This window comes from Agrococcus sp. Marseille-Q4369, assembly GCF_018308945.1.
GTDB lineage: Bacteria > Actinomycetota > Actinomycetes > Actinomycetales > Microbacteriaceae > Agrococcus.
Genome location: NZ_CP070501.1, coordinates 890,591 through 947,617 on the forward strand (window position 1 = coordinate 890,591; position 57,027 = coordinate 947,617).

Sequence of the window (57,027 nt, forward strand, 5' to 3'; positions counted from 1 at the left end):
GCCGTCGAAGGGCAGGCCCGAGAGCTGCGTCGACATGGACGCGGCATTGATGGCGAGCACGTCGTAGAGCTCGTCGGGCTCGATCGCGAGCACCGTGATGACGACCTGGACCTCGTTGCGGATGCCCTCGACGAACGAGGGGCGCAGCGGCCGGTCGATGAGACGGCACGTGAGGATCGCGTCGGTCGACGGACGGCCCTCGCGGCGGAAGAACGAGCCGGGGATGCGGCCCGCGGCGTACATGCGCTCCTCGACGTCCACCGTGAGCGGGAAGAAGTCGAACGAGTCCTTGGGGTGCTTCGAGACGCTCGTGGCGCTCAGCAGCATCGTCTCCTCGTCGATGTACGCGACGGCCGAGCCCTGCGCCTGCTGCGCGAGGCGGCCGGTCTCGAAGCGGACGGTGCGGGTGCCGAAGCGGCCGTTGTCGATGACGGCCTCGGCGAATGTGATCTCAGGACCTTCCATGAAGGGCCTCTCCTCTCCTGTGCCCTGCGGGGGCACGACATGTCAGTCGTGCGCTTCGCCTGCGCGGAGTGGTCATCAGTGGAGAGCGTCGAAGGATGCTTCGCCGCCCTCCACCAACGACCAGCTCAGAGCGGGTGCGAATGGGCGCACGACGACCGCGACTCGCGGTCTCGGCAAGGCTACCGCACGAATCCCCGAATCGGCAGGAAGCATGACGAAGGGCCGCCCCCTCGCGGGGACGGCCCAGTCGTGAAGCGCTCGAAGCCGGTCTAGCGGCGGAGCCCCAGTCGCTCGATCAGCGAGCGGTAGCGCTCGATGTCGACGTCCTGGAGGTAGCCGAGCAGGCGACGGCGCTGACCCACGAGCAGCAGCAGGCCACGACGCGAGTGGTGGTCGTGCTTGTGCGTCTTCAGGTGCTCGGTGAGGTCCTTGATGCGGCGCGACAGCATCGCGACCTGCACCTCGGGGCTCCCGGTGTCACCCTCGTGGGTGGCGAACTCCTCGATGATGGACTTCTTGATCTCTGCATTCAGGCCCATGCGGAACCCCTCTCTCCTCGCAGCGCGGTGCCCATGCCCGATGCATGAGCGCTCTGGATCCGCGGCCGGTCAACGGCAACCTCACGATGCTACCAGGTCAGGGGCGCGGCGGTCGAGGCGGCATGGCGCCGTACCGCTGCACCGGCCCCTGCCCGACAGGCATCCGCTCCCCCGCGGTGAGCGGCACCGGCTGGCCGATCGCGGCGCTCGCCATCGTGCGGCGATGGTGCATGAGGTCGGCGAGCAGCGTCGCCTCATCGGCGACGAGGCGGGAGCGGGCGCGCTCGCGGCCGAGCAGCGCGTGCTGCCGGTGGTTGGCGAGCCGCGTCGCCGTCTGGATGTAGTCGCGCATCGCCCTGCGGAGGCCGCGCGAGCGCGCCCACTCCATGAGCGCCGCGCGCCCCTCGCTCGAGGCGAGCCGATCGACCTCCTCGCTCGAGAACCAGCCGGCGCGCCCGTAGTCGTCGAGCCGCAGCCGCGTGAGCTTGATCTCCTGCCGCAGCAGCAGCCAGACCGCGACCGCCGCGAGCACGCACAGCGGCACCTGGACGACGAGGTAGTAGACGAAGAAGCCGACCGTGCCGCCCGGCACCCACCAGCTCGCGGAGTTCCAGAGCGCGTGGAGCGCCGCCGAGACGAACCAGCCGGCCGGGCCGGCGACGAGGATCCACCAGCGGGAGCGCAGCCGCGCGGCGAAGCCGAGCGCGAGCCCGATGCCGACCGCGGTGAAGATCGCGTGCGTGAGCGGGCTCATGATGCCGCGCAGGAAGAAGATGAACGAGCCGTCGCCGCTCTCGGCGAGCGAGGTGCCGAAGTAGAGGATGTTCTCGGTGAAGGCGAAGCCCGCCGCCGACAGCGCCGCGATCACGACGCCGTCGACGGGCCCGTCGAAGCTGCGCCGGAAGAACAGGAACATGATCGCGACCGGCACGCCCTTCCACAGCTCCTCGGTCACCGGCGCCTGGATGACGGTCGCGTAGAGCTCGAACTGCTCGGGCGACCGCAGGAAGGGCGCGACGAGCGGCTCGAGCACGAAGCCGTTGAGCACGAGGGTCAGCAGCACCGCCGCGATGGCGCCCCACAGCGCCGCGAACCACAGCGCGACGCGCGGCTCCGGCTCCCAGCGGTCGATCGCGAGCACCGCCCACAGCACGAAGCCGAGCGGCACGAGGGCCATGACCCCCGACGCCGCCACGAGCAGCGGGCTGCCGATCGCGCCGCCGAGGAACCAGATGACGACGAAGGAGGCGAGCGCGAGCACGCCGATGCCGACGAGGCCGAGCACGAGCCCGGCGCTCGGGCCCTCCTGGCGTCGCAGGGGCGAGAGCGACGACGTGGTGGCGTTCACCCCGCGAGCGTACCGAGCGGCGACCTGCGGATCAGCGCTGCTCGTCGGGCACGATCACCGGGATCGCCGCGGTCGCCGGGTGCAGGCCCGAGAGGCGCGCCGGCTCGAGCAGCTTCTCCACCCGCTCGCGCTCCATGAGGCCCGCCTCGACGACGAGGTCGGCGATCGACTTGCTGCCCGTGAGCGCCTCCTTCGCGAGCTGCGCGGAGGCCGCGTAGCCGAGGTAGGGCGTGAGCGCGGTCACGACGCCGACGGAGCTGCCGACCATGAGGTCGAGCCGCTCGTGGTTCGCCTCGATGCCGTCGACGCAGTTGACGCGCAGCGTGAGGCACGCCTGCGTCATCCAGTGCAGGCTCTGCAGGATCGAGTGGGCGATGACGGGCTCGAACGCGTTGAGCTGCAGCTGGCCGCCCTCGGATGCCGCGGTCACCGTCGCGTCGGAGCCGATGACGGCGAACGCCACCTGGTTGACGACCTCGGGGATGACCGGGTTGACCTTGCCGGGCATGATCGACGACCCGGCCTGCTTCGCGGGCAGGAAGATCTCGCCGAAACCGGCCTGCGGGCCCGATGAGAGCAGGCGCAGGTCGTTGCAGATCTTCGAGAGCTTCACGGCGGCGCGCTTGAGCGTGCCGGAGACGAGCATGAACACGCCCGTGTCGCTCGTCGCCTCGATGAGGTCGGCGGCGGGCACGATCGGCAGGCCCGTGAGCTCTGCGAGGTGGCGCGAGGCGGCTTCGGCGTAGCGCGGGTCGGCGGTGATGCCGGTGCCGATCGCGGTCGCGCCGAGGTTGACCTCGCCGAGCCACTTGATGGTCTCCTCGAGCCGGTCGTAGTCCTCGCGCAGCGTCACCGCGAAGCCGCGGAACTCCTGCCCGAGCGTCATCGGCACGGCGTCCTGCAGCTGCGTGCGGCCGACCTTGAGCACGTCCCGGAACTCGACCGCCTTGCGGTCGAACGCATCCGCGAGCCTCGCGAGCTCGTCGAGCAGGCGCCGGAGCGTGAAGGCCATCGCGACCTTGATCGACGTCGGGTACGTGTCGTTCGTCGACTGCGAGCGGTTGACGTCGTCGATCGGGTGGAAGTGCTCGTACTGCCCCTTCTGGTGCCCGAGCTCGACGAGGCACGCGTTGGCGATGACCTCGTTGGTGTTCATGTTGGTCGAGGTGCCCGCGCCGCCCTGGATGACGCCGACCTTGAACTGGTCGTGCAGCTCTCCTCCGCGGATGCGGATGCAGACGCGGTCGATGAGGTCGGCCTTGTCGGGGTCGAGCACGCCGATCTCGCGATTGGCGCGCGCGCACGCCTGCTTGACGACCGCGAGGGCGTTCACGAGGTCGGAGTAGACCGAGATGGAGCGGCCCGTGATGGGGAAGTTGATGAGGGCGCGCTCGGTGTGGATGCCCCAGTAGGCGTCGGCGGGCACCGGCAGCTCGCCGAGCGAGTCGCGCTCGAGGCGAGTGGGGCCGGCGTAGTGGCGCTCGCCCTGCGGGGCGGGGTCGAGCTTGTACTGGGGCGTGTCGGTCACGGTGGCTCCTTTGCCATGGGGGCGCGCCGATCGGGCGCGGTGGCGTGCGTGGGGGCGGGGTTCTCCCGGGCCCGAGCCTAGCCCGCGCGCATGGTCGGCGCGGGTATCGTGCTGGGGTGCATCGCCTGACCCTCCCCGTCGCCGCCCTCGCCGCGCTCGCGCTCGTCGGCTGCTCGTCGACCGCCCCGGAGCCGAGCGCGGAGCCGACGCCGGTGCCGACCGTGCTCGGGCCGCTGCCCGGTGCGGACGAGCCCGGCGCGGACGAGCCCGGTGCGGACGAGCCCGGCGCGAGCGAGTCGCCGGTGACGGCCGAGGGCGACCCGGACGCGCCCGAGGGCTACCCCATCGCGCCGCCGACCGAGTTCCCCGAGTGCGCCGACATCGAGGGCGCGGTCGCCGAGCTCACGAGCGGCCTCTCGTTCGACCAGGCGGCGAGCGACGCGCAGGACCAGGAGGACATCGCGGTCGAGCGGCAGTGCGCGTGGACCGCTGGCGACGACACGCTGCGCCTCACCCTCAGCGGCATCACCTTCGCGCCCGACGAGCTCGTCGCGCTCTCGAGCTCGCGCCTCATCGTTCCCGACGCGGGCGCGAACGAGCGCGGGCTGTTCGTGATGGGCGTCGGCGAGCCGCCGGTGCTGAGCGAGCGGTTCGCGGGCACCGTCAATCTCTTCGACCAGTTCGAGACGGTCTCGGTCGGCTGGGACGGCGGCGAGGCCGCGTTCACGGGCCAGCAGGCCGTCGACGCCGCCGTCGCGGTGCACGAGGTCATCCGCGACTAGCGCAGCGCGCGCCGCAGCTCCTCCCCGAGCGCGGCGACGCCGAGCTCGACCTCCGCGAACGTCGTCGACAGCGGGGAGAGCCCGATGCGGATGCCGTCAGGCGCGCGGAAGTCGCCGATCACGCCCCGCTCCCACAGCCTCGCGTTGACCTCCCGGAACGACGGATGCGTCACCGTCAGGTGGCTGCCGCGGTGCGGACCGGCGGGCGGGCTCGCGAGCCGCGCCCCGAGCGGCAGCACGTGCTCGGCGAGCGCCGCCTCCGCGAAGCCGGTGAGCGCGACGGACTTCGCCCGCACCGCGTCGATGCCGACGGCTTCGACGAGCTCGACCATCGCCTCGAGCGCGACCGTCGCGAGCACGGGCGGCGTGCCGCTCAGGAAGCGGCCGAGCCCCGTGGCGGGCTCGAAGCGCGGCCCCATCGCGAACACGTCGGCCGCGCCCATCCACCCCTGGATGGGCTGCGCGAGCCGCTCGTGGAGGTCGGCGCGCACGTAGCCGAACGCCGGCGCGCCCGGCCCGCCGTTCAGGTACTTGTACGAGCAGCCGACCGCGAGGTCGACGCCGTGCTCGTCGAGGCCGACGGGGATGACGCCTGCCGAGTGGCACAGGTCCCACAGCACGAGGGCTCCCGCATCGTGCGCGGCGCGCGTGATGCCCGCGACATCGGCGACGAAGCCCGAGCGGTAGGCGACGTGGCTCAGCAGCACGAGCGCCGTGCGCTCCCCCACCGCCTCCTCGACCTGCTCGACCGTCACGCCCGCCGCGGGATCGGCCTCGATCCACCGGATCGTGCAGCCGCGCTCGGCGGCGATGCCCTCGACGATGAAGCGGTCGCTCGGAAAGTTGTCGTCGTCGATGACGATCTCGGTGCGGCCGTGCTCGGCTTGCGCGTCGACCGCGGCGCGCGCGAGCTTGTAGAGCAGCACCGTCGTCGAGTCGCCGACGAACACCTGCCCCGGCGCGGCGCCCACGAGCGCGCCGATGCGGTCCCCGAGGTCGAACGGCCGACGCATCCACTGCTCATCCCATGCGCGGATGAGTCGCTCGCCCCAATCCCGCTCGATGAAGTCGCCGTAGCGCTCGCGGAGGGTCCGCAGCGGTCGGCCGAGCGAGTTGCCGTCGAGGTAGGCGACGACGTCGCCGCTGCGGACGAAGCGCTCCGCGTGCTCGGCGAGCGGGTCGGCGGCGTCGAGCTCGGCGGCGCGGCGGGCGAGGTCGGTCATGCGGAGCCTTTCAGGTCGAACCACGTGTAGGGCAGCGATCGCGCGCGGTGCAGGTTGGCCAGCAGCGACTCGTCATCGACGACGTCGGCCGCGACGATGCCGATCATCGGGCCGGGCGGGAGCAGCCGCTCGGCGAGCAGCGCGTCGACGAGCGCGGTGCCGTCGATGCCGGCCCGACGGAGCGCGGCGACCTCCATCGGATCGAGGTCGAAGCGGTCGAGCCCGTTGCCGAGATCGGTGCCGTAGGCGACCGATCCGCCCGCGGCGGCGAACCGGGCGAGGTTGTCGGTCGCGCGAGCGAGCGCGCCCTCGTCGCCGTCGCGCTCGTGCATCGCGAGCGTCGAGATCCAGGTCTGCCGGGCCGCGGCCTCGCGGATGACCGCGTCGTCGAGCCGCTCGGTCCACGGCGCGTGCGCGAGCACGGCGACGCCCGCCGAGATCGCGCGCTCGACCTGCCCCGCGCCGCGCGCGTGGGCGACGAGCGGCAGCCCGCACGCGCGCGCCTCGGTGACGATCGCGGAGAGCACGTCGTCGCTCGGCACGGGCCCGTCGTCGCTGCTGAGGGTGACCTTGATCGCGGCCGCACCGGCGTGCGCTTGCGCGCGCACCGAGCGCACGGCGTCGGCGGCGGTCGCGAGCTCGGCGACGGCACCCGGCGGCGCCCACGAGCGATCGGACGGGTAGCCGCCGACCGCCGCGTGGAACGGCCCGGCGAAGCGCGCCTCGACGCCGCGATGCGCGGTCTCGACCGCGTCGACGAGCGCGGGCAGCTCGCTCGGCGCCCAGCCGAGGTCGAGCACGCGGCCGAGCGCAGTGGGCTCGTCGCGCGTCGCCGCGCACAGCCCGAGGTGCACGTGCGCGTCGGTGAGGGGCGGCAGCAGCGCACCCTCGACGCGCTCGACTCGCCGCGGCGCCTCGCCGTCGGGCACGAGCCGCATGCCTGTCGCGCTCAGCTCGACCACCGCATCCGTCACCCACCGACCGCCGATGCGCGCGTGCGCGACGCGGGCGACGACCGGTGCGGTCACGTGCCGATCCGCGTGCGGACGGCGTAGAGCTCGGGGAAGAACGTCAGGTCGAGCGCGCGGGCGAGGAAGTCGACGCCGCTCGAGCCGCCCGTGCCGGTCTTGCGCCCGATCGTGCGGGTCACGGTGCGGAGGTGCCGGAAGCGCCAGAGCTGGAAGTTGTCCTCGAGGTCGACGAGCTCCTCGCACGTCTCGTAGGCGCGCCAGTCGGGCGCTCCCGGCTCGGCCGCGCCCTCGTAGATGCGCTGGAGGACGGGCACGAGCGACTCGGTGTAGACGTGCGCCTTCGTGACGTCGCGCTCGAGCACCTCGGCCGGCACGTCGTGGCCGTGGCGCGCGAGCAGCCGCAGGAACTCGTCGTAGAGGCTCGGCCGCTCGAGCTCGGCCGCGAGCGCCGCGTGCTCGTCGGGGCTCGGCTCGAAGACCCGCAGCATGCGCTCGTGCTTGTTGCCGAGCGCGAACTCGACCATGCGGTACTGCGCGCTCTGGAAGCCCGATGCGCCCTCGAGGGCGCCGCGGAACTGCGCGTACTCGGTGGGCGTGAGGGTCGCGAGCACCGACCACTGCTGCGTCAGCACCTCCTGGATGTGCTTGACGCGCGCGATGCGCTTGAGCGCCGCGCCGAGGTCGTCGGCGGCGAGCAGCCGCCGCGCGTCGTCGAGCTCGTGGATGACGAGCTTCAGCCACAGCTCGGTCGTCTGGTGCTGGACGATGAAGAGCATCTCGTCGTGGTGCTCGGGGCGGCTGCGCGGATGCTGCGACGCGAGCAGCGTGTCGAGGCCCAGGTAGGAGCCGTAGGTCATCTGCTCGCGCAGGTCGGTGACGACCCCGTCCTCGATCGCGCGAGTGTTGTGCTCGACGGACACTGCAGGCCTCCTTCGGCTCGGCCTCCACGGTAGTGGCAGGCGGGCGGTCAGCGCGTCGCGATGAGCACGGTCGCGCCGAGCTCATCGTCGCTGCGCACGCTCGAGGCGCGGAAGCCCGCCTCGGCGATGATCGCGGCGGCGGTCTCGACCTGGTGCGGCGCGAGCTCGACGAGCGCGATGCCGCCGGGCGCGAGGTGCCGCACCATCGCCGGCGCGTGCTCCGCGAGCGGGTCGAGGCCGTCGCCGCCGCCGTCGAGCGCGAGCAGCGGCTCGAACTCGGCCGCCTCGTGCGGGAGGTGCACGAGGTGGGCGGTCGGCACATAGGGCAGGTTCGCGGCGATGACGTCGAAGGCGGATGCGTCGAGGCCGTCGAGCACGTCGAGCGAGCGGGCCTGCACCACGAGCGCGCCCGGGAGGTTCTCGCGCGCGCACGCCACCGCATCCGCGTCGGCATCGATCGCGACGACCTCGACGCCCGGCACGCGGTGCCTCGCGAGCGCCGCGATCGCACCCGAGCCGCAGCCGAGGTCGAGCAGGCGCGGCGCTCCCCCGCCTCGAGCGGCGACCTCGCGCAGCCGCTCGGCCGCGAGCGTCGCGAGCAGCTCGGTGCGCCGGCGCGGCACGAAGACGCCCTGGTGGACGGCGATGCGCAGCTCGGCGAAGCGCGCGCTGCCGACGATGTGCTCGATCGGCTCGCCGAGCGTGCGCCGCTCGACCATCATCTCGATCGCCCACGGGTCGTCGATCCTCGCGGCGCCCTGCAGCTCGGCGAGCTCGCGCTCGGGGAAGACGCTCCCCGAGTCGCGCAGCGCCGCCACCAGCTCGTCGGGCTCCCGCAGCTCCATCGCTCGCGACGATAGCCTGCGCTCGTGCTGATCGCCGAAGACGCCGTCGACCACCTCGTCGCGCTCGTGCGCGTGCCGACCGAGCGGCCAGGGCAGCTGCCCGCGTTCCGGGCTGCGCTCGAGGAGCGGTTCCCGCGGCTGTTCGCCGCGCTCGAGGTCGAGCTCGTGGGCGACACACTCCTCGCGCGCTGGCCGGGCCGCGGCGATGGCCGCCCGGCGCTGCTCATGGCCCACCAGGACGTCGTGCCCGCCCCGGAAGCCGGCTGGACGCATCCGCCCTACTCCGGCCACCGCGACGGCACGCACGTGTGGGGGCGGGGCACGCTCGACGACAAGGGCTCGCTCGTCGCGATCTGCGCGGGCGTCGAGGCGCTGCTCGCGGCCGGCTTCGCGCCGGAGCGCGACGTGTGGCTCGTCTTCGGGCACGACGAGGAGACGATGGGCTCGGGCGCCGCCTCGGCGATTGCCGAGCTCGACGCGCGCGGCGTGCGGCCCGCGTGGGCGCTCGACGAGGGCGGCGCGATCATCGAGCCGCCGATCGCGGGGCTCTCGCGCGACGTCGCGGTCGTCGGGGTGGCCGAGAAGGGCTTCGCGAACGTCCGCTTGCGCGTGGCCCAGGTGGGCGGGCACGCGTCGACGCCGCCGCGGCTGCCGGCGACGTCGCGGCTCGCGCGGGCGATCCGGCGGCTCGACCGCTCCCCCTTCCCCCGCTCGCTGCCCGAGCCGGCGCTGCGCATGCTCGAGCTGCTCGGGGCGGATGCGCCGGGCGCGCAGGGAGCGGTGCTGCGGCGGGTGCGGCGGGCGCGACCGCTCGTCGAGCGGATCCTCGCGCGCGGCGACGAGACGCGGGCGATGCTCGCGACGACGGCGGTCGTGACGCAGCTGCAGGGCGCGGCGGCGCCCAACGCGCTCGCGGAGGAGGCGACCGCGGTCGTGAACGCGCGCATCGCGCTCGGCTCCACGGTCGACGAGACGCTCGAGCACATGCGGCGCGCGATCGCCGACCCGCGCGTCGAGCTCGAGATGCTGCACGGGCACGGGCCGAGCCCCGAGAGCCCCTCCGACGGGCCCGGTTGGGACGCGATCGAGGCGGCGATCGCGCGGGCGCGGCCCGACGTGCAGACCGTGCCCTACGTCATGCTCGGCGGCACCGACGGCCGCCACGCGCACCGCGTCACCGACCGCGTCTACCGCTTCGCGCCGTTCGAGATGACGCGCGAGGAGCGGCTGACGCTGCACGCGCGCGACGAGCGCATCCGGGTCGACACGTGGCTCGCCGGCTGCCGCTGGTACGCCGACCTCATCGAGTCGAGCTGCTGATGGCGCGCTTCGCGATCGACGCGCCGACCGCGCTGCGGATCGTGCGCGAGCGCGTCGACGTCGGCGAGCATCAGCTCGTCAGCACCGGGTCGCTGCGCTCGCAGGCGATGCAGGTGCTCTACGACGAGGTGCGCGCGGGCACGCTCGACGAGGCGGAGGGCCGCGCGCAGCTCGAGACGGTCGCGGCGCTCAAGGTGCCGCTGCTCGCCGATCGGGTCTCGCGATCGGTCGCGTGGCGCATCGCCGCGCGGCTCGACTGGGCCGAGATGGCACCGGCCGAGCTGCTCGCGGTCGCGTCGCTGCAGGCCGATGTGCTCGTGACCGATGATGAGCGGCTCGCGGCGGCGGCCGAGGGCATCGTCGAGCGGATGCCGTGGGTCGCGTTCGCGAGCGCGCTCGCCTGACGCTCAGGGCCGTGCGAGGCCACGGCGCTGCAGCAGCTGCAGCGCGCCGACGCCGAGCGTGGCACCGACGAGCAGCGCGGCTGCGACGACCATGACCATCGGATCGTCGGCGAGGATCGTCCACGCTGTGGCGATGAGGACCACCGCGAGCTGCGCGAGCGTGCCGACGTGCCAGGAGGACCACGGTGCGGGTCGCCACCACGAGCCGTGCGCGCCGGCGCTCAGCGGGAGCCCGACGAGCAGGTAGCCCGCCAGCCCCCACCACCACGGCCAGGCCTCCGCCTGCAGCACGGCGAGCGCGATCCAGACCGGCAGGACGATCGCGAACGCGTAGCGGCACAGCACCATGCGCGTCGTGACCGGCCGCTCGTCGTAGCCCGCGTCGATGCGACCCGACACGGGGTTGGCGACTCGCGCTACCTGCTCCACGGCACCTCCCTCGGGTGCAGTCTGCCTGGCGTCGGCACGGGGGCACCAGTCCCCCGTCGCGCGGAGGCGCCACTCAGGCGCGCGACGCGCCACTGACGCGCGGGAGGCGCCACTCATGCGCGGGAGGCGCCACTCACCTGCGGCCGGCGCCACTCAGGCGCGGGAGGCGCCACTCACCTGCGGCCGGCGCCACTCAGGCGCGGGAGGCGCCACTCGGCTCCGGCGGGCGGGTCAGGCGTGGAGGTGCGGCTCGTGGTCGGCGTGGCCCGGCGGCTCGAGCTGGAAGGTCGCGTGCTCGAGCGAGAGCGGGAAGTGCTCGGCCGCGCACTCCTGCAGCAGGTCGAGCACGCGCGGCGCGTGGCCGTCGGCGAAGCACGACTCCTCGACCACGACGTGCGCCGTGAGCTGGTGCAGGCCCGTGCCGAGCGTCGACGCGTGCAGGTCGTGCACCGAGATCACGTGCTCGACCTCCATGAGGTGCGCGCGCACGTCGTCGAGGTCGAGCTCCTGCGGCGTCGACTCGAGCAGGATCCGCCCGCTGTCGCGCAGCAGCGCGATCGAGCGCGGCACGATGAGCACGGCGACGAGCGCGCTCGCGATGAGGTCGGCCTGCTGGAAGCCCCACAGCCAGATGGCGACGGCCGCCGCGATCACCGCGACCGAGCCGATCGCGTCGTTCACGACCTCGAGGAACGCCGCCCGCAGGTTGAGGCTCGACCCGCGGCCGCCCGCGAGCACCGCGAGCGCGACGAGGTTGCCCGCGAGCCCGACCGCGCCGAACACGAGCAGCAGCGGCCCCGGCACCTCGGTCGGCTCGGCGATGCGGCGCAGGCCCTCGACGACCACGACGAGCGCGACGATGAGCAGCGCCGCCGCTTGCGCGGCCGCGGCGAGCACCTCGACGCGCACGAGCCCCCACGTGCGGCGCCCGCTCGGGGCGGCGCGCACGAGCCGCTGCGCCGCGAGCGCGATGCCGAGCCCCGCGACGTCGGTGAGCATGTGCACGGTGTCGACGAGCAGCGCGAGCGAGCCCGTGACGATCGAGCCGACGACCTGCGCCGCGAAGAGCGCAGCCGTGATGCCGAACGCGACCGCGAGCCGGCGCGAGCCGGCCGCAGCCGCGTGGCTGTGCCCGTGGGACCCCGACATGCCCGCCGCTACATGCGCGACTTGGTGTGCCAGACGGTCTTCGTCTCCGTCAGGGCGAGGATGCGCTGCGGCGTCTCGGGCGCGAGGCCCGGCTCGGGGCGGATGACGCGCTTGAGCGTGTCGGCCGCCGCGACCTCGAGCGCGACCCAGTCGAGATCGCCCGCGCCCGTGAGGTCGAGCGCGTTGACGTCGGCGTGGCTCGCGAGCCACGGCGCGAGCTCGGCCGGGTCGCCCGTGAGCACGTTGACGACGCCGCCTGGGAGGTCGCTCGTCGCGAGCACCTCGGCGAGCGAGATCGCCACGAGCGGCGACGACGCGGCGGGGACGACGACGACCGCGTTGCCCATCACGAGCGCGGGTGTGACGACCGATGTGAGGCCGAGCAGCCCTTGCGACTGCGGCGCGACGATCGCGACGACACCGGTCGGCTCAGGCACCGAGATGTTGAAGTAGGGGCCCGCGACGGGGTTCGCGGAGCCCGCGACCTGCGCGATCTTGTCGGTCCACCCGGCGTGCCACACCCACAGGTCGATCGCCTCCTCGACCTGCGCGCGAGCGCGCGCGGCCGAGAGGCTCTCGGTGCGCTGCAGCTCGTCGACGAACTGCGCCTTCCGGCCCTCGAGCACCTCGGCGACGCGGTAGAGCACCTGGCCGCGGTTGTACGCGGTCGCGCCCGCCCAGCCCGGCTGAGCCTTGCGGGCCGCGCGCACCGCCTCGCGCGCATCCTTCCGCGACGCCTTCGCGACGTTCGCGACGAAGCGGCCCTCGCCGTCGCGCACCTCGCTCACGCGCCCCGACTCGCTGCGCGGGAACGCGCCGCCGATGAAGAGCTTGTACGTCTTCGGCACGTCGAGGCGCGTGGTCGTCTTCGTGGTCGTGGTCATCGCTCGCCTGCCTTCAGGTACGCCTGCATGCCCTGGACGCCGCCCTCGCGGCCGTAGCCCGACTCCTTGTAGCCGCCGAACGGGCTCGCGGGGTCGAACTTGTTGAACGTGTTCGTCCACACGACACCCGCGCGGAGCTTGTCGGCGATCGCGAGCACGCGCGAGCCCTTGTCGCTCCAGATGCCGGCCGAGAGGCCGTAGGGGGTGTTGTTGGCCTTCGCGATCGCCTCGTCGGGCGTGCGGAAGGTGAGCACCGAGAGCACCGGCCCGAAGATCTCCTCGCGCGCGATCGTCGACGACGCCTCGACGCCGGTGATGACGGTCGGCGCGAACCAGTACCCCTCTTGCGGCAGCTCGCACGCGGGGCTCCACGCCTCGCCGCCCTCCGCGATGCCGCGGTCGACGAGGCGCGTGATGCGCTCGAGCTGCTCGCTCGAGTTGATCGCGCCGACGTCGGTGTTCTTGTCGAGCGGGTCGCCGACCCGGAGCGTCGCCATGCGCTCCTTGAGGCGATCCATCACGGCGTCGTGCACGTTCTCCTGCACGAGCAGCCGGCTCCCGGCGCAGCACACCTGCCCCTGGTTGAAGAAGATGCCGTCGACGATGCCCTCGATCGCCTGGTCGAGCGGGGCGTCGTCGAAGACGATGTTCGCGCCCTTGCCGCCGAGCTCGAGCGTGAGCTTCTTGTCGGTGCCCGCGAGCGCCTTCGCGATCTCGCGGCCGACGGCGGTCGAGCCGGTGAAGGCGACCTTGTCGACGTCGGGGTGGCGCACGAGCGCCGCGCCCGTCGCGCCGTCGCCCGTGACGAGGTTCACGACGCCGGCCGGCAGCCCGGCTTGCTCGCAGACCTCGGCGAAGAGCATCGCCGTGAGCGGCGTCGTCTCGGCGGGCTTCAGCACGACGGTGTTGCCCGCGGCGAGGGCCGGCGCGACCTTCCACGCGAGCATGAGCAGCGGGAAGTTCCACGGGATGACCTGCGCGGCGACGCCGTGCGGCCGCGGCGCGGCGCCGAGCCCGAGGTGGTCGAGCTTGTCGGCCCAGCCGGCGCAGTGGAAGAACCACTGGGCGACGAGCGGGATGTCGGCGTCGCGCGTCTCGCGGATGGGCTTGCCGTTGTCGAGCGACTCGGCGACCGCGAGCTCGCGGGCGCGCTCCTGCAGGATGCGCGCGATGCGGAAGAGGAACTTGCCGCGGTCGCGGCCCGACATCGGGCCCCACGTGTCACGGAACGCGGCGCGCGCGGCGCGCACCGCCGCATCGACGTCGCCCTCGTCGGCGTACGCGAAGGTCGCGATCTGCTGCTCGGTGCTCGGGGAGACGGAGGCGAACGGCTCGCCGCCGCCCGTCACCCACTCGCCGCCGATCCAGAGGCGGTAGTCCTCCCGCAAGGAGAGGATGGACGTCGACTCGGGAGCCGGCGCGTAGTCGAGGAATGCCATGGTGCCTTCAGTCGATCGTGACGTAGTCGGGGCCGGAGTAGCGGCCGGTGATGAGCTTCTGGCGCTGCAGCAGCACGTCGTTGAGCAGGCTCGAGGCGCCGAAGCGGTAGAGCTTCGGGTCGAGCCACGCCTCGCCGCACGTCTCGGCGACCGCGACGAGGTGCTTGATGGCGTCCTTCGCGGTCGAGATGCCGCCGGCGGGCTTCACGCCGATGCGCTCCCCCGTGAGCCGCTCCCAGTCGCGCACGACCTGCAGCATGAGCAGCGTGACGGGCAGCGTCGCCGCCGGCTGCACCTTGCCGGTCGAGGTCTTGATGAAGTCGCCGCCGGCGAGGATCGAGAGCCACGAGGCGCGGCGCACGTTGTCGTAGGTGACGAGCTCGCCGGTCTCGAGGATGACCTTGAGGTGCGCGTACGAGCCGTCGCCACGGCGGCACGCCTCCTTCGTCAGCACGATCTCGTCGAATACCTTGCCGTAGCTGCCCTCGAGGAACGCGCCGCGGTCGATGACCATGTCGATCTCGTCGGCGCCTGCGGCGACGGCATCGCGGGTGTCCTGCAGCTTGACCTCGATGCTCGCGCGGCCGGCGGGGAACGCGGTCGCGACGGCGGCGACGTTGATGCCGTCGTCCTTGCCGGCGCTCCACGCCGAGCCGAGCGCCTCGACGGCGTGGCCGACCATGTCGCCGTAGACGCACACCGCGGCGGGCCGCGGCGTCGAGGGGTCGTTCGCGTCGGGCACGAGCGCCTTCGCGACGAGCGAGCGCACCTTCCCGCGCGTGTCGGCGCCCTGCAGGGTCGTGAGGTCGATCATGCGGATCGCGAGGTCGAGCGCGGCCGCCTTCGACGAGGTCTTGATCGAGCGGGTGCCGAAGCGCGCCGCGCGGGCCTCGAGCCCGACCGCGTCGACGGCCGGCAGGCCCTCGAGGTGCTGGCGCAGCGCGACCTCGGAGAGGTCGCTGCCGAGCAGCTGGACGGCGCGCTCTGCGGGCGCGAGCGCTGCGCTGGTCGATGTCACGCTGTTCCTTCTTGCCCTGCCTGGCCACTCCCGCGGATCGGGGTGGGCGGATGGGTGCACGGCAGTCTACCGAGCGGCGCGCAGTCGCGCCCCGCATCGGGGGGCGCCGCCGCTCAGGTCGTCGCCGCGGCGACGAGCTCGCGCGTGCGGTCGACGTCGCGGCCCATCTGCGCGACGAGCTCGTCGAGGCTCTCGAAGCGGTGCATCGGGCGCACGAAGTCGATGAGCTCGAGCTCGATCGGGCGGTCGTAGAGGTCGAGGTCGACGTCGAGCAAGTAGGCCTCGACCGTCTTCGCCGCCACGCCGTCGAACGTGGGGTTGTCGCCGATCGAGACCGCCGCGGGGAAGGCGCCCGCGTCGACCCGCGCGATCGCGGCGTAGACGCCGTCGGCGGGCACGAAGCCCTCGACCGGCGTGCCGAGGTTGGCGGTCGGGTAGCCGAGCGCGCGGCCGCGCTGGAAGCCGCGCACGACGTCGCCGCGCAGCAGGTGCCGGCGGCCGAGCATCGCGTTCGCCTCCTGGATGCGCCCGAGGCCGAGCGCCTCGCGGATCCAGGTCGACGAGACGCGGCGGCCGTCGGCGAAGCAGATGTCGTCGATCGACTCGACGCGCGCGCCGCGCGGCTCGGCGTGCCTGCGCAGCATGGCCGCGTCGCCCGCCCCCCGGTGCCCGAAGCGGAAGTCGTCGCCGACGAGCAGCACGCGCGCACCGAGCCCGTCGAAGAGCACGCGCTCCGAGAACTCCTCCGCGGGCTGCGCGGCCGTCTCGGCGGTGAAGGGCACGACGATGACGCGGTCGGCGCCCGCGTCGTGCAGCAGCTCGACCTTGTGGCGCAGCGAGACGAGCGGCAGCGGCGCGCGGTCGGGTCGCACGACCTCGAGCGGGTTGCGGTCGAAGGTGACGACGGTCGTCACGAGCCCCTCGGCCTCGGCGATCGCGCGCAGCTGCTCGAGGATGCGCCGGTGGCCGATGTGCACGCCGTCGAACTTGCCGATCGTGATGGCGCTCGGCACCGCCTCGAGCTGCTCGACCCAGCCGAGCCCCCGCGCGGCGAGGTCGCTCACGCCGCCACCCGCTCGCTGCTCGCGCGCAGCCACCACAGGCCGAGGAACGGCAGCACCGCGGGGATGAAGAGGTAGCCCATGCCAAAGTAGCTCCACACCGAGTCGTGCGCGAAGAGCTCCGGGGCGACGAGCGAGAGCGTGCCGACCACGAGCACGCCGACGAGCTCGAAGCAGACGGCCGCGAGCGCGACGCGACGCCACGCATCCCTCGGGCTCGCGAGCGCGACGGTCGCGACGATGTAGACGACGGCGGCGACCGCGCTCAGCGAGTACGCGAGCGGGGCCTCGTCGAAGCGCTGCACGATCTGCACGAAGGAGCGGCCGGTCGCGGCCATCGCGAGCACCGCGTACACCGCGATGAGGACTCGGCCGATGCCGGCGTGCTTGCGCTCATTCACTCGGTCGAGTCTAGCGATCACGCGCCGCCGGCCCTGCCGCGGCGGGCGCTCACGCGATCTGCACGAACCAGATCTGGTGCATGCGGTAGACCATGACGGCGCACGCGAGGATGCCGATGCCGACGATGAGCGTCGACCACCGGCCCTGCTTGTCGACGAGCGCCCACAGCACCGCGCCGGGCGGGATGACGAGCGCGGTGAGCAGGTAGGTCCAGTACTCGAGCAGGTCGCCGGTCGGGCCGTTGCCCGTGAACGGCGCGATGAACGACACGACGGCCTGCACGACGAGCGTCAGCAGCGAGAGCGCGGCGGCGCCGAGCACGAAGTCGTTGAACGGGCGCTTCGTGAGCCCGATGACCGCGACGATCGCGCCGATGACGCCGAGCGCGATCGCCTGCGCGAGCATGAAGGCGCTGATCACGACGCACCGCCGGTCGGGAAGTTCGTGACGGGCAGCAGCCGTCGCCCCTCGGCGCGGGCGATGCCGACGAGCCGGTCGCCGTGGACGGCCGCGACGAGGCCCCGCTCCCCCTCGAGCGCGACCGTGCGGCGGCCGTGCGCGAGGTTCGCGGCCCGCTCGTCGTCGAGCTCGGCGACGGGCAGGATGCGAGAGGCGGCCATGGCGGGCGGCTCGAGCAGCGCTCGAGCGCCGTCGGGCAGCGCGTCGGCGATCGGCGCGCCGTCCACGACGAACGGCCCGATGCGCGTGCGGCGGAGCGCCGTCAGGTGCCCCCCGACGCCGAGCGCGGCGCCGAGGTCGCGGGCGAGCGCGCGGATGTAGGTGCCGCTCGAGCAGTCGACGACCACGTCGACCTCGGCGCGGGCGCCGGGCCGGAAGCCGAGCGCCTCGAACCGCGAGACCGTCACGGGCCGGGCCGAGAGCTCGACCTCCTCCCCGGCGCGGATGCGCGCGTAGGCACGCTCGCCGTCGACCTTGATCGCGCTCACCGACGACGGCACCTGCTCGATCTCGCCCGAGAGGGCCGCCATCGGGGCCGTGAGGTCGTCGCTCGAGAGGTGGGACGCATCCGCCGTCGTCGTCTCCTCGCCCTCGGCGTCGTCGGTCGTCGTCGCCGCGCCGAGCGCGATCGTGGCGGTGTAGCTCTTGTCGAGCCCGACGATGTGCGTCAGCAAGCGGGTCGAGGGGCCGACGCCGAGGATGAGCAGGCCCGTCGCCATCGGGTCGAGCGTGCCCGCGTGGCCGACCTTGCGGGTGCCGAGGGCGCGGCGCGCGCGGCTCACCGCGGTGTGGCTCGTGATCCCCCGGGGCTTGTCGACGAGCAGGATGCCGTCGGGAGCGTCGGGATCGGAGGGCATCGGATGAGTGTAGACGCTCGTCCGGGTCGGCTCCTGGGTGCTGGCGGTTGGCACGGCCGGCGGTGCGCGCGGCGATAGCCTCTCGGCATGGCGATCGACGAGGCCCCGACTGCGCGGCAGCGCGTCGCGGTGATCGGTGCGGGCGCGATCGGCGGCACGATGGCGGCACTGCTCGAGGCTGCGGGCCACGACGTCACCGTCACCGCGCGCGGCGCGAACCTCGAGGCGATGCGCGAGCACGGGCTGCGGCTGCGCGGCGGCTTCGGCGCGCGGACCGCCGCCGTGACGGCGCTCGAGCGGCTCGCTGAGGCGCCCGACGTCGCGATCCTCGCCGTGAAGGCGACCGGCACCGCCGAGGCGCTCGAGGCGAATCGCGAGCAGCTGGCCGACGTGCCGCTGCTCGTGGCGCAGAACGGGCTCTACGGCGAGCGCACGGCCGGGCGGCTGCTCGGGCACGAGCGCGTGGCCGGCGCGCTCTCGCTCATCGCCGCGAACTCGCTCGAGCCGGGCGCCGTCACGGTCACGGCCGCGAACCCCACGATCGTCGGCGGGCCGGAGGGCGAGCGCTTCGCCGCGCTGCTCGGCGAGGTGATGCCGATCGAGCGGACCGCCGATCTCGAGGGATCGCAGTGGACGAAGCTGCTCATCAACATGGTGAACGCGATCCCCGCGATCGTCGGCCACTCGGTGCAGGATGTCATCGGCGACCCGGGGCTGCGGCGCGTCATGGTCGCCTCGATGCGGGAGTGCGCGCGAGTCGGGCTCGCGAGCGGTGTGCGCTTCCAGCCGATGCAGGGACTCTCGCCGCTGCTCGTGCGGCTGCTGGCATGGGCGCCGCACCGCGTCGCCCAGCAGGTGCCGCTGCGCATCCGAGCGCGGCTCGGAGCAGTCCCCAATCTCGGCTCGACGCAGCAGTCGATCCGGCGGGGCCAGCCGACCGAGGTCGACATGATCAACGGCGCGGTCGTCGAGGCGGCGGCGCGCGCGGGGCGGCAGGCGCCGGTCAACGCTGCGCTCGTCGAGCTCGTGCACGAGGTCGAGCGATCCGGCCGCTTCCTGCCCGCGTCGGTCGTGCGGCAGCTCGCCTAGTCAGCAGGAGTCGGCGAACACCTGCACGGGGCGGCGCCAGTCGCTGTTCTCGACGATGAAGGCCGCCCTGCGACGAGGGTTCACCGCCCGCTCGTACAGGTCGTGCGCCTCGCTGTAGCGGCGGTGCGACTCGTGGCGGAGGTCGGGGTGCGCGCCGTCCCGAGCGCGCATCCGCTCGCCCCTCGTCCGCTCGTCGGCGTCGAGGTAGACGACCGCGTGCCACTTGCCGGCGAGCGCCGGCCGCTGCAGGAAGACACCGTCGACGATGAGCACGACGTCGGGGCCGGCGGTCTCCCACTCCGTCTCGACGCCGCGGTCGGCGTGGAGGTCGAAGGCGCGCGTCACGAAGCCGGTCGAGCCGCCCATCCGGAACGGGTGCAGCAGCACGCGGTCGAGCAGCTCGACGTCGAACGCATCCTCGTAGTAGCCCTTCGGCGAATCGCGCCCCTGCCGGTAGCGGAACACCTGCGGCCGGTGGAAGTCGTCGGCGCTCGCCCTAAACGCCTCGACGCCCGCTCGCGCGAACGCGACCTGGAGCGCATCCGCGAAGTGCGTCTTCCCGACCCCGTCGCGGCCCTCGACGGCGATGAGCCGGCGGCCGCGCGGGTTGCGGCGCAGCAGCTGGTCGACGAGGTCGGTGTAGAGCGCCTTCTGCTCGGGCGTCCAGGAGGCGGCCTTCATGAGCAGCGAGCGGTCGATCATGGCGTCAGCCTAAGCGCTCACGCGACGGGCGTCGGGGGCGCGACCGGCCGCGAGCCGTAGGCGAGGCGCCGCAGCAGCGCCTCGGCGGGGCCGCGCTTGCCGCGCACGTCGAGCACGAGGGCGATGGCGACGCTCACGAGCCACACGGCGACCGCGACGCCCGCGGCGGCGAGCGGCGACAGCGTCGCACCGAGCCCGAAGCCCCATGCCGCGAGCGTCGGCACGAGCAGCACCGACTGCAGCACGTAGCTCGAGAGCGAGCGCTTGCCGACCGCCGTGAGGGCTCGCACGACGACGCCGCGCCGCTCGCCGATCGCCGCGGCGAGGAGGGCGAAGAGCGCGGCGTAGCCGATGCCGCCCGCGACGCCCGCGAGGCTCGAGACGCCCATCGTGGCCCACGAGAGCGCCGGGTCGAGCAGGAGCCCGGCGAACTGCGCCGCCGCGAGCGCCCCGCCGGCCCAGCCCACCGCGATGCCGACGATCGCGATCGCCACGAGCGCGCGGCGGTGCTCGCGCGGGCGGTCGAGCAGGCCGCGGCGAGCCGCGAGCATGCCGAGCACGACCGCGAGCGGCACGGTGAGCGAGAGCAGCTGCCCGGGGGTCGCGAGCAGCCACAAGCCGATGCTCTGCAGCGCGAACCACGCGTAGCTCGGCTCTCCGGCAGGCGTCGGGAGGGCGCCACCGCCGAATGCGGAGACGTCGCCCGCGATGCCCGAGCCGAGCAGCAGCCCGCCGGCGAAGCTGAAGGCCGCGAAGACGGCGAGCAGGCCGACGAGCACCCACGCGACGATCCGCAGCACCCGGTCGGAGCGGCGCAGCAGCAGCGCGACGACGATGAGGCCCGTGAGCCCGTAGGCGCCGACGATGTCGCCGAACCACAGCAGCAGCGCGTGCGCGGCGCCGATCGCGAGCATCCACGCGTGCCGTCGCTGCAGGATGCGTCGCGCCTGCCGCCACGGCGTGCCCGCCGCGGACTGGCGGCTGTAGAGCTGCCAGATGCCGTAGCCGAACAGGAACGCGAACAGCGGGTAGGAGCGACCGTCGATCGCGACGAGCGAGAAGAGCTGGTAGGCGAGGTCGGCGCCCTCGTGGCCGGGCTGGTGCGCGTTCGTGAGCGCGTGCTCGCGGCCGTAGAGCAGCCACGGCACGTTCGCGAGCGCGATGAGCAGGAGCATGAGCCCGCGCGCGAGGTCGGGCGCGAGGCTGCGGCTCCGCGGCGCGGTCGCGGCGGCCGCGAGATCGACCGCGGGCTCCTGCCACGGCGGCGGCGCGGGCCACCCGGCCGTCAGCCGAGGCCCGCCGGCCGGTGACGGCTGCAGCGGATGCGGCTGGGACGGATGCGGCTGGGGCGGCTGGGCGGGCGGCGGCTCAGCGTGCGTCATGCCTCGACGGTATCGAGGCGGCAGCCGACCGGTGGCGAGGGGCCCGCGCGTCTACGCTGGCGGGATGCTCGGCGACCCCTCCTCGGCCGCGCTCGCGGACTGGTACCGCTCGAGCGCGCGCGACCTGCCGTGGCGGCGGCCCGACTTCGACGCGTGGGGCACGCTCGTGAGCGAGGTCATGCTGCAGCAGACGCAAGCCGCGCGCGTCGCGGTCGAGATCGACCGCTGGCTCGCGCGTTGGCCCACGCCCGCCGACCTCGCCGATGCGCCGACCCACGAGGTGCTGCGGCAGTGGGGCACGCTCGGCTACCCGCGACGGGCGCTGCGCCTGCAGGACACGGCGCGCGCGATCGTCGAGCGGCACGGCGGCGAGGTGCCGCGCGACGTCGCGTCGCTGCTCGCGCTGCCGGGGGTGGGCGACTACACGGCGCGCGCGGTCGCCGTCTTCCACTTCGGCGACCGGCACCCCGTCGTCGACACGAACGTGCGCCGCGTCGTCGCGCGCGCCGTGCACGGCCGGGGCGAGGCGGGCTCGGCCGCGAGGCGCGACCTCGCCGACGTCGACGCGCTGCTGCCCGAGGCCCCTGCCGACGCATCCGTCGTCTCCATCGCGCTCATGGAGCTCGGCGCGCTCGTCTGCACCGCCCGCGCACCGCGCTGCCCCGAGTGCCCGATCGCCGATGCGTGCGCGTGGCGAGCGGCGGGCTACCCGCCGTTCGAGGGGCGGCGGGCGCCGCGGCAGCCGAGGTTCGAGGGCAGCGACCGGCAGGCCCGCGGCACGGTGCTGCGCGCGCTCCGCGCCGTCGACGTGCCGCTCTCCCCCGCCGAGCTGCACGCGCGGTGGCACGACGCCGACCAGCTCGAGCGCGCGATCGCCTCGCTCGCCGCCGACGGCCTCGTCGTGCGCGAGGGCGACGCGGTGCGGCTCCCGGATTGACGCTCGGGCTCGCTCGGTAGGTTGAGCGGCATGCCGGCTCGACACCAGCGCGTCACAGCTCCGAGCGACGACCTCGCCGCCGCCCTCGAGGCGATCCGCGACGAGCTCAGCCTCGACGCGGCCTTCCCGCCCGCCGCGATCGCCGAGGCGGAGGCCTTCGCCGCTGACCCGCGGCTGCCGGATGCCGACCGCACCGGCATCCCGTTCATCACGATCGACCCCGAGGGCTCGACCGATCTCGACCAGGCGCTGCACCTCGAGCGCGACGGCGACGGCTTCCTCGTGCACTACGCGATCGCCGACGTGGCCGCCTTCGCCCTGCCCGGCGGCGCGATCGACCTCGAGGCGCGCCGCCGCGGGCAGACGATGTACGCGCCCGACGGCCGCGTGCCGCTCCACCCGGCGGTCGTGAGCGAAGGGGCCGCGAGCCTGCACGCCGGCGAGGTGCGCGGCGCGTACGTGTGGTCGTTCCGGCTGGATGCGTCGGGCCGGGCCCTGCGCGTCGGTCTCGAGCGCGCTCGGGTGCGTTCGCGCGCGCAGCGCAGCTACGCCGAGGCGCAGCGCTTGCTCGACGGCGGCGACGCCATGCTCGGGCTGCTGCGGGAGGTCGGCGAGCTGCGGATCGCGCTCGAGGCGGAGCGGGGCGGGGCGAGCCTCGACATGCCCGAGGAGGAGATCGAGCGCGACGGCGACGAGTACCGCTTGACGCGCCGCGAGCTGCTGCCCGTCGAGCGCTGGAACGCGCAGCTCTCGCTCATGACCGGCATGGAGGCCGCGACCCTCATGCTCGGCGCGGGCGCCGGCATCCTCCGCACGATGCCGCCGCCGCCCGAGCGCGACGTGCGCGCCTTCCGCGCGGAGGTCGCGGCGATCGGCGAGCCGTGGCGCGAGGACGAGCACTACGGCGACTTCCTGCGGCGCCTCGACCGCTCGGAGCCGTCGACGCTCGCGATCCTGCAGGCCGCGAGGCGGCTCTTCCGCGGCGCCGCGTACCGCGTGATCACCGAGGGGGCCGATGCCTCCGACTGGGTGCAGGCGGCGATCGGCGCCCCGTACGCGCACGCGACCGCGCCGCTGCGGCGGCTCGTCGACCGCTACGTGCTCGCGCACTGCGAGGCGATCGCCAACGGGCGCGAGGTCCCGCCGTGGGCCGCCGAGGGGCTCGAGGGGCTGCCGGAGATCATGCAGGAGTCGAGCCGCATCGCGGGCACGCTCGAACGGGCATCGGTCGACGCCGTCGAGATCGCGGTGCTGCGGCACCGCGTCGGCGAGGAGTTCGACGCGGTGGTCGTGGAATCGCGGAAGGAGGGCGCGACGATCCAGCTCATCGACCCGCCCACCGAGGCGATGTGCGACACGGCTGCGTCGCCGGGCGAGCGCATCCGAGCGCGGCTCGTGGAGGCCGACCTCGCCGAGCGGAGCCTCCGCTTCGCCGACGCCGCCCTCACCGGCTGAGCCGCCCTGGGACGGCTCAGCCGGCGGGAGGCGTCAGCTCGCGGCCGACTCGTCCTCGTCGGCGTCCTTCGGCTTGCGGTACGGGTCGGGCTCGCCCGCGTACTGAGCGCTCTCGGCCGCCCGCTGCGCCGCGAGGTCGCGCTGCCGCGCCTCGTCGAGCAAGTGGTCGATCGACGCCGCGCTGTCGGGCAGCGCGTCGAGGTGGAACTCGATCGTCGGGGTCAGTCGCAGCGAGAGGCCCTTGCCGATCTCGCGCCGCACGACGCCCTTCGCGCTCGAGAGCGCCTTCGCCGTCTCGTCGCGCTCCTCGTCGGTGCCGTAGACCGTGTAGAAGATCGACGCGTGCTGCAGGTCGCCCGTCACCCGCACATCCGTGATCGTGACGAAGCCGAGCCGCGGGTCGCGCACCTCGCGCTCGAGGGCGCGCACGGTGATCTCCTGGATGCGGTCGGCGATCTTCCTCGCCCGGGGGTTCTCTGCCATGGGTTCCTCCTGTTGAGACGAGTGTGGGGCGGCCAGCAGCCGCCCCACACCGTACTGCGCGTCAGACGCGCGGCTTCTCGACCATCTCGATCGTCTCGATCTCGTCGCCGAGCTGGATGTCGTTGAACCGGCCGAGCCCGATGCCGCACTCGAAGTCGGTGCGGACCTCGGTCACGTCGTCCTTGAAGCGGCGCAGCGACTCGATGGCGAGGCCATCGGCGAGCACGACGCCGTCGCGGATGATGCGAGCCTTGGCGTTGCGGGTGATCGTGCCGGAGCGGACGATGCAGCCCGCGATGTTGCCGAACTTCGAGGAGCGGAACACCTCGCGGATCTCGGCGACACCCGACTGGACCTCCTCGAACTCGGGCTTGAGCATGCCCTTGAGCGAGTTCTCGACATCCTCGATCGCCGCGTAGATCACGTTGTAGAACCGCACGTCGACGCCCTCTCGGGCGGCGCGCTCGCGGGCCTTCGTGTCCGGGCGGACGTTGAAGCCGATGATGACTGCCGAGTCGACGGTCGCGAGGTTGACGTCCGACTCGGTGATCGCGCCGACGCCGCGGTGGATGATCCGCAGGTCGACGGTGTCGTCGATCTCGATCTTCATGAGCGACTCCTCGAGCGCCTCCACGGCACCCGAGACGTCGCCCTTGATGATGAGGTTGAGCGTCTCGACCTTGCCCTGCTCCATCGCCAGCTTGAAGTCCTCGAGCGACATGCGCTTGCGAGCCTTGGCCAGCTGGGCGTTGCGCTCGACGGCCTCGCGCTTCTCGGCGATCTGCCGAGCCGTGCGGTCCTCCTCGGTGACGATGAAGGTGTCGCCGGCGCGCGGGACGCTCGAGAGGCCCTGCACCTGCACGGGCATCGACGGGTACGCCTCCTCGACGAGCTCGCCGCGGTCGTCGACCATCGCACGGACGCGGCCGTAGGCCGTGCCCGCGACGATCGCGTCGCCGACGCGCAGGGTGCCCGACTGGATGAGCACGGTCGCGACCGAGCCGCGGCCCTTGTCGAGCTTCGCCTCGATCGCGATGCCGCGCGCCTCCTTGTTCGGGTTGGCACGCAGGTCGAGACCGGCGTCCGCGGTCAGCAGCACCGCCTCGAGCAGCTCCTCGATGCCGGTGCGGGCGAGCGCGGAGACGTCGACGAACATCGTGTCGCCGCCGTACTCCTCGGTCACGAGGCCGTACTCGGTCAGCTGCTGGCGCACCTTCGCCGGGTTGGCGTCGGGCTTGTCGACCTTGTTGACCGCGACCACGACCGGCACGCCTGCGGCCTGCGCGTGGTTCAGCGCCTCGATCGTCTGCGGCATGATGCCGTCGTCCGCCGCGACCACGAGGATCGCGATGTCCGTCACCTGCGCACCACGGGCTCGCATGGCGGTGAACGCCTCGTGACCCGGGGTGTCGATGAAGGTGATCGCGCGGTCCTCGCCGTCGTGCTCCTTCCAGACCTGGTAGGCGCCGATGTGCTGCGTGATGCCGCCGGCCTCGCCCTCGATGACGTTCGCGCCGCGGATGGCGTCGAGCAGTCGCGTCTTGCCGTGGTCGACGTGACCCATGACCGTGACGACGGGGGCGCGGTACTCGAGGTCCTCGTCCGACTCGTCCTCGAGCTCCTGCTCGAGGTCGATGTCGAAGCCCTCCAGGAGCTCCTTGTCCTCGTCCTCGGGGCTGACGACCTGGATCTTGTAGCCCAGCTCGGCGCCCAGCAGCTCGAAGGTGGTCTCGTCGAGCGACTCCGTCGCCGTCGCCATCTCACCGAGGTGGAACAGCACGGTCACGAGGTCGCCGGGGCTCGCGTCGATCTTCTCGGCGAAGTCTGCGATCGATGCGCCGCGGCGCATCCGGATGACCGTCGTGCCGTCGCCGCGCCGGACCTTGACGCCGCCGATCGACGGCGCCTCGCGCATCTCGAACTCGAGCCGCTTCGTGCGCTTCGACTTGCGCGACTTGCCCTTGGCGCCGCCCTTGCCGAACGCGCCGGCCGTGCCGCCGCGACCGCGGCCGCCGCCGCCGGGACGACCCGCGAACGCGGGACCGCCGCGGCCCGGAGCACCGGGAGCGGGAGCGCCGGGGCGCTGGAAGCCGCCGGGGCGACCGGGACCGCCGGGACGACCGGCGCCGCCCGCGCGGGGCGCGCCGGGTCGCGGCGAGCCGGGACGCGGAGCGCCCGGGCGCGGGGCACCGGGACGGGGAGCCGCCGGTCGCGGACCGGCGGCGCCCTGCTTGCTCGTGAACGGGTTGTTGCCGCCGCGCGGGCGGCCCATGCCCTGGGCCGACGCGAAGGGGTTGTTGCCGGGGCGCGGAGCGCCCGGGCGACCCATCGGGCGCGGGATGGCGCTGGGCGACGGCGCGGCCGCGCCGCCCTCAGCGGGCTTCTCGGGGGTCGCCGGAGCGGCCGGAGCCTCGGCGGGGCGCGCGGGCGCGGCCTGCGGCGCCTCGGCCGCCGGAGCGGGCGCTGCCGCGGGCGCGGCGGGCGCTGCTGCCGGTGCGGCGGGGGCCGCGGGGGCTGCCGGTGCCGCGGGGGTCGCCTTCGCGGCGCCCGGCTTCGCGGCCGACTTGGCCGGGGCCTTCGCCGCCGGCTTCTCCTTCGCCGCCGCGGGAGCGGCGACGCCTTCCGCCTCGAGGGCGGCCTTGAGCTTGCGGGCGACCGGCGGTGCGATCGCCGAGGCGGGTCCCTTGACGAACTCGCCCATCTCCTTGAGCTTGGCCAGAGCGACCTTGCTCTCGACGCCGATCTCGGCGGCGATCTCGTGAACGCGTGGGTTTGCCACTTCTCTCCTGTCCTGGTCCGCCCAGGACAGGGCGGACGTCAATTGCTGACGGGTCTCATTTCGAGCCGCTCATCAGTTGTCCATGTGCCGTTCATTCCTTCGTTCAGGGCTCAGGCGAGCCCGTCCGCCCACCGTGCGATGGGCGAGGTATCGAGGTGCCGCTGGCGCAGTGCCCGCGGGAGCGAGCGGATCGCGCGCTCCGCGCACTGCTGCGTCGGATGCACCCACGCGCCTCGGCCCGGGATCCGTCGACCCTCGTCGACGACCGCGGTGCCGCCCGGTGCAGCGATCCGCACGAGTTGTGCGGGTTCGGTGCGCGCGCGACAGCCAAGACACGTTCGGATGGGTTCCACTCTACAGCACGACACGCCCGGGCGCTGGAGTTGAAAGCGCGTCGTCAGTCCTCGTCCATGACCGAATCCGGCTGGATGTCGATCTTCGCCCCCGTGAGCTTCGCCGCGAGGCGCGCGTTCTGCCCCTCCCTGCCGATCGCGAGCGAGAGCTGGAAGTCGGGCACGAGCGCCCGGACGGCCTTCGTCTTCGCGTCGAGCATGAACGCATCCGACACCCGTGCCGGGCTCAGCGCGCTCGCGACGAACGCCGGCAGGTCCTCGGAGTAGTCGACGATGTCGATCTTCTCGTCGCCGAGCTCGGCCTGGACGGCGCGCACGCGCGCGCCGAGCTCGCCGATGCACGCGCCCTTCGCGTTGATGCCGGGCTGCGTCGCGCGCACGGCGATCTTCGTGCGGTGGCCCGCCTCGCGCGCGATCGCGACGATCTCGACGGCGCCCGACGCGATCTCGGGGACCTCGAGCGCGAAGAGACGGCGCACGAGCGACGGGTGCGTGCGGCTGACGGTCACCTGGGGTCCGCGCGGGCCGCGCTCGACCTTCGTGATGAACACGCGCAGGCGCTGGCCGTGCTTGTACTCTGCGCCCGGCACCTGCTCCTCGGGCGGCAGCAGCGCCTCCATGTCGTCGCCGAGCTTGACCTGCACCATGCGCGGGTTCGTGCCCTGCTGCACGACGCCGGCGATGATGTCGCCCTCGCGGTCCTTGTAGGCGCCGAGCACCGACTCGTCGCTCTTGTCGCGCAGCGCCTGGAAGATGACCTGCTTCGCGGCGGTCGCGGCGATGCGGCTGAAGTCGTCGGTCGTCGCGACGGACTCGCCGATGCGGTTGCCGTCGTCGTCGAGCTCGGGCTCGAAGAGGGTGACCTCGCCCGTCCTGCGGTCGACCTCGACGCGCGGCTGCGGCGCGGTCGGGTCGGGCTTGGCGTCGTGCGAGCGCACGTGGGCCTGCAGGATCGCCTGCTCGATGATGCGGATCAGCTCGTCCGAGGAGATCTCCCGCTCGCGCTCGACGGTCTTCAGCACGGTCAGATCGATCTTCACTTGTGGGCTCCTTGGGTCACGACTCATCCGGCATGCGATGCCGACCCAGCAGTCTACCGCTCGGCTGGCTCGAAGGACGGCCCTCCTATGCTCAGCGCCATGGCATCTCTCGACGAGGCGATCCTGACGGCCGGCGACTTCTGGTGGACGTGGGTCGTGCTGCCCGTGCTCGCCCTGCTCGGCGTCTACTTCACGATCCGGTCGGGCGTCGTGCAGCTGCGCCTCCTCCCGGCGATGCTCCGCGTGCTGACCGACAAGACGCCTCTCGCGCGCGACGGCAGCACGCAGTCGGTCTCGGCGTTCCAGGCGTTCACGATCTCGGCGGCGAGCCGCGTGGGCGTCGGCAACATCGCGGGCGTCGCGACGGCGATCGCGATCGGCGGCCCCGGCGCGGTGTTCTGGATGTGGACGATGGCCTTCGTCGGCGGCGCCTCGTCGTTCATCGAGTCGACGCTCGCGCAGCTCTACAAGCACCGCGACGCCGACGGCTTCCGCGGCGGACCGGCGTACTACATGCAGCGCGGCCTCGGTGCGCGCTGGATGGGCATCCTCTTCGCGATCATCCTCATCGTCTGCTTCCCCTTCGCGTTCTCGTCGCTGCAGGCGAACACGATCGTCGCGACGGTCACCTCGACCGTCGGCACCGACGCCGCGTGGCTGCCCTGGGTGATCGGCGCGGTCGTCGCGGTGCTCACGGGGCTCATCGTCTTCGGCGGCGTGCGCCGCATCGCGAAGGTCACGCAGTCGCTCGTGCCGGCGATGGCGCTGCTCTACCTCGTGCTCGGGCTCATCATCGTGGCGATGAACATCACCGAGGTGCCGCGCGTGCTCGGCGAGATCTACGCCGGTGCGTTCGGCTTCCAGCAGGTCGCCGGCGGCGCGATCGGCACGATCATCATGCAGGGCGTCAAGCGCGGCATGTTCTCGAACGAGGCGGGCCTCGGCTCGGCGCCGAACGCGGGCGCCTCGGCCGCCGTCACCCACCCGGCGAAGCAGGGCCTCGTGCAGACGCTCGGCGTCTACTTCGACACGTTCCTCGTCTGCTCCATCACCGCGTTCATCATCCTCGTCTCGACGCCCGACCTCGCGGGCGCCGAGGGCGGCATCGACCTGACGTTCCAAGCGGTCACGGGCGAGCTCGGCGCGTGGGCGGGCATCGCCCTCTCGCTCATCGTGTTCCTGCTCGCGTTCTCGTCGATCATCGGCAACTACTACTACGGCGAGTCGAACATCGAGTTCATCACCGAGAGCCGCACGGTGCTGACCGCCTACCGCGTGCTCGCGGTCGTCGCGGTGCTCGCCGGCTCGGTCGTCGCGACCGCGACCGTCTGGAACACCGCAGACCTGCTCATGGGCATCATGGCGATCGTCAACCTCGTCGCGATCGGCCTGCTCTCGGGCGTCGCGTTCAAGCTGCTCAAGAACTTCGACGAGCAGCGCCGGACCGGCACGGATCCCGTGTTCACGCGCGACATGCTTCCGGAGCTCCGCGGGGTCGAGGAGTGGCGCGACGTCGAGTCGGTCACGGGCCAGTGGACCACCGTCGCGCCCGCCGACGAGCAGCGCGCGGCACGCGAGCCGCGCGACTGAGCGTCAGCGGCCGAGCGCCGCCTCGAGCTCGTCGATGCGCGCCTGCTGCCGCTCCCCGGTCGCGCGGTCCCACACCTCGACGACGCCCTCCGCCGCGTCGCGGCCGACGATGACGATCTGCGGCACGCCGATGATCTCGGCGTCGCCGAACTTCACGCCGGGCGAGACCTTCGGACGGTCGTCGTAGAGCACCTCGAGGCCGCGCGACTCGAGGCTCGCGACGACGCCCTCGGCAATCTCGAACACGCCCGCGTCGCGGCCGGTCGCGACGACGTGCAGGTCGAACGGCGCGACCTCGCGCGGCCAGACGATGCCCCGCTCGTCGCGCGACTTCTCGACGATCGCCGCGAGGTTGCGGGTCACGCCGATGCCGTACGAGCCCATCGTGACGGTGACGAGCTTCCCGTTCTGGTCGAGCACCTTGAGGCCGAGCGCCTCGGCGTACTTGCGGCCGAGCTGGAAGACGTGGCCGATCTCCATGCCGCGCTCGAGCGTGACGGGACCCGACCCATCCGGTGCCGGGTCGCCCTCGCGCACGTTCGCGGCCTCGACCCAGCCGTCGCCGACGAAGTCGCGCCCGGCGACGAGGCCGAACACGTGCTTGCCGGGCTCGTTCGCGCCGGTGATCCAGCTCGAGCCGTCGACGACGCGCTTGTCGAGGAGGTAGCGGATGCGCGTGGCGCCCTGCTCTCCCAGCACGGCGCCCGAGGGCGACCACGGGCCGATGTAGCCCTTCACGAGGCCAGGGTTGGCCTTGAAGTCGTCGTCGTCCGCCGCCGAGACCTCGGCCGGCTGGAAGGCGACCTCGACCCGCTTCTCGTCGACGTCGCGGTCGCCGGGGACGGCGACGACGACGAGCTCCTTCGAGCCGTCGAGCTGCGTGAGCCGCAGCACGACGTTCTTGAGCGTGTCGGCGGCCGTCCACTCGCGGCCGTCCTCGCGCGGGAAGCGCGCGTTCGCGTCGGCGACGAGAGTCTCGATCGTCGGGGTGTCGGGGGTGTCGCGCACCTCCGCGGCCGGCAGCCCCTCGATTGGGTGCGGCTCGGGCGCGAGCGTCTCGAACGCCTCGACGTTGGCGGCATAGCCGCCCGCCGAGCGCACGATCGTGTCCTCGCCGACGGGCGTCGGGTGCAGGAACTCCTCCGACTTCGAGCCGCCCATCGCTCCGGCGTCGGCCGAGACGATGACGTACTCGAGCCCGAGGCGGGCGAAGATGCGCTCGTACGCGTCGCGCTGGCGCTGGTAGCTCGCCTCGAGCCCCGCGTCGTCGACGTCGAAGGAGTAGGCGTCCTTCATCGTGAACTCGCGCGCGCGCAGCAGGCCCGCGCGGGGCCGGGCCTCGTCGCGGTACTTGTCCTGGATCTGGTAGATCGTCAGCGGCAGCGACTTGTAGCTCGAGACGAGGTCCTGCACGAGCAGCGTGAAGACCTCCTCGTGCGTCGGCGCGAGCAGGTGGTCGGCGCCCTTGCGGTCCTGCAGGCGGAAGATCCCGTCGCCGTACTCCGTCCAGCGTCCGGTGCGCTCGTAGGGCTCGCGCGGCAGGAGCCCGGGGAAGAGCACCTCCTGCGCGCCCGCCGCGGTCATCTCCTCGCGGATGATGCGCTCGATGTTGCGCCGCACCCGCAGGCCGAGCGGCAGCCACGAGTACAGGCCGGCGCCGGCGCGGCGGATGTAGCCCGCGCGCAGCAGCAGTCGGTGGCTCGCGACCTCGGCCTCGGCCGGGTCCTCGCGAAGCGTGGTGAAGAAGAGCTCGGAGAGGCGGATCACCCAGCGATCCTATGCGCGGTGCGGGGTGCGGGCCGACTCACCAGGGTCGCTCGACGTCCGAGCCGCCGCCCGGCTCGTCGCCGCCCTGGTCGTACTGGTCCTGCTGCTGCTGCTCGGTCTGGGCGCCCTGGTTCTGCTCCTCGAGCTGCTCCTCGGGCGTCTGCGGCTCGTTCCCCTCGCCTTCGCCCTCGCCCTCGCCCTGCTCCGGGTCCTCGATCTTCTCCTCGATGCGCGGCACGGCGGCCTCGAGCTGCGCGGCGGTGTCGGCCTCGCCCTCTCGCGGCTCGTCGTGGCATCCCTCGGGGGTCGCGCCGATGAGCGCGAGCGCCTCGTTGTAGAAGGCGTTCGCGCCCTCTCGGTCGTCGCCCTCGCGCGCCGCGTCGCCCTGCTTCTCGATCGCGGTCGCGAGCGACGCGACGATGACGCAGTGCTCGTGCACCTGGCTCGCGGTGACGGGCTCGCCGTGGAGCCGCAGCGACTCCTCGAGCTTCGCCCTGCCCTGCTCGAGCTCGCCGCCCATCGTGAGCGAGACGCCGAGGCTGAACGGCGCCTTCCACGGCTCGACCCAGTTCCAGAGCTCGAGCCCGCGCGCCGCCTCTGCGGCCTGGCCGTACGCGCGGCTCTCGAAGCGGTCGACCGCGGTCTGCGAGAGCGCGCTGACGCTGATGAGCTTCGTCGAGACGACGAGCACCGCGAGCGCGACGGGGATGAGCCCGAGCATGAGCCACCAGCGCAGCCTGCGGCGCTGGCGGTCGGTCAGCACGCGGCGCGGCCTCGGCGGGATCGGGACGGTCACGGCGCCTCCGTCGGCAGGATGCCGCGAGTGGAGCGGAGGGAGCGAGCGAGGCTCAGCCCCTCCCACGCGAGCAGCAGCGCGATCGGCAGGCCGAGGATCCACGCGACCTCGAGCCGCGCCTCCTCGGTGCGGTCGAGGTTCGCGGCGCCGTCGAGCGCGGCCATGGGCCCGAGCGCGTCCGAGAGCGGGAGCCCGGGCTGCCGGTGCAGGTAGCTGATGCCGAGCTCGCTCGCGATCGACTGCAGCTGCCCCTCGTCGATGCGGCTGACCGCGTCGCCGCCCGCGGGATCCTGCAGGTAGCGGTCCTCGTTCGGGTTGAAGCTCGAGACGCGCATCCGCCCGCCCTGCTCCGTGCCGTAGCCGAGCACGAGGCCGCGGTCGACGAGCCCGCCGAGGTCGGCGAACGACTGCGGCGGCTCCTCGGCGGTGTGCTCGCCGTCGCCGAGGTAGAAGACGATCGCGGGCGAGCCGGGATCGGCCGCGGCGGAGCGCTCGAGCTCGGTGCGCAGCAGGTCGTGCGCGGCCGCGACCGACGTGCCGCGGGACTGCTGCGCGATCTCTGGCCGCAGCGCCCGCACCATCTCGATGACCGCGGAGCCGTCGTCCGTGAGCGGCACGCGCAGCAGCGCCTGCGAGTCGAACGAGATGACCGAGATGTCGGCGCCCGCGAACGAGCGCGCGATCTCGACGACGTCCTCCTGCATGCCGGCGAGCCGCGACTCGCTCCCCCAGTCCTCCGCGGCGACCGATTGCGAGGTGTCGACGACGACGAAGACGCGGGCGGAGATGGATGCGGTGGGCACCTCGCCGCCGGGCAGCGCGGGGCGGAAGGCCATGGCGATCGCGAGCGCGACGAGCAGGGAGCGGCGCAGCCAGGCGATCCGACGGCCGCGCGCCGCGACGAGCTGCCACACGCACAGGGCGAGCGCGAGCGCGCCGACGATCGCGACGAGCACGGGGAGCGTGGGGTGGAACGTGATCACAGCCTGGCCCTCCACGCCATCGCGACGACGCCCGCGGCGAGCAGGAGCACGACGAGCGGCAGCGCGCCGGGCCGGTCGACGACCTGGATCTGCGGCGGCGTCTCGATGTAGCCGGCCTCGATCGCGTTCACCCGGTCGACGATCTGCGGCACGGTCTGGGCGAAGTCGAGCGCGAAGTACGCGCCGCCGGTGCCCTCGGCGATCTCGCGCAGCTCTTGCGAGGCCATGTCGCCGCCCCAGTCGAAGGGGTTGATCGCGTACACGCGCACCTCGTTGTCGACCGCGAGCTGTCCGGCTTGCGGGAGGGTGAAGATCTGCTGCCCGTTCACGACGTTGTCGGTCGCGAGGATGATCGACCGCGGGCGCTCGCTCGCCTCGAGGTCGGCGAAGTCGAGCACGCACGACGCGAGCCCGTCGCCGACGAGCGAGGCGCCGAGGCCGCTCGCGGTGCCGGCGAGGTAGTTGAACTGCTCGTCGGGGCCGAGCGTGCCGGTGAGCGCGCGCACGTAGCGGCCGAGCTGCTCCTGGATGTAGTCGTAGTCGCTCGTGAGCGGGAAGGCCATGACGCTCGACGCGTCGAAGATGCGCATGCCGATGCGCTCGCCGTCGAGCGACGCGGCGATGTCCTGGTAGACGCCGAGGATCTCGGCGTCGACGTCGACCATCGAGCCCGAGACGTCGAGGCACAGCACGATGTCACGCTTGTAGTCGTCCTCCTGGTTCGCGTGGACGCCGGAGGGACGAGCGGCGACCGCGCCGGCGACGGTGAGCCCCGCGAGCGCCGCGACGAGCGCCGCGCCGATCCAGAGCCGGTAGCGCGTGAGCGCGCCGCGGAACGCGGGCAGCGCCGTCATCCGGTCGACGTGCGCGACCGGCAGGCCCCGGTCGCGACGGCGCTTCGGCAGCAGCAGCCCGACGATCGCGAGCGCGAGCCCGACGACCACCACGATCGGCAGCAGCCACGGCCAGAGCAGGCTCACATCCACGTCGCCACCACCTGCCGCGCCGCGCCGAGCGCCGCCTCCGGGTCGTGCTTCGCCGCTCGCCGGAACGACGCCGGGTAGTACTGCGCGACCGCGCCCTCGACCGCGGGGAGGTCGGCGTCGCGCAGGTCGCGGAGGGTCATGACCTCGGCGACGACGCCGGTCGACTCGTGCGCGAAGAAGCGCAGCACGAGGCTCAGCCGCTGCGCGAGCTCGCGCGGGCCGATGTCGCCGGCCGCGTGCTCGGCGGCGACCTCGTCGATCATGCCGAGGTACTTCTCCTTGACGCTGCGCACGTCGATCGGGACGACGGGCGGGGGCGGAGGCTCGAGGATGCCCCGCGGACGGGTGTAGAGCCACGCGAAGGCGTAGGCGGCGACGACCGCGGCGAGCGCGAGCGCGCCGAGCAGCCACCACGGGCCGTAGCCGAACGGGCCGTAGGTGTCGGGCGCGGGCAGTCCGCCGAGCTCAGCGACGCGCACGCCGGTGCCTCTCGAGCAGGCGGAAGAGCCCGCCGATCGCGGTCGCGCTCGAGCCGATGCGCACCGAGGCGATGCCGAGCGAGCGCAGCCCCGCCTCGAGCCGCTCGCGGCGCAGCGCCGACTGCTCGTCGAATGCGCGGCGGAGCCCCTTGTCGCGGCGCAGGAACGACGGCAGCCCGAGCCCCGTGTCGACCCCGACGAGCTCGCGGTGGTCGCCGGCGCGCGCCATGAGGTCGGCGTCGCCGACCGAGACCCACAGCACCTCGTGGCGCGTGTGGAGGCGGCCGAGGTGCACGTCGAGGTCGTGCGTGTAGGCGAGGTCGTCGGCGATCACGACGATGAGCGAGCGCCGGCGCATCCGCCGCACCGCGTGCTCGAGCACCCCCTCGAGCCGCGAGAGGGGGCCGTCGATCGAGACCGCCTCGTCGATGCGCCGCAGCATGCGCTCGAGGTGCGCCTCCGAGCCGCCCTCCGGCATGCTCTCGGTGCGCTCCGCGTCGCCCATGAGCAGAGCGACGCGGTCGCCGTGCCGGGTCGCGAGGTAGCCGAGCACGCCCGCGACGAGGATCGCGATCTCGCGCTTCGACTCCCCCGACTCGGCGATCGCGGCCATGTTGCGGCCCGAGTCGACGACGAGCAGCACGTTGTGCTGGCGCGAGGCGATGTAGCGCTTGATGAGCGGCACGTGGCTGCGCGCGGTCGCCTTCCAGTCGATGTCCTTGACGTCGTCGCCCGGCTGGTACTCGCGCAGGTCGTCGAAGTCGTGGCTGCGGCCGTGGTGGATCGACTGGTACTCCCCCTCGAGCAGCTCGAGGGTGCGACGGTGCGCGTGAATCGACATGGTCGTCTTCACCTTTCGCAGCTGTCGCTCCATGACCGGTCCTACGGGGTCCGCACGGCGCCGAAGATGGCGTCGATGATCTGCTCGGTCGTCACGCCGTCGGCCTCGGCCTCGTAGCCGAGGATGAGGCGGTGCCGCAGCACGGGGTGGCGGAGGTCCTTGACGTCCTCCGGGATCACCCAGTCGCGGCCCTGCACGAGCGCGATCGCGCGCGCCGCTTGCGAGAACGACAGCGAGCCGCGCGGGCTCGCGCCGTACTCGATGTAGCCCGCGAGCTGCGCGCCGATGTAGTCGGCCGCGTGGCGCGTCACGTACATGAGCTGCACGACGTAGTTCGTGATCGCCTGGTCGACGTAGACGCGCTTGACGAGCCCCTGCAGGAACCGCACGTCGTCGAGCGTCGCGACGGGCTCGCCGTGCCCCTGCTCGAACACGCCCGACTCGGCGCGCCGCACGATCTCTGCCTCCTCGGTCGGCGACGGGTACGTGAGCACTTCCTTGAGCAGGAAGCGGTCGAGCTGCGCCTCGGGGAGCGTGTACGTGCCCTCCTGCTCGATGGGGTTCTGGGTCGCGAGCACGAGGAACGGCTGCGGCAGGGGGTGCGTCTCGCCGCCGATCGACGTCTGCCGCTCCTGCATCGCCTCGAGCATCGCCGACTGCGTCTTCGCGCTCGAGCGGTTGATCTCGTCGAGCAGCACGAAGTTCGCGTGCACGGGGCCGAGCTGGGTGCGGAACTCCCCCGTGTGCTGGTCGTAGATCTGCGTGCCGACGATGTCGCTCGGCAGCAGGTCGGGGGTGCACTGGATGCGGTGGAACGAGGCGGAGACGGATCTCGCGAGGGTCGCGGCCGCGGTCGTCTTCGCGAGCCCGGGCACCGACTCCATCAGCACGTGGCCGCCCGTGAGGAGCGCGACGAGCAGCGAGCGCAGCAGCTGGTGCTGGCCCACGACCGTCGACTGGAACGACTGCTCGATCGAGCGGATGATGCCCTTCGCGCGCTCGAGCTCCTCGGGCGTGATGGGGTCCCGGCCGGGGACTGCTGTGGACACGCGCGCTCCTATCGGTGGCGGTCGGTGGGTGGGCGGTCGGTGGGTGGGCCGTCGTCGGGTGGGTCGTCGTCGGGTGGGTCGTCGTCGGGTCTGCCGATGCTGGTCGGCGGTGCCGCCTCGGTCACGCTACCGGCTCGCGCCGTGCGCGGCCGATGACATCGCCGTGCCTACGCGGGCTGCGGCGCGCGTCGCCCGGTCGCGGCGATCGCCGCGACCGCGATCGCCGCGATGAGCGGCAGCATCGCGAGGTTGAGCCCCGCGTAGCCGACGAGCCCGAGGATCGGTCCGGCGGTCGCGCCGGCCCCGGCGCCCGCGAGCCCCATCACGAGGTCGGAGCGGCCCTGCAGCGCGGGGCGCAGCGGCGGCTCGACCGCGGCGGCGACGAGCGTCGAGCCGGCGACGGTCGCCGCGCTCCAGCCGAGCCCGAGCAGCGCGAGGCCGACGGGCGCGAGGTCGACGGGCAGGGCGAGGTTCGAGGCGATCGAGAGCAGCAGAATGCCCGCGCCGACGAGCACGGTCGAGCGGGCGCCGACGCGGTCGGTGAGCCAGCCGAAGACGGGCGAGAGCGCGTACATGCCGGCGGTGTGAGCGCTCATCGTGAAGCCGATGACGCCGAGGTGCTGGCCCGCGTGGTCGAGGTGCACGGGCGTGAGCGCCATGACGCCCACCATCGTCGCGTGCGCGGCGGCGACCGCGATCACGGCGGCGAGCGCGCGCGGGTGCTCGGCGAGGCGGAGGCGCGGCGCCGCGCCCCGGACGGGCACGCCGATGCGGCTCTCGAGCAGCGGGTCGGGCCGCAGCAGCGTCCAGAGCACGACCGCGACGACCGCCATCGCGACGGCGCTGATGAGGTAGGCGCCCACGAGCGGCGGCAGGCCGAGCCCGATGCCGAGCGCATCGCCGGGGCCGATGAGGTTCGGGCCGACGACGACGCCGATCGTCGTCATCCAGACGACGAGCGAGAGGTCGCGGCCGCGGTGGCGCGGGGTCGAGAGGTCGGTCGCGGCGAAGCGCGACTGCAGGTTGACGGCCATCGCGCCGCCGAGCACGAGGAAGCCGGGCAGCACGATCACCGCCGAGCCGAGCGTGCCGCCGACCGCGAGGGTCAGCGCGCCGGCGAGCGCGAGCAGCGCGCCGCTCGTGAGCGCCACGCGGCGGCCGCGGCGCTGCGCGAGCCGCGCGAGCGGCACCGCGAGCGCCGCGCCGCCGAGCGTCAGGAGCGTCGCGGCGAGACCGGCGAGCTCGTCGCGGCCCGTGACTTGGGCGACGAGCAGCGAGCCGACGCCGAGCGCGACGCCGTTCGAGAGCCCGCCGAGCGCCTGCGCGAGCGAGAGCACGGCGAGCGTGCGACGCTGCGCCGGGTGCTGCAGCTCCGGCTGCCCCGGCTCCGCCTCCAGGGGCGCGCTCACCTCAGGCGGTGACGACCTGGGCCTCGCCCGCGGGCAGGCCCTGCTCGTCGGCGATGCGGCGGGCCTCCTCGATGAGCGTCTGCACGATCTCCGCCTCGGGCACCGTCTTGACGACCTCGCCCTTGATGAAGATCTGCCCCTTGCCGTTGCCCGACGCGACCCCGAGGTCGGCCTCGCGCGCCTCGCCGGGGCCGTTCACGACGCATCCCATGACCGCGACGCGCAGCGGCACCTGCACGTCCTTGAGCCCCTCGGTCACCGAGTCGGCGAGCGAGTAGACGTCGACCTGCGCGCGGCCGCACGAGGGGCACGAGACGATCTCGAGCTTGCGCTCGCGGAGGTTGAGCGACTGCAGGATCTGCATGCCGACCTTGATCTCCTCGACCGGCGGCGCCGAGAGCGAGACGCGGATCGTGTCGCCGATGCCCTCGGAGAGCAGGATGCCGAACGCGGTCGCCGACTTGATCGTGCCCTGGAACGCGGGGCCGGCCTCGGTGACGCCGAGGTGGAGGGGCCAGTCGCCCCGCTCGGCGAGCTGGCGGTAGGCCTTGACCATCACGACGGGGTCGTTGTGCTTGACCGAGATCTTGAAGTCGTGGAAGTCGTGCTCCTCGAACAGGCTCGCCTCCCACACCGCCGACTCGACGAGCGCCTCGGGCGTCGCCTTGCCGTACTTCTCGAGCAGGCGCGGGTCGAGCGAGCCGGCGTTGACGCCGATGCGCAGGCTCACGCCGGCGGCCTTCGCGCGCTTGGCGATCTCGCCCACCTGGTCGTCGAACTTGCGGATGTTGCCCGGGTTGACGCGCACGGCGGCGCAGCCCGCGTCGATCGCCTGGTAGACGTACTTCGGCTGGAAGTGGATGTCGGCGATGACCGGGATCTGGCTCTTCTTCGCGATGATGTGCAGCACATCCGCGTCGTCCTGGCTCGGCACCGCGACGCGCACGATGTCGCAGCCGGTCGCGGTGAGCTCGGCGATCTGCTGGAGCGTCGCGTTGATGTCGGTCGTCTTCGTCGTGGTCATCGACTGCACCGAGACGGGCGCGTCACCGCCGACGAGCACCTTGCCGACCTTGATCTGCCGGGTCTTGCGTCGGGGCGCGAGCGTGAGCGGCGCGGGGCTCCCGAGGTTGATGGCTGCCATGCGCTCAGCCTACGCGGCGGGGCTATGACGATCGCCTGCCGCGCTGCGCGCCGCCCGACCGGCTGGCAGGATCGTCGGGTGATCACGGCAGCGGCAGACGGCTCCTCCCTCGGCAACCCCGGCCCCACCGGTTGGGGCTGGTACATCGACGAGGCGCGCTGGGCCGCGGGCGGGCAGCGCATCGGCACGAACAACATCGGCGAGCTCTCGGCCGTCGTCGACCTGCTGCGGCAGACGCGCGGCGTCGACGAGCTGCTCATCCTCTGCGACAGCCAGTACGTCATCAACTCGGTGACGAAGTGGATGGCCGGTTGGAAGCGGAAGGGCTGGCGGAAGGCCGACGGCAAGCCGGTCATGAACCGCGAGCTGCTCGAGGAGCTCGACCGGCTGATGGCCGAGCGGAAGGCCGACGGCGGCACGGTGCGCTTCGAGTGGGTCAAGGGCCACGCGGGCCACCCGCTCAACGAGGCGGCCGACCGGCTCGCGAACGGCGCGGCGGCGGCCTACCAGCGGGGGGCGGTGCCGGATGCGGGACCCGGGTTCGGGGGCGTGACCCCGGCAGCGGTGCCCACGCCGTGCGCGGCGGAGGCGACCGGCGCGCGAGCGCCCGCCGACGCATCCGCCACGACCGCCGCCGCGGCCCCCGCGTCGCCCGACCTCTTCGACGGCTTCGACTTCCTCACCGACACGCCCGCCGAGGCCGAGGTCGTGCGGCTCGAGCGCTCGCTGCTGAGCGACGAGGTGCGCGCAGATCCCGCGAGCGTCGCGGCGCTGCTGCACCCCGAGTGGGAGGAGATCGGTGCCTCGGGCCGCCGCTGGAGCCGCGAGGAGCTGCTCGCCGAGATCGCGCCGCTGCCGGAGCGCACCGAGCTCGAGGTGCTCGCGACGCACGAGCTCGGCGACGACGCGCTGCTGCTCGTGTGGCGCTCGGTGGGCGCTCGCAGGAGCGCGCTGCGCAGCTCGCTGTGGGTGCGCGTCGGCGGGCGCTGGCGGCAGCGCTTCCACCAGGGCACGCCGGAGGCTTGAGCGCTGGAGCTGAGAGCGGAGGCCCTTTCGGGCCTCCGCCGCGACGCCAGCTCCGGGGCCCGTCTCGGGCCCCGGGAACCGCGGATCCCGGCGAGCCCTGCCTCGGTCAGCCCCCGAACAGCGCGATCGGCTTGACGATGTCGGCGTAGATGAGCAGCGCGCTCATGATGCCGAGCAGGCCCGTCACGACGAGCGTGACCGGCACCCACTTCGCGGTGTCGAGCGGCGTCGCGACCGTGCCGCGCAGCCTCGCCCAGCCGCGCCGCACCGCGTCGACGACCGCGCCGAGGATGTGGCCGCCGTCGAGCGGCATGAGCGGGATGAGGTTGAACACGAACAGCGCGACGTTGAGGCTCGCGAGCAGCTGCACCATCGCGCTGATGCGCTCGAGCACCGGCACCTGGTCGAGCGCCGCGATCTCGCCCGCCATGCGGCCGACGCCGACGACCGACATCGGGCCGTTCGGGTCGCGCTCCCCCGGCCCGAACGCCGCCGCGGCGACGTCGACGAGCCGCTGCGGCAGGTTCACGATGAGCTGCCCGACGCGCCAGACGTTGTCGCCGACCGCCGGCAGCACCGCCGATGCGGGCTGCTGCGCGACCTCGTACTGCGGGCCGACGCCCGCGAAGCCGACCGTCTCGGTGCGCTGCCGACCGTCGACCTCGACGGGATCGCCGCGGTCGTCGAAGACGTAGCGCTCGGTCGCGAGCGGCGTGAGCTGCAGCGCCTGCCGGGCGCCGTCGCGCTCGACGACGAGCTCGACCCGCTGCCCCGCGAGGTCGCGGATCGCGGCCTGCACGTCATCCCAGCTGCCCGCGGGCTGCCCGTCGATAGAGACGATCGTGTCGCCGGGCTGCACGCCGGCCTCGGCGGCGGGCGCGAGCGGGTCGCCGGGCTCGCACTCCGCCCGCTCCTCCGAGGCCGCGATGACGCACTCCGAGACGCTCGCGACGGTCGTCGAGGGCACCGCGATGCCGAAGCCGCACAACACGATCGCGTAGAGCACGACCGCGAGCACGAGGTTCATGAGCGGCCCGCCGAGCATGATGGCGATGCGCTTCCACGTCGCGAGGCGCCAGAACGCCCGCTCCTCCTCGCCCTCGTGGATCGTCTCGGCGCTCGAGTCGCGCGCGTCCTGGACGAGGGCGTCGAAGAAGCCCGTCGACGCATCCCTCGACTCGCCGCCGACCTTGAGCGGCGGGAACATGCCAGACATCGAGATGTAGCCGCCGAGCGGGATCGCCTTCACGCCGTACTCGGTCTCGCCGAAGCGCTTCGAGAACAGCGTCGGGCCGAAGCCGATCATCCACTGCCCGACGCGCACGCCGAAGAGCTTCGCGGGCACGAGGTGGCCGATCTCGTGCAGGCCGATCGAGACGGCCAGGCCGATCACGACGACGAGCACGCCGACGACGTACAGCAGCACGGCTTCCATATCGCCCGCCAGGCTACTGCCGGTGCCTATCAGCCGTGCACGCGGATGCGGTGGCGCGCATAGGCGACGCGGCTACCGTCACTCGCATGCCAGCTCGAGCCCGCCGCGCGGTCGCCGAGCGCGTCGCGCCCGGCGGCGACGCGCTCGGCCTCATCGCGGGCCTCGTGGGCGTCGCGCTCGTGGTGCTGCTCGTCTTCGTCGCGACTCGGCCCCCCGCCGGGCCCGTGCCGCCCCCGCAGTCGGCGCGCGTCGAGGGCGAGCTGCCCGCGCGGGTCGGCGAGTGGCGCGGCGCGCAGCTCGAGAGCGCCGCGATCGTCATGCGCGCGGGCCGCGACCTGGGCCTCGGCGAGCGCGACGTGCAGCTCGCGGTCATGACGGCGATGGGCGAGTCGAGCCTGCGCGTGCTCGATCGCGGCGACGAGGCGGGGCCCGACTCGCGCGGCCTCTTCCAGCAGCGCGACGGCTGGGGGCCCTACGAGGTGCGCATGGATGCGTACGGCTCGGCCGTGCTCTTCTACCGGGCGCTCGCGCGCGTCGAGGGCCGCGACGCGATGGCGCCGACGCGCGTCGCGCACGCGGTGCAGATCAACCGCGACCCCGACCACTACGCGCGCTGGTGGGACGACGCCGGCGAGGTCGTCGCGGCGATCGACGCCGCCGACGTGCGCGTCGTGCTCGACCGCTCGGGCTGACGCCCGCCCCGAGCGCCGCGTGCAACCCCCGCTCGATCCTCCTGGGCTCGACGCAGGCCGCGCGGCAGCGCCGCGTCAGCCTCGCAGTCGCTTCCGCATGTGCACGTCCGTCTCCGTCGCGGTGCGGCGCACGCCGTCGCGGTCGACGTACTCGTACGTCGTCGTCGAGCGCTCCCCCGTCTCGACGTAGCCCAGGCGGCGGTAGAGCGCGGCCGCTCTCGGGTTGTCGACGCCCACGCCGAGCTCGACGAGCGTCGCCCCCATCGCCGCCGCCTCCCGCTCGGCAGCGCCGATGAGCGAGGCGCCGATGCCACGGCCGCGCGCGACCTCGTCGACGAAGAGGTGGCGCAGCTCGGGCACGTCGCCGAGCACGAGCACGCCAGAGCCGAGCGGCTCGCCGTCCTCGAGCGCGACGAGGAAGAGCACCTCGCCCGCCTCCTGCCGGCGCAGATGCGACGCGGCCACAGCGGCGCCGGGAGGCTCCGACGCCGCGAGCCTCGACGCATCCGCCGCCGTCGCTCGTCGGACCTCGACCGTCACCGGCCGACGCCGCAGATCTCGTCCGCGGCCCGGCGCGCCCAGCGCTCGGCCTGCAGCACGTGCTCGACCGTCAGCTCGCCCGGCTCGTGCTGCTCGAGCACGCGCTCGACCGCGGGCAGGATGTCGAGGAAACCGATCTCGCCGAGGTGGAAGGCCTGCACCGCCTGCTCGTTCGCGGCGTTGAAGACGGCCGGGAACGTCGAGCCGGCCCGCCCGACGCGCTTCGCGAGCGCGACCGACGGGAACGCATCCTCGTCGAGCGGCTCGAACGTCCACGTCGACGCGCGCGTCCAGTCGAGCGGCGCGCCGACGCCCGCGACCCGGTGCGGCCAGTCGAGGCCGAGCGAGATCGGCAGCCGCATGTCGGGCGGCGAGGCCTGCGCGATCGTCGAGCCGTCGACGAACTCGACCATCGAGTGCACGATCGACTGCGGGTGCACCGTCACGTCGATGCGATCGAAGGGCACGTCGAACAGCACGTGCGCCTCGATGACCTCGAGCCCCTTGTTCACGAGCGTCGCCGAGTTCGTCGTCACCATCGGGCCCATGTCCCACGTGGGGTGCGCGAGCGCATCCGCGGGGCTCACCGCCGCCATCCGCTCGCGCGACCAGCCTCGGAACGGACCCCCGGATGCGGTGAGCACGAGCCTGCGGACCTCGCGCGCGTCGCCCGCGAGCAAGCACTGCGCGATCGCCGAGTGCTCGGAGTCGACCGGCACGATCTGGCCGGGCTCCGCGCGCTGCATGACGAGGTCGCCGCCCGCGATGAGCGACTCCTTGTTCGCGAGCGCGAGCACCCGGCCGGCGTCGAGCGCGGCGAGCGTCGGCGCGAGGCCGACGGAACCGGTGATGCCGTTGACCACGACGTCGCACTCGACCGACTCGATCATCGTCACCGCCGCGTCGGCGCCGAGCGCGGCCTCACCGCCGAACTCCGCCTGCTGCGCCTCGAGGCCCGCGCGGTCGGTGCCCGCGACGAGCCCGACGGCCTCGAAGCGGCCCGGGTTCGCGCGGATGACATCGAGCGTCTGCGTGCCGATCGAACCGGTCGAGCCGAGCACGATCACGCGCCGGCGCATCAGCGCACCTCCTCGGCGTCGGCGGCCCGCTCGTGCTGCGGGACGACCTCGCCGCCCGCGACGATCGTCGGCTCGTGCAGCACCGGGAAGGCGACGGAGGATGCGATGAAGCAGTCGCGACCCGCTTGCCCGTGCGCGTCGAGCGCATCCGCCGCTCGCGCCGCGTCGGCGATCGTCACGACCGGGCGCAGCACCGCTCGCGTGAAGCGGCCGCCCGTGCCGCTCGTCTCCATCTCGCCCGTCGCCGCATCGCGGTAGGCGGTCACGACGATGCCGCGACTCGCCGCCTGGTGGAGGTAGCTGAGCATGTGGCACTGCGCGAGCGCGGCGAGGAGCAGCTGCTCGGGGTTGTGGCGCTCGCGGTCGCCGCGGAACGTCGGGTCGGCGGAGCCGAGGATGTCGGGGAGGCCCTCGACGCGCACGACGTGGTCGCGCGTGTAGGAGCGGTAGGTCGCGGTGCCGTCGGCTCCCGCTCCCGTCCACTCGACCTCGACGGCGTAGGCGTGGCGCATCGGCATGGCTCCAGCGTAGGCGCGGCCTGCCGGGAGCGCCCGCTCGCGCGCGCTCGGGCGTAGGATCGGCGGCATGACTGACACCGTCGCCACCGCGCCCTCCCGCTCGATCGTCACGGAGATCCCCGGCCCGAACAGCCGCGCGCTCCTCGAGCGGAAGGCAGCGGCCGTCCCCCAGGGCATCCCGCACCAGCTGCCCGTGTTCATCGCGGAGGCGCACGACGCGATCATCACCGACGTCGACGGCAACCGCTTCATCGACCTCGGCTGCGGCATCGGCGTCACGACGATCGGCCACACGAACGACGCCGTCGTCGCCGCGGTGCGCGAGCAGGTCGGGAAGCTCACCCACTCGCTCTTCGGCACGACGCCCTACGAGCCCTACGTGCGCGTCGCCGAGTACCTCGGGAAGCACACGCCCGGCGACTTCGAGAAGAAGACGTTCTTCGTCAACTCCGGCTCGGAGGCCGTCGAGAACGGCGTCAAGATCGCCCGCAAGTTCACGGGCCGCCGCGCGGTCGCCGTCGTCGAGCACGGCTACCACGGCCGCACGAACCTGACGATGACGATGAACTTCAAGCCGGCGCCGTACGCGACGGGCATGGGCCCGCTCGCCTCCGACATCTTCCACGCGCCGGGCTCCTACCCGCTGCACGACGGCCTCGACGGCGCCGAGGCGGCCGAGCGCACCCAGTACTACCTCGAGAAGCACGTCGGCGTCTCCGACCTCGCGTGCCTCGTCATCGAGCCGATCCAGGGCGAGGGCGGCTTCATCGTGCCCGCCGACGGCTACCTGCCCGCGATGCAGGAGTGGTGCACCGAGCACGGCGTCGTGATGATCGCCGACGAGGTGCAGTCGGGCATCTCGCGCACGGGCGCGACGTTCGCGTCGTCGCTGTTCGGCTGGGAGCCCGACATGGTGCTCTCGGCGAAGGGCATCGCGGGCGGCATGCCGCTCGCGGGCGTCACCGGCCGCGCCGAGATCATGGACTCCGTGCACACCGGCGGCATCGGCGGCACCTTCGGCGGCAACCCCGTCTCGTGCGCCGCGGCCGTCGCCGTCTTCGAGCAGATCGAGGAGCACGACCTCAACGCGCAGGCGCAGCGGGTCGAGCGCGTGCTGCGCCCCCTGCTCGACGAGCTCGCCGAGCGCCACGAGGAGATCATCGAGGTGCGCGGTCGCGGCGCGATGCTCGCGATCGAGCTCATCGACCCCGCCTCGGGCGCCCCGATCCCGACCGCGCCCATCTCGAAGGCGTGCGGCGAGGACGGCGTGCTCGTGCTCACCGCCGGCACCGACTACAACGTGCTGCGGTTCCTGCCGAGCCTCGCGATCACCGACGACCAGCTGCGCGAAGCGGTCGACGTCATCGATCGCGCGATCGCGAGCACGAAGGCCGCGTGATGCTGATCGGCGTCCCGCGCGAGACCAAGACCGACGAGGCGCGCGTCGCGCTCACCGCCACCGGCGCGACCGAGCTCGTCGCGCGCGGCCACGAGGTGCTCGTCGAGACCGGCGCGGGCGTCGGCAGCGGCATCACCGACGAGGCGTTCGAGGCGGCCGGAGCCCGCATCGTGGCCACGGCCGAGGAGGCATGGAGCGCGCAGCTCGTGCTCAAGGTCAAGGAGCCGGTCGGTCCCGAGCTCGACCTCCTGCGCGACGACCTGACGCTCTTCGCCTACCTGCACCTCGCGGCGGCACCCGAGCTCGCGCAGGCGCTGCTCGACCGCGGCACGACCGCGATCGCGTACGAGACGGTGCGCGCGCCCGACGGCTCGCTGCCGATGCTCGCGCCGATGAGCGAGGTCGCCGGCCGCCTCTCGGTCGTGCAGGGCGCCTCGCTGCTCACCGCGCCGCAGGGCGGGGCCGGGCTGCTGCTCGGCGGCGTGCCGGGCACCCGCGCGGGCCACACGGTCGTGCTCGGCGGCGGCGTCGCCGGGACCGCGGCGGTCGAGATGGCCGTCGGGCTCGGCTCGCGCGTCACGGTGCTCGACGTCTCGCTCCCGCGGCTGCGCCAGTTCGACACCGTCTACGGCGGCCGCGTGCAGACGCTGCACTCGAACCGCGTGACCGTCGACGAGGCCGTCGTCGACGCCGACCTCGTGATCGGCTCGGTGCTCATCCCGGGCGCGAAGGCGCCCAAGCTCGTCACGAGCGAGATGGTCGAGCGGATGCGTCCCGGCTCCGTGCTCGTCGACATCGCGATCGACCAGGGCGGCTGCTTCGCCGACTCGCGGCCGACGACGCACGGCGACCCGACGTTCGACGTGCACGGCACCCTGTTCGCGTGCGTCGCGAACCTCCCCGGCGCCGTGCCGCGCACCTCGACCGAGGCGCTCACGAACGCGACGCTCGCCGCGACGCTGAAGCTCGCGGACCTCGGCTGGCGCGACGCGCTGCGGGCCGACGCGGGGCTCGCGGCTGGCCTCAACACGACCGGCGGGCGGGTCGCGCACGAGGGCGTCGCCTCGGCGCTCGGGCTTCAGTCCGCATCGGTGGCGTCGCTGCTCGGGTAGCGCAACCTCGCGAAGCGCCCGTCCTGGAGCAGCCAGGCGGGCGCTTCGCGCATCGGCGGCGCGGGCGGCGCGTGCCGCAGCACCTGCCGCAGCGCCCGCTCGTCGACCCCGAGCACGACGACCGGCCGCTCGGCGCGCAGCCGGTCGAGCTCGCCCCACGCCGCCTCCCACTCGGCGACGGAGCCGACGACCGCGGTCGCGCTCGTGCCGGGCGCGGGTCGCGGTGCGCCGCCGAGCGCGAGCGGGAGCTCGACCCCCGCGCCGCGCACGACCGCGATCGGACCGATCGGCATCGGCACCCACGCCGGTTCGCGCCGCGGCGCGGGCGCATCGGGCAGCGCGAGCTGGACGCGCTCGTCGGCGAGCCACCCGGCACCCGGCGGCAGGCTCGCGTCGTGCAGGGCGCCAGCACCGCCCGCGACGATGTGCTCCTGGCGGCTCGCGATGCGCAGCAGCACGCGCGTCTCTGCGAGGGCGGCGACCTGGCTCATCGCGCTCGAGATGCGCCGCGCGGTGAGCGCGACCGCGCCGCCCTCGCGCATGCGGCGAAGCAGCAGCTGCACGGCGATAGCCTGCTGCGCCTCGCCAAGCCGAGCGAGCTGCAGGTCGAGGTCGTCGACGACGAGCGCGCCGTACCCTCCAGGCGCTGCGCCCTCCTCGAGCGCATCCCACAGCGCGTCCTCGCGGTCGACGACGGCGGCTCCGAGCTGGCCCGCGACGAGGTCGGCGAGACTCGAGCGGCCGCTGCCAGCACCGCCGATCGCGAGCAGGGGCCCGTCGGTCGCGGGGCGCCACCGCACGGGATCGATGGCCTGCCGCGCGGGCCGGTCGACGAGACCGAGCCGCACGCCGCCCCCTGCGCGATCGCCGCGCGCGTCCGCGCCGTCGAGCGGCACGGCAGCGAGCCGCACGCGGGCCGGCAGCGGCTCGCGCCACGGCCGCGGCGGCCTCGCCATCGTCGCGGAGGCCGCGACGAGCCGCTCCAGGAGCGCGGGCGACGCGAGGGCGGCTTGCGCGAGCCGGGTCGCCCCGCCGCTCACGCGCACGACGCAGCGGCCGCGCGCCTCGAGCGGGATCGCCGCCGCCTCCGGGCTCCCGGTCACCGCGACGGCGTCGGCCTCGGAGGTCACGCGCAGCGAGATGCGGATGCCGCAGTTGGCGAGCAGCGCGTCGCGCACCGCGTCGGCGGGCCGCTGGGTGCACAGCACGACGTGCACGCCGAGCGAGCGGCCGCGCGCCGCGAGGTCGACGAAGAGCCGGTGCAGGTCGGGCAGCTCGTCGAGCATCGCGGCGAACTCGTCGACGACGATGACGAGCCGCGGCAGTCCCGTCGCCTCCTCGATCGAGCGCGCGCCCCGTTCGGCGAGGGCTCGCTCGCGCCGCCGGAGCTCTGCTCGGAGGCTCTCGATCGCGCGCCGCGCGCCCGCCTCGTCGAGGTCGGTCATGACGCCGACGACGTGCGCGAGCGCGTGCAGCGCGGCGAACGACGCACCGCCCTTGAAGTCGACGAGCAGGAACGACACGTCCTCGGTCGAGCGGCCCGCCGCCATCGCCGCGACCCATGCGACGAGCAGCTCGCTCTTGCCGGCGCCGGTCGTGCCGCCCACGACGGCGTGCGGCCCGTCGCGCACCAGGTCGAGCGGCATCGGGGTGTCGGCGACGAGGAACACCGCCTCGAGTCCGCCCTCCCCCGGTGGCAGCGCGTCGAGCTCGACGCGGCCGGGCAGCCCGCTCGCGCGGCGGAGCCCAGCGTGCTCGGCGGCGAGCGCGAGCGTGCGAGCGACGCTCGCGGCCTCCCTCGCGCTGAGCGCCGTCGGCACGACCTCTCGGCCTGCGAGCCGCGCGGCGTCGAGCGCGGCGCGCACGACGACCCGGCACTCGCGCGGCAGGAGCGCCGGCGCCGACGCGATGGCGAGCGTGACGTCGACGTCGTCGCCGACGACGCGCACGTGGTGGCCGGGCTCGCGGTGCACGGGGTGCGGGACGGGCGCGAGCCAGTCCCAGGCCTCGTCGTCGGGCGCGATCACCTCCGCCTCGTCGGGCGCGACGGCGTCGAGCACCTGCACGAGCGCCGCGCGGGCGAGCGCGATCGCGATGGCGGGCGGGCCGACGAAGCCGATCCCCTCGCGCGCGTCGACCGTCACGGGCCCCTCGACGACCGATGCTGCCGAGCGCAGCCGCGCCGCCTCCTCGGCCGCGCCCAGCCGCAGCGCGGCGGGGTCGGCCGCCGGGACGACACCCTCGACGACGATCCCCGAGGGCAGCGCGCCGACGCCCAGCACGATGTCGAGCGGTGCCCCGCGCTCGCGCCGCCAGCGGTGCGGGTCGTGCGGCGGGCGCGCGGCGATCCGGCGGGCGTCGGGATGCGCGACCTCGAGCTCGCGCCGCCGCTCCGCGACCGCGCGGTCGATGCGCTCAGCGGCATCGGCGACCTCCGCTCGCCAGCGCGCCGCCTCGCGGCGAGTCCGCGCCCTGCGCACGCGCCGGCCGTCGCCGAGGCTCGCGAGCGCGATCACCGGTCCGAGGAGCGCGAGCACGAGCACCGTCGGCGTCTGCAGCAGCAGCCACATCGCGATCGCACCGAGCACCGGCGCGAGGCTCGCGAGCAGCGGGAACGACGCGGGCTCCGGCTCGACGGGCGGGCGCGGGAGGTCGATGCGCGTCTCCATGGCGGCAGGGTGCCGCTCGAGCGCGGCACCGCGCAGCGCCACGGCGCGGGGCTGTGGAGACGGCTCCCGGCTACCGCTTCGCGAGCGATGCGGGGTTCAGGCGCGCGAGCACCGACCGCAGCCGCCCCTCCCCCTCGTCGCGGCGCTCGAGCACCGCGTCGCTCAGCGCCCAGGCGGCGTCGATCTCGGGCTCGGTCGGGGGCCTCGGCGCGAACACCGCGCGGTCCACGCGGTGCGCGAGCTCGCGCATCCGCTCGTCCTCGCCGGCTTGCTCGACCCGCGTGCCGCCCTCCGGCGCCGCGTCGCCGCGGTCGCGGAGGCCGTCGACGACCTCCGCCCACGCGCCCTCGGCGCGGTCGCGCGGCTCGTCCGCGCGACGGCGGCGCCTGCGGCGCACGACCTTCGCGACCACGAGCCCGACCGGCAGCGCGGCGACGAGCGCGAGCAGTCCCAGCACCGCCGCGGCTGCGCCGAGCGCCGCGAGCAGCCTCGAGGTGCCGTCCTCGCTGCGCTCCGGCGCGTTCGGCGCCGCGGCGTCGGCGCCCTGGCGCTGCCCGCCGGGCGCGGGCGCGGGCGCCTGCTGCGCGGGCGGCTGCTCGACGATCGCCGGCGCGCCCTGCTCCTGCTCGGGGATCGGGCGCGGCGCGGGCGAGACGTCGATGCTGACCCAGCCCGCCGACGTGCGCACCTCGATCCACGCATCCGCATCGGCGCCGACGACCGCGGTCGGGAGCCCCGGCTCGATCGCATCGGGAGTGAAGCCCACCACGACGCGCGCGTCGAAGCCGAGCTGGCGCGCGAGCAGCATCGCCGCCGTGGAGTACTGCTCGGCGTCGCCGATCATGGGCTCGGTGAAGAGCTCGATGAGCCGCTCGCGCGAGTGGCCGGGGCGAGAGGGCGCCTCGTCGTCGAGCACGCCGTGGCTGATGTAGCCGCTCGCGCGCATGCCGTCGACCATCGCCTGGAGGCGCGCGCCGGGCGTCTCGGCGTCGCCCGTCCAGGCGGCGAGCGCGGTGAGCATCTCCTCCGGCAGCTCGATCGCGGCCCGCCCGGGGTCGGCGGGCACGAGCTCCTGCACCTGCTCGGGCGGGACGATCGGCGCGCCCTGCTCGACCTGCATCTGGAAGCCGTCGCCCGGCCGGAGCCCCGCCTCGACGATGAGGGTGCGGAGGCCGCGGTCGCGGTGCAGCGTCGAGCCGAGCTGCTCGGCGCGCTCGCCGACGAACCGCACGCCGGTGGGCACGCCGACGGTGGGCAGCCACGCGCTCGAGAGCTCGTCGATCGTGATGCCGACGAGCCGGCCGCTGCCCTCCTCGGCGCTCGCGACGCGCTCGAAGCCGGCGCGCTCGACGGTGAGCACCTTCCCGTCGTAGCCGTCGAGGGCGGCGATGCGGATGCGGTCCCCCGGCACGAGGCCCGTGGCGGTGAGCTGACGGGCACCGCGCCGGTCCTCGGCCCAGAACGAGCGGTAGGAGGCCATCGGCGAGGCGCCCGCCAGCTCGACGGACGACGTGCTGCCGCCGCGCAGCACGACGCGCTCCGGGAGCTCGACGAGCGCGCCCGCCGTGCCGGCCGCGATCGCGGCGACGACCGCGACGGCGACGCCCGCGCCGACGCGGCGCGCGAGCGACGAGAGCGCGCGCGGCGCGCGGCTGCGCCGCCTCGCTTGCCGCACGACCGTGATGTAGGCGCCGATCGGCACGAGCGCGATCATGCCGAGCAGCCACGGGACGGGCATCGCGAGCGGGCCCCAGAGGATCGACCACACGCCGATGAGCGCGGGCACGAGCGCGGCCGACTCGGCCGAGCGCGAGCGCAGCGCGATCCACACGCCGATGAGCGTGCCGAAGAGCACGAGCAGCACGGGCGCGATGAGCAGCGCGTCGCTCGTGCCGACGGGCAGCCCGATCGTCAGCAGCCGCCGCCACGACAGCACGGCCGCGGCCGCGGCGTCGACGAGCCCCTCGCCCCACTCGCCGCGCCCGATGCGCTGCGGGGCGGTGAGCGGCACGGCGAGCACGGCGAGCGCGGCGAGCGCGACGAGCAGCATCGAGAGCGAGCCCCAGCGGCGCACCGCCCCGAGGACGCCGATGCCGGCGCCGACGAGCAGCGAGACCGAGACGGCGACGACGAGCTGCAGGGTGCCGAAGATCCACCACATCGGCACGCACGCGGCCGCGATCGCGAGCATGAGCAGGCCGACGCTCGGCGCGCGGCGGATCACGCGCGCCCCGCGTCGCCGATGCCGCGCGAGAGGTCCTCGATCGCGCCGACGGTCGCGACGTCGGCGTCGCCGAGGCGCGCCCTCGTCGGCACCGCCCCGACCGCGGCGCGCACGACGACCGAGACGACGCCCTCCGGCATGCCGTTCGCCGCGGTGCGGAGCTCGCGCGGCGGCACGGTCGAGCCGGTCACGAGCCACGCGACGCTGCCGCGCGCCGTGCTGCGCGCCGCGCGCGCCGTGGCCGCGATGCCGACGCCGCTGCGCGCCTCGAGCACCGCGAGCGCGTCGAGCAGCCGGTCGCGCGTGACCGCGTCGATCGGCCGCACCGGGCCGCGCTCCGCTCGCGGGCTCTCGACGATGCGCAGCGAGCGGCGGTCGGCGATCGCGGCGAGGCCGAGGGTGCCGACGATCGAGAGGGCGAGCTCGAAGTCGTCGCCGTCGTACTCGCGCGGGTCGGTCGAGAGCACGATGAGCGTGTCGGCGCGCCGCGCCGGCTCGAACTGCCGCACGAGCAACGAGCCGTGGCGAGCGCTCGAGCGCCAGTGCACGAGCCGCCGGTCGTCGCCCGGCGCGTACTCGCGCAAGCTGTGGAACGAGACGTCGTCGGCCGTGCGCTCGGCGGCCGCCTCCCCGTCGAGGTCGCGCACGATGCCGCCCGCGCCGCCGGGCAGCCGCACGACGCGCGGGTGCACGACGAGCGTGCGCGTCTCGGTGAGCCGGTGGCGCCGCTCGAGCACGCCGAACGGATCGGTGCGCATGATCGTCGCGGGCCCGATCGTGCGCAGCCCGCGACGGCTCGTGTCGAGCGGCACCGAGCGCAGCACCTTGCCGCCCACGGCGAGCGACGGGATCTCGAGCACCGCCTCCTCGTCGCCGATGTCGAGGTCGATCTGGCGCGGCGTCGCGGCGCGCGTGGGGCGCGAGACCTCGATGAGCGCGAGCGCGTCGGCGCCGACCGGCACGCGCTCGGCGCTCAGGCCGATGCGGGCGCGCGCCCAGCGCTCGCCGACGATCCACGGGATCGCGCCGAGCAGCAGGGTCGCGGCGGCGACGGCCGCGACGAGCGCCTCCGCCCAGCCGAGCGAGCGGGCGAGGAAGACGCCGAGCGCGACGACCGCGAGCAGCGCCCAGCCCCACGGGGTGATGGCGCGCAGGGCGGCGTCGAGCCAGCGCATCGTCAGCGCCTGGGCGGCGCCACGGTGAGCATGAGCTGCTGCACGATGCTCTCGGGCCGGACGTCGTCGAACTCCGCCTCCGGCTGCAGCACGAGGCGGTGCGCGAGCGCCGGCACGGCGAGCGCCTTCACGTCGTCGGGCGTGACGTAGTCGCGGCCGTGGATCGCGGCCCACGCGCGGGCCGTCCGCACGAGCGCGAGCGCGCCGCGCACCGAGACGCCCAGCCGCACCTCGTCGGCCTCGCGCGTCGCGTCGACGAGCCGCGCGACGTAGTCGACGATCGACGCCTCGACGTGCACGCCGCGCACCTGGCGCGCGAGCGCCTGCATGAGCCGCACGTCGGCGACCGGCTCGATCCCCTCGGGCGAGAGCTCGTCGCCCGAGTCGGCGAGGATGCGCAGCGTCGAGGCGTGGTCGGGGTAGCCGATCGACGCCTTGAGCGCGAAGCGGTCGAGCTGCGCCTCGGGCAGCTGGTAGGTGCCCGCGTGCTCGACCGGGTTCTGCGTCGCGATCACCATGAACGGCTGCGGCACGGGGTGCGCGATCCCGTCGACCGTGACGCGCCCCTCCTGCATGACCTCGAGCAGCGCCGACTGCGTCTTCGGGCTCGCGCGGTTGATCTCGTCGGCGAGCACGATGTTCGCGAACACCGGACCGGGACGGTACTCGAACTCCCCGGAACCCTGGCTCCACACGCTCACGCCCGTGATGTCGCCCGGCAGCAGGTCGGGTGTGAACTGGATGCGGTTCGAGGTCCCGGAGATCGCGGTCGCGAGCGCGCGAGCGAGCGACGTCTTGCCGGTGCCGGGGTTGTCCTCGATCAGCAGGTGCCCGTTGCTCAGCATCGCGGTGAGCGAGAGCTGCACGACGTGCGGCTTGCCGACGAGCACGCGCTCGACCTGCTCGACGACCCGCTCGGCGAGCTCCTGGATGGTCGAGACGTCGACGTCCGCGTCGATCGTCCTCGCGTCCGCCCCCGCCGTCGCGTCCACCACAGTGGGCTCCTCCCTGCCGGTCACAGCCCGCATCCCGCCTCGGTCGGCGATGGATCCCTGTGAGGCCCGGACTCCAGATAGGTTACTTGGCCCCATGCCTGCACTCGCGTCGCCCCGGCGGGCACAGCCTGGGTCGCCGGCCGCTCGCTCGTCCACGAGCCGCCGACGAGGTAGCGCGCGAAGACCTCGTCCTGCGCGAGCGGCGTCACGTTGCCCTCGACGCTCGCCTCGAGCGGCACGAGCGGGCGGCACGCCTCGATCGTCGCGCGGAGCCGCAGCGGCACGACCTGACCGACGCGCGTCACCGCCGAGCAGACGCCCTGGGTCGCGCCGGGGGCGCACGCGCGCACCTCGACGCCGACCTGCTCCCCGTACTGGAACGCGGCGCTCGAGGGCGTCAGCCACGAGCCGGCTTGCGCTCGCTGCCACGGACCGCCCGCGACGCGCGCCTCGAGCCACGTGCCGCTCGTGAGCGTCGGCGCGCGGTCGAGGCGCGCGTCGAGGGCGTCCTCGCGCACCTCGGTGACGACGGCGACGGCGGATGCGTCCACGGGCGCGGGCGTGCCGAACACCGGGTCCGAGACCGAGACCGAGCAGTGCCAGCCGTTGTCGGCGGTGACGGCGACGACGGCGCGCGCACCCTGGGCGACGGGCAGGGTCGCGCTGAGCGCGGCGCTCCCCGCGGGGGTGCCGCCGCCCGAGCTGGCGCACGACTGCGACTCTCCGGGCGAGAGCACCCGCGCCGAGTAGCGCACGCTGGCGGCGCCCGCGCGGTCGACCTCCGCCCAGGTCACGGTGACGCTCCCGCCGTCGTGTCCCGTCACGAGCACGGGAGCGGTGCCGGGCACCCCGACGGCCGTGAACGGCACGGGTGCTGCCGGCCAGCGCCAGGCGGCATCGGGCACGCCGGCGCGGTTCGCGGCCGCGACCTCGATCGAGTAGGCGCGGCCCGGCGTGAGCCCCGCGATGACGCTCTGGCGCTCGGCGGCACCGACGCGCACGAGCTGGTCGAGGCCCGAGCCCGAGACGCGCACGAGGTACGCCTCGATCGGGGTGCCGCCGGGCGGCTGCGGCACGCCCTGCCACACGACGCGCATCGAGCCCGGTGTGCTCGCGGGCATCGCCTGCACGCCGGGCACGACCGCGGGCAGCCGGTCGGCGTGCACGGGCTCCGAGGGCTCGGACGGGCGGCTGTCGCCGACCGCGTTCGTCGCGATCGCCTGCAGCCGCAGGTCGACGCCGGCCGGCAGTCCCTCGATGCGGCAGCGGGGCGTCGGCCCGCACGCGACGTCGATGCCGCTCGCGACGTTGACGACGCGGTAGCCGGTGATGGGGCTGCCGTTGCTCGCGGGCGGCTCGATCGACATCATCACGACCCCGTCGACGTGCTCGTCGAACGCCTGCACTGGCGGGGCCGGCGCGTCCGGCACGTCCTGCACCGTCACGGTGATCGGGCTCCACACCCCGCGCTCGGGCACGCCGGCGGCATCGAGCACGAGCACCTGCACGATCGTCGTGCCGATCGCCGCGGTGGACGACGCCGCGATGCGCACCGTCGTGCCGTCGACGACCGCGGTGATGCCGCGCTGCTCGGCGCCCGTCACTCGCAGGCCGCCGATCCGCAGCGGCGTCGCGGGGAACGGATTGGATGCCTCGTCGTCGACGAGCGGCTGCACCTCGGCGCTCGTGCCGCGCCGCACGGTCACGGCGTCGGGCTCGGGCGCGACGAGCGGGGCGGTCGTCGAGATCACCGCGAGCGAGACGGTGCCGGGCACGCCCTCGCCCGCCGCGTCGCGCACGCCGATGCGCAGCTCCGCGCGCGTGCCGCGGTCGGTGCGGTCGAGCGCCCGCACCGTGAGCGTCGAGCCCTCGATCCTGGCCTGGAAGCCGGCTGGCACCTCGTCGAGGATCGACCACGACGCGCCCGCGATCCGCGCCGGGTCGGGCGCCCGCGTGACCCGTGCGAGGTCGATCGAGCGCTCGGTGCCGGGCTCGAGCTGCACGAAGGAGCCGAGCACCGTGAGCGGCACCCCGTCGCCGGGCAGCACTTCGATCGGCAGCACGATCGTGCCGATCCGCCCCTCGGGATCGGTGGGGCTGTCGCCGTCGGTGACCTCGAACGTGATGCTCGCCGGCCCGAAGTACCCCGGCTCGGGCACGAACCGCAGCGTCTTCTCGTCGATCACCGGGTTCGAGCCGTCCGTCGGCGCCGCGCGCACGGCGCTCGCGTCGGTCAGCATCGCCCCCTCGCCGTCGACGGTGTCGACGACGTCGTCGATCGCGATCTCGAGCGTCTCGCCCGCGCGCGCCGCGAGCGGCGCGACGCCGGGCTTGAGCTGCGGCAGCGCGTCGAGGCGGCCGGGCACCGCGATGACGGCCGTCGCGCTCGCGCCGCCTGCGTCGTCGCGCTCGACCGCGAACGGCACGAATCGCGTGCGGTCGCCGATGGGGATCTCGATGGTGCCGTCGTCGCGGAGCGTCACGCCCTCGGCGGGCAGCGGGAGGCTCGCGCGCAGCACATCGGTGCGGCCGTCGCGCACCGTCGCCTGCGCGAGCGGGTCGATGCGCACCGCCTCCGCCGACGCGATCGACTGGATGGGCACCTGCACGTCGGTGACGTCGGGCGCGGGCGGCGGCGCGTCGGGGTCGACGTCGATGCGCAGCCAGCTCGCGGCAGCGGTGCCGGCGGAGTTCTCGACCGTGACGACGATGCCGAGGTCGGATGCGTCGGGCGCGGCGGAGACGAGCACGGCACCGTCGCGGATGGACGCGGTCGCGCCCGGCGAGGCGGTGTCGACGTCGACGATCTCGAGCGGCAGCCCCGCGGGGTCGCGGTCGTTGTCGAGCACCGGCACG

52 protein-coding genes (2 of these 52 only partly in view) are annotated in these 57,027 nt (G+C 73.9%); 11 read left to right on the forward strand and 41 right to left on the reverse strand.

Features of this window, described 5'->3' with window-relative positions; genetic code table 11:
* The 4 genes from JSQ78_RS04545 to JSQ78_RS04560 form a co-directional block, all read right to left on the reverse strand.
* Nucleotides 1-465 carry the 5' end (the start) of a polyribonucleotide nucleotidyltransferase gene (locus JSQ78_RS04545; RefSeq protein WP_211449736.1) on the reverse strand. Its footprint begins 1,827 nt before the window's first position, so only the first 465 of its 2,292 coding nucleotides appear in the window; the start codon lies at nt 463-465; its stop codon lies beyond the left edge, outside the window.
* A 269-nt stretch (nt 466-734) separates the two neighbouring features.
* Nucleotides 735-1,004 (reverse strand): 30S ribosomal protein S15, encoded by a 270-nt coding sequence (gene rpsO / locus JSQ78_RS04550; protein WP_021011779.1) that lies wholly within the window; start codon nt 1,002-1,004, stop codon nt 735-737.
* A gap of 97 nt (nt 1,005-1,101) precedes the next feature.
* A complete protein-coding gene (locus JSQ78_RS04555; RefSeq protein WP_211449738.1) occupies nt 1,102-2,352 on the reverse strand; it encodes a PrsW family intramembrane metalloprotease in 1,251 nt (416 codons plus the stop codon).
* A 31-nt stretch (nt 2,353-2,383) separates the two neighbouring features.
* On the reverse strand, nt 2,384-3,880 hold the full coding sequence (locus JSQ78_RS04560; protein ID WP_211449740.1) for an aspartate ammonia-lyase: 1,497 nt from the start codon (nt 3,878-3,880) through the stop codon (nt 2,384-2,386).
* Nucleotides 3,881-3,996: 116 nt separating this feature from the next.
* Between JSQ78_RS04560 and JSQ78_RS04565 the strand changes: the two genes are divergently transcribed.
* The gene (locus JSQ78_RS04565) at nt 3,997-4,662 is read left to right on the forward strand and encodes a hypothetical protein (RefSeq protein WP_211449742.1); all 666 of its coding nucleotides are present in this window, start codon (nt 3,997-3,999) and stop codon (nt 4,660-4,662) included.
* On the opposite strand, the gene JSQ78_RS04570 is transcribed toward JSQ78_RS04565, so the two are convergent.
* The 4 genes from JSQ78_RS04570 to JSQ78_RS04585 are packed head-to-tail and all read right to left on the reverse strand — an operon-like array spanning nt 4,659 to nt 8,621.
* The gene (locus JSQ78_RS04570) at nt 4,659-5,885 is read right to left on the reverse strand and encodes a kynureninase (protein ID WP_211449743.1); all 1,227 of its coding nucleotides are present in this window, start codon (nt 5,883-5,885) and stop codon (nt 4,659-4,661) included. The genes JSQ78_RS04565 and JSQ78_RS04570 overlap by 4 nt on opposite strands.
* On the reverse strand, nt 5,882-6,913 hold the full coding sequence (locus tag JSQ78_RS04575; protein ID WP_211449745.1) for an amidohydrolase family protein: 1,032 nt from the start codon (nt 6,911-6,913) through the stop codon (nt 5,882-5,884). The genes JSQ78_RS04570 and JSQ78_RS04575 overlap by 4 nt, the downstream gene beginning before the upstream one ends.
* Entirely contained in the window at nt 6,910-7,776 is an 867-nt protein-coding gene (locus JSQ78_RS04580; protein ID WP_211449747.1) for a tryptophan 2,3-dioxygenase, read from the reverse strand. The genes JSQ78_RS04575 and JSQ78_RS04580 overlap by 4 nt, the downstream gene beginning before the upstream one ends.
* A 47-nt stretch (nt 7,777-7,823) precedes the next feature.
* A complete protein-coding gene (locus JSQ78_RS04585) occupies nt 7,824-8,621 on the reverse strand; it encodes a HemK family protein methyltransferase (protein WP_211449749.1) in 798 nt (265 codons plus the stop codon).
* Between the two features lie 24 nt (nt 8,622-8,645).
* On the opposite strand from JSQ78_RS04585, the gene JSQ78_RS04590 reads away from it, so the two are divergent.
* Both JSQ78_RS04590 and JSQ78_RS04595 read left to right on the forward strand, forming a co-directional pair.
* Nucleotides 8,646-9,941 (forward strand): M20/M25/M40 family metallo-hydrolase, encoded by a 1,296-nt coding sequence (locus JSQ78_RS04590; protein WP_249295913.1) that lies wholly within the window; start codon nt 8,646-8,648, stop codon nt 9,939-9,941.
* The gene (locus JSQ78_RS04595; RefSeq protein ID WP_211449751.1) at nt 9,941-10,345 is read left to right on the forward strand and encodes a hypothetical protein; all 405 of its coding nucleotides are present in this window, start codon (nt 9,941-9,943) and stop codon (nt 10,343-10,345) included. The genes JSQ78_RS04590 and JSQ78_RS04595 overlap by 1 nt, the downstream gene beginning before the upstream one ends.
* A gap of 3 nt (nt 10,346-10,348) precedes the next feature.
* On the opposite strand, the gene JSQ78_RS04600 is transcribed toward JSQ78_RS04595, so the two are convergent.
* From JSQ78_RS04600 to truB, 9 genes are all read right to left on the reverse strand, one after another.
* A complete protein-coding gene (locus JSQ78_RS04600; protein ID WP_211449753.1) occupies nt 10,349-10,774 on the reverse strand; it encodes a hypothetical protein in 426 nt (141 codons plus the stop codon).
* A gap of 231 nt (nt 10,775-11,005) precedes the next feature.
* On the reverse strand, nt 11,006-11,923 hold the full coding sequence (locus JSQ78_RS04605) for a cation diffusion facilitator family transporter (RefSeq protein WP_211449755.1): 918 nt from the start codon (nt 11,921-11,923) through the stop codon (nt 11,006-11,008).
* Nucleotides 11,924-11,931: 8 nt separating this feature from the next.
* A complete protein-coding gene (locus tag JSQ78_RS04610; protein WP_211449757.1) occupies nt 11,932-12,807 on the reverse strand; it encodes an aldehyde dehydrogenase family protein in 876 nt (291 codons plus the stop codon).
* Nucleotides 12,804-14,246 (reverse strand): aldehyde dehydrogenase family protein, encoded by a 1,443-nt coding sequence (locus JSQ78_RS04615; RefSeq protein WP_211449759.1) that lies wholly within the window; start codon nt 14,244-14,246, stop codon nt 12,804-12,806. Before JSQ78_RS04615 ends, JSQ78_RS04610 begins: the two co-directional genes overlap by 4 nt.
* Nucleotides 14,247-14,253: 7 nt before the next feature.
* Entirely contained in the window at nt 14,254-15,264 is a 1,011-nt protein-coding gene (gene deoC / locus JSQ78_RS04620; protein WP_211449761.1) for a deoxyribose-phosphate aldolase, read from the reverse strand.
* Nucleotides 15,265-15,377: 113 nt separating this feature from the next.
* The gene (locus JSQ78_RS04625) at nt 15,378-16,328 is read right to left on the reverse strand and encodes a bifunctional riboflavin kinase/FAD synthetase (protein WP_249295915.1); all 951 of its coding nucleotides are present in this window, start codon (nt 16,326-16,328) and stop codon (nt 15,378-15,380) included.
* Complete coding sequence (locus JSQ78_RS04630) at nt 16,325-16,663, reverse strand: hypothetical protein (protein WP_235045094.1); 339 nt, start codon at nt 16,661-16,663, stop codon at nt 16,325-16,327. The genes JSQ78_RS04625 and JSQ78_RS04630 overlap by 4 nt, the downstream gene beginning before the upstream one ends.
* 112 nt (nt 16,664-16,775) lie before the next feature.
* Nucleotides 16,776-17,147: a hypothetical protein gene (locus JSQ78_RS04635; protein ID WP_211449763.1), complete on the reverse strand. Its 372-nt coding sequence runs from the start codon at nt 17,145-17,147 to the stop codon at nt 16,776-16,778.
* On the reverse strand, nt 17,144-18,043 hold the full coding sequence (gene truB, locus JSQ78_RS04640) for a tRNA pseudouridine(55) synthase TruB (RefSeq protein ID WP_211449765.1): 900 nt from the start codon (nt 18,041-18,043) through the stop codon (nt 17,144-17,146). The genes JSQ78_RS04635 and truB overlap by 4 nt, the downstream gene beginning before the upstream one ends.
* Before the next feature lie 87 nt (nt 18,044-18,130).
* On the opposite strand from truB, the gene JSQ78_RS04645 reads away from it, so the two are divergent.
* Nucleotides 18,131-19,132 (forward strand): ketopantoate reductase family protein, encoded by a 1,002-nt coding sequence (locus JSQ78_RS04645; protein WP_211449767.1) that lies wholly within the window; start codon nt 18,131-18,133, stop codon nt 19,130-19,132.
* On the opposite strand, the gene JSQ78_RS04650 is transcribed toward JSQ78_RS04645, so the two are convergent.
* On the reverse strand, nt 19,133-19,834 hold the full coding sequence (locus JSQ78_RS04650) for a nucleoside/nucleotide kinase family protein (protein ID WP_211449769.1): 702 nt from the start codon (nt 19,832-19,834) through the stop codon (nt 19,133-19,135). It abuts the gene before it with no gap.
* A 17-nt stretch (nt 19,835-19,851) separates the two neighbouring features.
* Nucleotides 19,852-21,216, reverse strand: coding sequence for a DUF418 domain-containing protein (locus tag JSQ78_RS04655; RefSeq protein ID WP_249295917.1), 1,365 nt, complete (start codon nt 21,214-21,216; stop codon nt 19,852-19,854).
* Nucleotides 21,217-21,280: 64 nt separating this feature from the next.
* Here JSQ78_RS04655 and JSQ78_RS04660 point away from each other — a divergent pair, with 64 nt between their 5' ends.
* A complete protein-coding gene (locus JSQ78_RS04660) occupies nt 21,281-22,153 on the forward strand; it encodes an HhH-GPD family protein (RefSeq protein WP_211449770.1) in 873 nt (290 codons plus the stop codon).
* A 30-nt stretch (nt 22,154-22,183) separates the two neighbouring features.
* The gene (locus JSQ78_RS04665; protein ID WP_211449772.1) at nt 22,184-23,608 is read left to right on the forward strand and encodes an RNB domain-containing ribonuclease; all 1,425 of its coding nucleotides are present in this window, start codon (nt 22,184-22,186) and stop codon (nt 23,606-23,608) included.
* Nucleotides 23,609-23,641: 33 nt separating this feature from the next.
* On the opposite strand, the gene rbfA is transcribed toward JSQ78_RS04665, so the two are convergent.
* From rbfA to nusA, 4 genes are all read right to left on the reverse strand, one after another.
* Entirely contained in the window at nt 23,642-24,091 is a 450-nt protein-coding gene (rbfA, locus tag JSQ78_RS04670; protein WP_211449774.1) for a 30S ribosome-binding factor RbfA, read from the reverse strand.
* 61 nt (nt 24,092-24,152) lie between these two features.
* A complete protein-coding gene (infB, locus tag JSQ78_RS04675) occupies nt 24,153-26,870 on the reverse strand; it encodes a translation initiation factor IF-2 (RefSeq protein WP_211449776.1) in 2,718 nt (905 codons plus the stop codon).
* 110 nt (nt 26,871-26,980) lie between these two features.
* On the reverse strand, nt 26,981-27,238 hold the full coding sequence (locus tag JSQ78_RS04680) for a YlxR family protein (RefSeq protein ID WP_211449778.1): 258 nt from the start codon (nt 27,236-27,238) through the stop codon (nt 26,981-26,983).
* Nucleotides 27,239-27,267: 29 nt separating this feature from the next.
* Nucleotides 27,268-28,263, reverse strand: coding sequence for a transcription termination factor NusA (gene nusA / locus JSQ78_RS04685; RefSeq protein ID WP_211449779.1), 996 nt, complete (start codon nt 28,261-28,263; stop codon nt 27,268-27,270).
* A gap of 99 nt (nt 28,264-28,362) precedes the next feature.
* Here nusA and JSQ78_RS04690 point away from each other — a divergent pair, with 99 nt between their 5' ends.
* A complete protein-coding gene (locus JSQ78_RS04690) occupies nt 28,363-29,853 on the forward strand; it encodes an alanine/glycine:cation symporter family protein (RefSeq protein WP_211449781.1) in 1,491 nt (496 codons plus the stop codon).
* 3 nt (nt 29,854-29,856) lie between these two features.
* Here the strand turns inward: JSQ78_RS04690 and JSQ78_RS04695 are convergent, their stop codons facing one another.
* From JSQ78_RS04695 to ispG, 9 genes are all read right to left on the reverse strand, one after another.
* Nucleotides 29,857-31,620 carry a proline--tRNA ligase gene (locus JSQ78_RS04695; protein WP_211449783.1) on the reverse strand — a complete coding sequence of 588 codons (1,764 nt, stop codon included), beginning with the start codon at nt 31,618-31,620 and terminating at the stop codon, nt 29,857-29,859.
* 37 nt (nt 31,621-31,657) lie between these two features.
* On the reverse strand, nt 31,658-32,416 hold the full coding sequence (locus JSQ78_RS04700) for a hypothetical protein (RefSeq protein WP_211449785.1): 759 nt from the start codon (nt 32,414-32,416) through the stop codon (nt 31,658-31,660).
* Nucleotides 32,413-33,414 carry a VWA domain-containing protein gene (locus tag JSQ78_RS04705; protein ID WP_211449787.1) on the reverse strand — a complete coding sequence of 334 codons (1,002 nt, stop codon included), beginning with the start codon at nt 33,412-33,414 and terminating at the stop codon, nt 32,413-32,415. Before JSQ78_RS04705 ends, JSQ78_RS04700 begins: the two co-directional genes overlap by 4 nt.
* Nucleotides 33,396-34,385 (reverse strand): vWA domain-containing protein, encoded by a 990-nt coding sequence (locus JSQ78_RS04710; protein ID WP_211449789.1) that lies wholly within the window; start codon nt 34,383-34,385, stop codon nt 33,396-33,398. The genes JSQ78_RS04705 and JSQ78_RS04710 overlap by 19 nt, the downstream gene beginning before the upstream one ends.
* Entirely contained in the window at nt 34,376-34,864 is a 489-nt protein-coding gene (locus tag JSQ78_RS04715; protein ID WP_211449791.1) for a hypothetical protein, read from the reverse strand. The genes JSQ78_RS04710 and JSQ78_RS04715 overlap by 10 nt, the downstream gene beginning before the upstream one ends.
* Nucleotides 34,851-35,738 (reverse strand): DUF58 domain-containing protein, encoded by an 888-nt coding sequence (locus tag JSQ78_RS04720; RefSeq protein WP_211449792.1) that lies wholly within the window; start codon nt 35,736-35,738, stop codon nt 34,851-34,853. The genes JSQ78_RS04715 and JSQ78_RS04720 overlap by 14 nt, the downstream gene beginning before the upstream one ends.
* 8 nt (nt 35,739-35,746) lie before the next feature.
* Nucleotides 35,747-36,754: an AAA family ATPase gene (locus JSQ78_RS04725; protein WP_211449794.1), complete on the reverse strand. Its 1,008-nt coding sequence runs from the start codon at nt 36,752-36,754 to the stop codon at nt 35,747-35,749.
* 167 nt (nt 36,755-36,921) lie between these two features.
* Entirely contained in the window at nt 36,922-38,163 is a 1,242-nt protein-coding gene (locus tag JSQ78_RS04730) for an MFS transporter (RefSeq protein WP_249295922.1), read from the reverse strand.
* A 1-nt stretch (nt 38,164) separates the two neighbouring features.
* Nucleotides 38,165-39,307 carry a flavodoxin-dependent (E)-4-hydroxy-3-methylbut-2-enyl-diphosphate synthase gene (gene ispG, locus JSQ78_RS04735; RefSeq protein WP_211449796.1) on the reverse strand — a complete coding sequence of 381 codons (1,143 nt, stop codon included), beginning with the start codon at nt 39,305-39,307 and terminating at the stop codon, nt 38,165-38,167.
* 24 nt (nt 39,308-39,331) lie between these two features.
* On the opposite strand from ispG, the gene JSQ78_RS04740 reads away from it, so the two are divergent.
* Complete coding sequence (locus tag JSQ78_RS04740; protein WP_211449798.1) at nt 39,332-40,333, forward strand: ribonuclease HI family protein; 1,002 nt, start codon at nt 39,332-39,334, stop codon at nt 40,331-40,333.
* A 106-nt stretch (nt 40,334-40,439) separates the two neighbouring features.
* On the opposite strand, the gene JSQ78_RS04745 is transcribed toward JSQ78_RS04740, so the two are convergent.
* On the reverse strand, nt 40,440-41,768 hold the full coding sequence (locus tag JSQ78_RS04745; RefSeq protein WP_211449800.1) for a M50 family metallopeptidase: 1,329 nt from the start codon (nt 41,766-41,768) through the stop codon (nt 40,440-40,442).
* An 86-nt stretch (nt 41,769-41,854) separates the two neighbouring features.
* Here JSQ78_RS04745 and JSQ78_RS04750 point away from each other — a divergent pair, with 86 nt between their 5' ends.
* Nucleotides 41,855-42,460: a hypothetical protein gene (locus tag JSQ78_RS04750; protein WP_211449801.1), complete on the forward strand. Its 606-nt coding sequence runs from the start codon at nt 41,855-41,857 to the stop codon at nt 42,458-42,460.
* 75 nt (nt 42,461-42,535) lie between these two features.
* On the opposite strand, the gene JSQ78_RS04755 is transcribed toward JSQ78_RS04750, so the two are convergent.
* From JSQ78_RS04755 to JSQ78_RS04765, 3 genes are read right to left on the reverse strand one after another with little or no spacing between them, the layout of a single operon-like run.
* On the reverse strand, nt 42,536-43,000 hold the full coding sequence (locus tag JSQ78_RS04755) for a GNAT family N-acetyltransferase (RefSeq protein ID WP_035254752.1): 465 nt from the start codon (nt 42,998-43,000) through the stop codon (nt 42,536-42,538).
* On the reverse strand, nt 42,997-44,079 hold the full coding sequence (gene dxr / locus JSQ78_RS04760) for a 1-deoxy-D-xylulose-5-phosphate reductoisomerase (protein WP_211449803.1): 1,083 nt from the start codon (nt 44,077-44,079) through the stop codon (nt 42,997-42,999). The genes JSQ78_RS04755 and dxr overlap by 4 nt, the downstream gene beginning before the upstream one ends.
* Nucleotides 44,079-44,597, reverse strand: a complete 519-nt coding sequence (locus tag JSQ78_RS04765) for an OsmC family protein (RefSeq protein WP_211449804.1) — start codon at nt 44,595-44,597, stop codon at nt 44,079-44,081. The genes dxr and JSQ78_RS04765 overlap by 1 nt, the downstream gene beginning before the upstream one ends.
* A gap of 67 nt (nt 44,598-44,664) precedes the next feature.
* Here JSQ78_RS04765 and JSQ78_RS04770 point away from each other — a divergent pair, with 67 nt between their 5' ends.
* Together JSQ78_RS04770 and ald are read left to right on the forward strand one after the other, a co-directional pair.
* Nucleotides 44,665-45,996, forward strand: coding sequence for an aminotransferase class III-fold pyridoxal phosphate-dependent enzyme (locus JSQ78_RS04770; RefSeq protein WP_211449806.1), 1,332 nt, complete (start codon nt 44,665-44,667; stop codon nt 45,994-45,996).
* Nucleotides 45,996-47,108 carry an alanine dehydrogenase gene (gene ald, locus JSQ78_RS04775; RefSeq protein WP_211449808.1) on the forward strand — a complete coding sequence of 371 codons (1,113 nt, stop codon included), beginning with the start codon at nt 45,996-45,998 and terminating at the stop codon, nt 47,106-47,108. Before JSQ78_RS04770 ends, ald begins: the two co-directional genes overlap by 1 nt.
* Here the strand turns inward: ald and JSQ78_RS04780 are convergent.
* The 5 genes from JSQ78_RS04780 to JSQ78_RS04800 form a co-directional block, all read right to left on the reverse strand.
* Nucleotides 47,075-49,777, reverse strand: coding sequence for an FtsK/SpoIIIE domain-containing protein (locus tag JSQ78_RS04780; protein ID WP_211449810.1), 2,703 nt, complete (start codon nt 49,775-49,777; stop codon nt 47,075-47,077). The genes ald and JSQ78_RS04780 overlap by 34 nt on opposite strands.
* A 70-nt stretch (nt 49,778-49,847) precedes the next feature.
* Nucleotides 49,848-52,001 carry a transglutaminase-like domain-containing protein gene (locus JSQ78_RS04785; protein ID WP_211449812.1) on the reverse strand — a complete coding sequence of 718 codons (2,154 nt, stop codon included), beginning with the start codon at nt 51,999-52,001 and terminating at the stop codon, nt 49,848-49,850.
* Nucleotides 51,998-53,176 (reverse strand): DUF58 domain-containing protein, encoded by a 1,179-nt coding sequence (locus tag JSQ78_RS04790; RefSeq protein WP_211449814.1) that lies wholly within the window; start codon nt 53,174-53,176, stop codon nt 51,998-52,000. Before JSQ78_RS04790 ends, JSQ78_RS04785 begins: the two co-directional genes overlap by 4 nt.
* Before the next feature lie 2 nt (nt 53,177-53,178).
* Complete coding sequence (locus JSQ78_RS04795) at nt 53,179-54,171, reverse strand: AAA family ATPase (protein WP_502756135.1); 993 nt, start codon at nt 54,169-54,171, stop codon at nt 53,179-53,181.
* A 20-nt stretch (nt 54,172-54,191) separates the two neighbouring features.
* Nucleotides 54,192-57,027, reverse strand: partial view of a fibronectin type III domain-containing protein gene (locus JSQ78_RS04800; protein ID WP_211449818.1) — the final stretch only. It continues 2,855 nt past the right edge of the window; the window shows 2,836 of its 5,691 coding nt (coding positions 2,856-5,691); its start codon lies off the right edge, out of view — the gene reads right to left on this strand; its stop codon occupies nt 54,192-54,194.

Coding starts and splice junctions, on each gene's coding strand:
- JSQ78_RS04765 (WP_211449804.1), bottom strand. CDS start 44,597: ATGCCGATGCGCCACGCCTACGCCGTCGAGGTCGAGTGGACGGGAGCG.
- JSQ78_RS04665 (WP_211449772.1), top strand. CDS start 22,184: ATGCCGGCTCGACACCAGCGCGTCACAGCTCCGAGCGACGACCTCGCC.
- JSQ78_RS04650 (WP_211449769.1), bottom strand. CDS start 19,834: ATGATCGACCGCTCGCTGCTCATGAAGGCCGCCTCCTGGACGCCCGAG.
- JSQ78_RS04615 (WP_211449759.1), bottom strand. CDS start 14,246: ATGGCATTCCTCGACTACGCGCCGGCTCCCGAGTCGACGTCCATCCTC.
- ald (WP_211449808.1), top strand. CDS start 45,996: ATGCTGATCGGCGTCCCGCGCGAGACCAAGACCGACGAGGCGCGCGTC.
- JSQ78_RS04660 (WP_211449770.1), top strand. CDS start 21,281: ATGCTCGGCGACCCCTCCTCGGCCGCGCTCGCGGACTGGTACCGCTCG.
- JSQ78_RS04630 (WP_235045094.1), bottom strand. CDS start 16,663: ATGGCCGCGACCGGCCGCTCCTTCGTGCAGATCGTGCAGCGCTTCGAC.
- dxr (WP_211449803.1), bottom strand. CDS start 44,079: ATGCGCCGGCGCGTGATCGTGCTCGGCTCGACCGGTTCGATCGGCACG.
- JSQ78_RS04750 (WP_211449801.1), top strand. CDS start 41,855: ATGCCAGCTCGAGCCCGCCGCGCGGTCGCCGAGCGCGTCGCGCCCGGC.
- JSQ78_RS04720 (WP_211449792.1), bottom strand. CDS start 35,738: ATGGAGCGACAGCTGCGAAAGGTGAAGACGACCATGTCGATTCACGCG.
- JSQ78_RS04790 (WP_211449814.1), bottom strand. CDS start 53,176: ATGCGCTGGCTCGACGCCGCCCTGCGCGCCATCACCCCGTGGGGCTGG.
- JSQ78_RS04605 (WP_211449755.1), bottom strand. CDS start 11,923: ATGTCGGGGTCCCACGGGCACAGCCACGCGGCTGCGGCCGGCTCGCGC.
- JSQ78_RS04595 (WP_211449751.1), top strand. CDS start 9,941: ATGGCGCGCTTCGCGATCGACGCGCCGACCGCGCTGCGGATCGTGCGC.
- rpsO (WP_021011779.1), bottom strand. CDS start 1,004: ATGGGCCTGAATGCAGAGATCAAGAAGTCCATCATCGAGGAGTTCGCC.
- ispG (WP_211449796.1), bottom strand. CDS start 39,307: ATGGCAGCCATCAACCTCGGGAGCCCCGCGCCGCTCACGCTCGCGCCC.
- JSQ78_RS04745 (WP_211449800.1), bottom strand. CDS start 41,768: ATGGAAGCCGTGCTGCTGTACGTCGTCGGCGTGCTCGTCGTCGTGATC.
- JSQ78_RS04780 (WP_211449810.1), bottom strand. CDS start 49,777: ATGGAGACGCGCATCGACCTCCCGCGCCCGCCCGTCGAGCCGGAGCCC.
- truB (WP_211449765.1), bottom strand. CDS start 18,043: ATGCCCTCCGATCCCGACGCTCCCGACGGCATCCTGCTCGTCGACAAG.
- JSQ78_RS04770 (WP_211449806.1), top strand. CDS start 44,665: ATGACTGACACCGTCGCCACCGCGCCCTCCCGCTCGATCGTCACGGAG.
- JSQ78_RS04570 (WP_211449743.1), bottom strand. CDS start 5,885: ATGACCGACCTCGCCCGCCGCGCCGCCGAGCTCGACGCCGCCGACCCG.
- JSQ78_RS04610 (WP_211449757.1), bottom strand. CDS start 12,807: ATGACCACGACCACGAAGACGACCACGCGCCTCGACGTGCCGAAGACG.
- JSQ78_RS04655 (WP_249295917.1), bottom strand. CDS start 21,216: ATGACGCACGCTGAGCCGCCGCCCGCCCAGCCGCCCCAGCCGCATCCG.
- JSQ78_RS04690 (WP_211449781.1), top strand. CDS start 28,363: ATGGCATCTCTCGACGAGGCGATCCTGACGGCCGGCGACTTCTGGTGG.
- JSQ78_RS04645 (WP_211449767.1), top strand. CDS start 18,131: ATGGCGATCGACGAGGCCCCGACTGCGCGGCAGCGCGTCGCGGTGATC.
- JSQ78_RS04740 (WP_211449798.1), top strand. CDS start 39,332: ATGACGATCGCCTGCCGCGCTGCGCGCCGCCCGACCGGCTGGCAGGAT.
- rbfA (WP_211449774.1), bottom strand. CDS start 24,091: ATGGCAGAGAACCCCCGGGCGAGGAAGATCGCCGACCGCATCCAGGAG.
- JSQ78_RS04585 (WP_211449749.1), bottom strand. CDS start 8,621: ATGGAGCTGCGGGAGCCCGACGAGCTGGTGGCGGCGCTGCGCGACTCG.